This window comes from Enhygromyxa salina (assembly GCF_002994615.1).
Lineage (GTDB): Bacteria > Myxococcota_A > Polyangia > Nannocystales > Nannocystaceae > Plesiocystis > Plesiocystis salina_A.
The window spans coordinates 1-45748 of record NZ_PVNK01000035.1; the positions used below are offsets into that span (position 1 = coordinate 1).

Annotated in this window: 36 protein-coding genes; 19 read left to right on the forward strand and 17 right to left on the reverse strand. The window is 70.0% G+C overall.

Translation table 11 applies throughout. The annotated features are described in order from the left end of the window. Together ENSA5_RS03390 and ENSA5_RS03395 are read right to left on the reverse strand one after the other, a co-directional pair. Positions 1–4223 (reverse strand): ATP-binding protein (locus tag ENSA5_RS03390; RefSeq protein ID WP_146155279.1); only part of this gene is annotated, 4223 nt, incomplete at its 3' end. Further along, positions 4220–5065, reverse strand: a complete 846-nt coding sequence (locus ENSA5_RS03395; RefSeq protein ID WP_181197325.1) for a sensor histidine kinase — start codon at positions 5063–5065, stop codon at positions 4220–4222. The genes ENSA5_RS03390 and ENSA5_RS03395, both read right to left, overlap by 4 nt. Positions 5066–5311: 246 nt before the next feature. Between ENSA5_RS03395 and ENSA5_RS03400 the strand changes: the two genes are divergently transcribed. Genes ENSA5_RS03400 through ENSA5_RS03420 form a run of 5 tightly spaced genes read left to right on the forward strand, consistent with a single transcriptional unit; the run spans position 5312 to position 9113 of the window. Beyond that, the gene (locus ENSA5_RS03400; protein WP_106390109.1) at positions 5312–5671 is read left to right on the forward strand and encodes a hypothetical protein; all 360 of its coding nucleotides are present in this window, start codon (positions 5312–5314) and stop codon (positions 5669–5671) included. Between the two features lie 49 nt (positions 5672–5720). After that, complete coding sequence (locus ENSA5_RS03405) at positions 5721–6419, forward strand: hypothetical protein (RefSeq protein WP_106390110.1); 699 nt, start codon at positions 5721–5723, stop codon at positions 6417–6419. Between the two features lie 20 nt (positions 6420–6439). After that, positions 6440–7921 carry a sigma 54-interacting transcriptional regulator gene (locus tag ENSA5_RS03410; protein ID WP_106390111.1) on the forward strand — a complete coding sequence of 494 codons (1482 nt, stop codon included), beginning with the start codon at positions 6440–6442 and terminating at the stop codon, positions 7919–7921. 6 nt (positions 7922–7927) lie between these two features. Continuing rightward, a complete protein-coding gene (locus ENSA5_RS03415) occupies positions 7928–8443 on the forward strand; it encodes a nuclear transport factor 2-like protein (protein ID WP_106390112.1) in 516 nt (171 codons plus the stop codon). Continuing rightward, positions 8436–9113, forward strand: a complete 678-nt coding sequence (locus ENSA5_RS03420; protein ID WP_146155281.1) for a hypothetical protein — start codon at positions 8436–8438, stop codon at positions 9111–9113. The genes ENSA5_RS03415 and ENSA5_RS03420 overlap by 8 nt, the downstream gene beginning before the upstream one ends. A 509-nt stretch (positions 9114–9622) precedes the next feature. On the opposite strand, the gene ENSA5_RS03425 is transcribed toward ENSA5_RS03420, so the two are convergent. From ENSA5_RS03425 to mraY, 4 genes are all read right to left on the reverse strand, one after another. Further along, complete coding sequence (locus tag ENSA5_RS03425) at positions 9623–10444, reverse strand: hypothetical protein (protein WP_106390114.1); 822 nt, start codon at positions 10442–10444, stop codon at positions 9623–9625. Further along, positions 10435–11172 (reverse strand): hypothetical protein, encoded by a 738-nt coding sequence (locus tag ENSA5_RS03430; RefSeq protein ID WP_106390115.1) that lies wholly within the window; start codon positions 11170–11172, stop codon positions 10435–10437. Before ENSA5_RS03430 ends, ENSA5_RS03425 begins: the two co-directional genes overlap by 10 nt. 307 nt (positions 11173–11479) lie before the next feature. Next, entirely contained in the window at positions 11480–12880 is a 1401-nt protein-coding gene (gene murD / locus ENSA5_RS03435; RefSeq protein WP_181197326.1) for a UDP-N-acetylmuramoyl-L-alanine--D-glutamate ligase, read from the reverse strand. Continuing rightward, the gene (gene mraY, locus ENSA5_RS03440) at positions 12877–13995 is read right to left on the reverse strand and encodes a phospho-N-acetylmuramoyl-pentapeptide-transferase (RefSeq protein WP_106390117.1); all 1119 of its coding nucleotides are present in this window, start codon (positions 13993–13995) and stop codon (positions 12877–12879) included. The genes murD and mraY overlap by 4 nt, the downstream gene beginning before the upstream one ends. Positions 13996–14247: 252 nt before the next feature. On the opposite strand from mraY, the gene ENSA5_RS03445 reads away from it, so the two are divergent. Further along, complete coding sequence (locus ENSA5_RS03445) at positions 14248–15216, forward strand: NAD-dependent epimerase/dehydratase family protein (RefSeq protein WP_106390118.1); 969 nt, start codon at positions 14248–14250, stop codon at positions 15214–15216. 27 nt (positions 15217–15243) lie between these two features. Then, positions 15244–16101 (forward strand): hypothetical protein, encoded by an 858-nt coding sequence (locus ENSA5_RS03450; protein WP_106390119.1) that lies wholly within the window; start codon positions 15244–15246, stop codon positions 16099–16101. Between the two features lie 211 nt (positions 16102–16312). Here ENSA5_RS03450 and ENSA5_RS03455 read toward each other — a convergent pair whose 3' ends face one another. Beyond that, positions 16313–17656 carry a Vgb family protein gene (locus ENSA5_RS03455; RefSeq protein WP_106390120.1) on the reverse strand — a complete coding sequence of 448 codons (1344 nt, stop codon included), beginning with the start codon at positions 17654–17656 and terminating at the stop codon, positions 16313–16315. Positions 17657–17867: 211 nt separating this feature from the next. Here ENSA5_RS03455 and ENSA5_RS03460 point away from each other — a divergent pair, with 211 nt between their 5' ends. The 4 genes from ENSA5_RS03460 (at position 17868) to ENSA5_RS03475 (ending at position 23749) form a co-directional block, all read left to right on the forward strand. After that, complete coding sequence (locus ENSA5_RS03460) at positions 17868–18455, forward strand: class I SAM-dependent methyltransferase (protein WP_181197327.1); 588 nt, start codon at positions 17868–17870, stop codon at positions 18453–18455. Between the two features lie 137 nt (positions 18456–18592). Next, positions 18593–21190: an alanine:cation symporter family protein gene (locus ENSA5_RS03465; protein ID WP_106390122.1), complete on the forward strand. Its 2598-nt coding sequence runs from the start codon at positions 18593–18595 to the stop codon at positions 21188–21190. Between the two features lie 513 nt (positions 21191–21703). Continuing rightward, the gene (locus tag ENSA5_RS03470; RefSeq protein WP_106390123.1) at positions 21704–22612 is read left to right on the forward strand and encodes a hypothetical protein; all 909 of its coding nucleotides are present in this window, start codon (positions 21704–21706) and stop codon (positions 22610–22612) included. A gap of 303 nt (positions 22613–22915) precedes the next feature. Then, entirely contained in the window at positions 22916–23749 is an 834-nt protein-coding gene (locus ENSA5_RS03475) for a hypothetical protein (RefSeq protein ID WP_146155282.1), read from the forward strand. 332 nt (positions 23750–24081) lie between these two features. On the opposite strand, the gene ENSA5_RS39890 is transcribed toward ENSA5_RS03475, so the two are convergent. The 10 genes from ENSA5_RS39890 to ENSA5_RS03520 form a co-directional block, all read right to left on the reverse strand. Then, the gene (locus ENSA5_RS39890; RefSeq protein WP_308726530.1) at positions 24082–24942 is read right to left on the reverse strand and encodes a helix-turn-helix domain-containing protein; all 861 of its coding nucleotides are present in this window, start codon (positions 24940–24942) and stop codon (positions 24082–24084) included. A 34-nt stretch (positions 24943–24976) separates the two neighbouring features. Beyond that, on the reverse strand, positions 24977–25942 hold the full coding sequence (locus ENSA5_RS03485) for an isopenicillin N synthase family dioxygenase (RefSeq protein WP_106390126.1): 966 nt from the start codon (positions 25940–25942) through the stop codon (positions 24977–24979). Between the two features lie 75 nt (positions 25943–26017). Then, complete coding sequence (locus tag ENSA5_RS03490; protein ID WP_106390127.1) at positions 26018–27751, reverse strand: hypothetical protein; 1734 nt, start codon at positions 27749–27751, stop codon at positions 26018–26020. 3 nt (positions 27752–27754) lie between these two features. Then, entirely contained in the window at positions 27755–29662 is a 1908-nt protein-coding gene (locus ENSA5_RS03495) for a DUF885 domain-containing protein (RefSeq protein ID WP_106390128.1), read from the reverse strand. Between the two features lie 58 nt (positions 29663–29720). Continuing rightward, on the reverse strand, positions 29721–31130 hold the full coding sequence (locus tag ENSA5_RS36945) for a sodium/glutamate symporter family protein (protein WP_106390129.1): 1410 nt from the start codon (positions 31128–31130) through the stop codon (positions 29721–29723). 280 nt (positions 31131–31410) lie between these two features. Beyond that, positions 31411–31962 carry a hypoxanthine phosphoribosyltransferase gene (gene hpt, locus ENSA5_RS03505; RefSeq protein WP_444843365.1) on the reverse strand — a complete coding sequence of 184 codons (552 nt, stop codon included), beginning with the start codon at positions 31960–31962 and terminating at the stop codon, positions 31411–31413. A gap of 229 nt (positions 31963–32191) precedes the next feature. Beyond that, positions 32192–33223, reverse strand: coding sequence for an alpha/beta hydrolase (locus ENSA5_RS03510; RefSeq protein ID WP_106390131.1), 1032 nt, complete (start codon positions 33221–33223; stop codon positions 32192–32194). Positions 33224–33273: 50 nt separating this feature from the next. After that, complete coding sequence (locus ENSA5_RS35535) at positions 33274–33891, reverse strand: hypothetical protein (RefSeq protein ID WP_181197328.1); 618 nt, start codon at positions 33889–33891, stop codon at positions 33274–33276. 78 nt (positions 33892–33969) lie between these two features. Next, positions 33970–34620, reverse strand: coding sequence for a hypothetical protein (locus ENSA5_RS36950; RefSeq protein ID WP_181197329.1), 651 nt, complete (start codon positions 34618–34620; stop codon positions 33970–33972). A gap of 41 nt (positions 34621–34661) precedes the next feature. Beyond that, complete coding sequence (locus ENSA5_RS03520) at positions 34662–36059, reverse strand: APC family permease (RefSeq protein WP_146155284.1); 1398 nt, start codon at positions 36057–36059, stop codon at positions 34662–34664. 179 nt (positions 36060–36238) lie between these two features. Here ENSA5_RS03520 and ENSA5_RS03525 point away from each other — a divergent pair, with 179 nt between their 5' ends. The 8 genes from ENSA5_RS03525 (at position 36239) to ENSA5_RS03560 (ending at position 45467) form a co-directional block, all read left to right on the forward strand. Further along, on the forward strand, positions 36239–37525 hold the full coding sequence (locus tag ENSA5_RS03525; protein WP_106390134.1) for an outer membrane protein assembly factor BamD: 1287 nt from the start codon (positions 36239–36241) through the stop codon (positions 37523–37525). Between the two features lie 63 nt (positions 37526–37588). Further along, entirely contained in the window at positions 37589–38299 is a 711-nt protein-coding gene (locus ENSA5_RS03530) for a tetratricopeptide repeat protein (RefSeq protein WP_106390135.1), read from the forward strand. Between the two features lie 3 nt (positions 38300–38302). After that, positions 38303–39385 carry a tRNA pseudouridine(13) synthase TruD gene (gene truD / locus ENSA5_RS03535; protein ID WP_258182719.1) on the forward strand — a complete coding sequence of 361 codons (1083 nt, stop codon included), beginning with the start codon at positions 38303–38305 and terminating at the stop codon, positions 39383–39385. 181 nt (positions 39386–39566) lie between these two features. Continuing rightward, complete coding sequence (locus tag ENSA5_RS03540) at positions 39567–40214, forward strand: MotA/TolQ/ExbB proton channel family protein (protein ID WP_106390137.1); 648 nt, start codon at positions 39567–39569, stop codon at positions 40212–40214. Between the two features lie 3 nt (positions 40215–40217). Further along, entirely contained in the window at positions 40218–40664 is a 447-nt protein-coding gene (locus ENSA5_RS03545; protein ID WP_106390138.1) for an ExbD/TolR family protein, read from the forward strand. Positions 40665–40670: 6 nt separating this feature from the next. Continuing rightward, complete coding sequence (locus ENSA5_RS03550; protein WP_146155285.1) at positions 40671–41600, forward strand: energy transducer TonB; 930 nt, start codon at positions 40671–40673, stop codon at positions 41598–41600. A gap of 16 nt (positions 41601–41616) precedes the next feature. Further along, on the forward strand, positions 41617–44310 hold the full coding sequence (locus tag ENSA5_RS03555) for a TonB-dependent receptor (RefSeq protein ID WP_258182717.1): 2694 nt from the start codon (positions 41617–41619) through the stop codon (positions 44308–44310). A gap of 5 nt (positions 44311–44315) precedes the next feature. Continuing rightward, entirely contained in the window at positions 44316–45467 is a 1152-nt protein-coding gene (locus tag ENSA5_RS03560) for a hypothetical protein (protein WP_106390141.1), read from the forward strand. The last annotated feature ends 281 nt before the right edge of the window (positions 45468–45748 follow it).

Sequence of the window (45748 nt, forward strand, 5' to 3'; positions counted from 1 at the left end):
CCGAGCGGACCCGCGCGAGCCCGAGCGCCCACCCCGACTCCCACCCCGGGGTGGGCGCTCGAGCTCGCGCGGGTCCGCTCGGCTGGCAAGTACACGGCGAGCATGAGCTGCTCGTCGTCTTGCTCGACGTCCAAGAAGCCGCCGAGCCGGGTCGCAACCTGGCGACAGGCGCTGACGCCACCGGTGACGCCGACGGTGGTCGGGCGCCCGAGCACGGTCACCGCGATCCGGCCCCAGGACCCCGGGCTGGCCCCGGGGATCTCCGAGGCCTGGACGGCGTCGAGCTCTTCGAGGGTCCCGACGGCGCGCAACTGCTCGGGCTCGACGACGCTGTCGCGCGCGCACATGGCGAGATGCACGAGCAAGGACTGCAGCTCCAGGAGCTCGCCGTGGACGCGCAGCTGGGGTCGGGCGCGCAGGTACAGCCAGGGCACGCTGCCCACGGTCTCGAGCAGCACCTGCCGCGAGCCCTCGAGCACCTCGGCGACCTCGACGAGCTCGTTGCGGGCGAGCGCGCGCAGGTAGGCGTTGCTGTGGCGGCGGCTGGTCCGGTCGTGGGCCCGGGCGAGCGGGACGTCTTGCTGCTCGGCCGCCCGATCGAGCTCACGCTCACGCTCGCGCGCGTCGTCGAGGCCGAGCTCCGCGGCGAGCTCCGAGGCGAGGTGCACGTGCTCGCGCGCGGCGAGGACATCGCTGCCGCGCAGGAGCTCGCCGAGGGCGCGGTGGGCCTCGAGCGCGAACTGAACCTGGCCGTGGCTGGCGAGCCCGGAGATCAGCGCGCCCGCGGCGACCCGGGCCCGGTCGCGCTTGCCCGTGGCCATCGCGTGGCGCATGCGAGCGAGCTGGGCGAAGGCGGCCAGGCGCGGCGACTGGCGGCCAGCCTTGTCGAGCCGACGCAGCGTGTCCTCGCGCAGGCGCTCGTCGGACGGCGCGCGCCCACGGACGAGGACCAGCGCGAGCGCGGCCCACAGATCGTAGGCGAAGTCGGGCATGTGGGGGCGGTCGAAGGCCCGGGTCAAGCCGAGCTCGACCTGCTCGCGCGCGCGGGTCTGCTCGCCGACCTCGAGCAGCGCGAGCGCGAGGTAGGCGTGGGGCAGGTACCCCTCGTAGTTGACCAGCTCGCGCGCGCTGGCCCGGGCCGAGAGGCTGGCCGCGGCGTCGACGACGTTGCGGGCCCCGACCCGCGCGCGCAGGTACAGGCGCAGCGCGTCGATCCCGAGGTCGACGACCGTGTCGCCCTGGACCTCGTTGAGCGCGGCGGCCTCGTCGAGCCAGCCGTGGAGGACCTGCAGCGGCTCGCGGTCGCGGGCGTACGCGGCCTTGAAGAACAAGCTCGCGACCGCGATCGAGAGATCACCCGTGCGGCGAAAATGCGCGACCGCTTCGTCGAGCGAGGCGAGGCCCTGGCGGTACTCGCCGGCCGGCAGCTCGACGAGGTGTCCGCGGAGGTGCTGCGCCATCGCCAGGGCCCAGTCGCTCGACACTCGGGTCGCGAGCTCGGTGGCCTGACGCAGCAGCTGCTTGCCCTCGTCGACCTTGCCGTGCATCGCGACGTGGGCGCCGTGGAGCGCGAGCACGCTCGACGCGGCCGCGCTCTCGAGCCCCCGCGCGTGCCGCAGCGCCCGCAGCAGGCACAGCTGTGCGCTGCGCGGCTCGGGCAGCGCGAGGACCACGGCCATCCGCGCGTACAGCCAGCACAGCTGCTCACGCAGCTGCGTGGCCGCGCGGTCGCCTAGGTCCTGGCCGAGCTTGTCGACGACCGGATCGCCGCGTCCTTCGACGGGCTCGCCGGGCTTGTCGCGGGTCAGGCCCAGGCGCAGCTTGGCCTCGAAGATGCTCGCGCGCAGGCGGAGGCCGGCCTCGGGCAAGGGACGATCGGCGCGGGCCAGCGCGAGGCGCCCGATCGTCGCGGCCCCGCGGGCGACGGACTTGCGAAACAAGCCGTGCACGGCCTTGGCCGCGATCCGGCTGGCGACGAGGGGATCGTCGGCCTCGACCACGGCCTCGGCGTAGAGCTGCGCGGCCTCGTCGTATTTTCGGCCGAGCAGCGCGACGTCGGCGGCGCCCTCGACCGCGGCGAAGCGCCCAGCCCCGCGGCCGCGCTCGACGAGCGCGCGCGTGAAGTGCCACCCCGAGCGCTCCAGGTCGAACACGCCGAGCATCTCGCGACCGGCGGCGAGGTGCATCTGCGCCAGGTGAGGGTCGCTGTGCGAGTCCTGCCCGAGGGCCCGATCGGTGTGATAGGCGAGGCGCGCCGCGCTGACCCGAGGTCCGAGCGACGCCAGCCAGCCGGCCACGGTCGCGTGGGCCCGGCGGACGTCGCCGGCCGGGGTCCGCTTGACGACCAGCTCGCGGACCAGCTCATGGGGGAAGCGGAGGCTGGCCTCGCCGGCCTTGGTCATGAGCCCGCGGCGCTCGAGCCCCGAGATCGCGCCGCCGACCCGCTTGGGGTCCCAGCCCGAGACGCGCTGAAACCAGGCCTCGTCGACGTGGCCCCCGGCGACGGCGGCGAGCAGCGCGAGCCAGCGCTCGTCGAGGCTCGCAGCCTCGACGCGATCGGTGAACACGCGCTTGGGGCTGGTGCCGCCGACCTTGCGCTTGCGCAGCGACCACGGCTCGGGGTCCTCGCGGACGAGCACCCCGCGCTCGATCCAGGACTGCAAGGTCGCCCACGCGACCAGCGGGTTGCCGCGGCTGGCCTCGTGCAAGACCTCGGCGAGCTCGTTGGCGCGCACGACCGGGCCCGGGAGCCCGGCGACGATCATGCGCTCGAGCTCTGCGACCGCGAGCGACTCGAGCACGACCCGACGCAGGAGCAGCTGAGGGTCGCGCTTGGGGTTCCAGTTGCTGTCGTCGGGGGCGTCGGCCAGGCCCGGCGGCGCCTGGCCACACAGGCCCGCGACGATCATCGTGTGGTGGCTGCGGTCCTCGACCAGCAAGCGGCGCAAGACCGCGACCGAGCCGCGGTCGGCGAGCTCGAGGTTGTCGAGCAGGATGACCAGGGGGCGGTCCTGGGAGCCGATCGCCCGGACGCCCTCGGCGACCGCGACCGCGTGGCGGGCGAAGCCCTCCTCGAACTCGCCGCTGTGGACCTCGGGCGGCGGTGAGCTGGCCTCGTCGCCGACATCGAGGAGATCGGCGAGGCCCGGCGCGTAGCTGGCGAGGACCCCCGCGAGCGAGCCGGTCCGGCGCGTCAGTCGGTCGCAGACGCGCTCGGCGGCCTCGGGCGGACAGCTCGACAGCGCCACCGGGAGGCGCCCGAGCGCGCCCATCAGACCGGCGCGGCTCTCCCCGCAGCCGCTGAGGTACTCGCCGGTGAGCAGCACCGCGCGCTCTTCGGCCCGCAGCCAGCTGGCGAATTCCTCGAGCAGCCGGCTCTTGCCGACGCCCTGGGCGCCGCAGACCAGGGTCACCGACGAGCGCGCGATCTGGGCGTCGCTGAAGGCCTGCTCGAGCGCCCGACGACCCTGCTCGCGCCCGACGAAGGGCGGGTGCGGGCTCAGGGGGCTGGTCGGCGGGCCCTCGTCTCGGGTCAGGGCCCGCGCGCGCCCCCACAGCTCGGCGGCCGAGCGCGGCGGCGGCTCGAGCAGGGTTGCGACGTGGCGACCGGCGACCCGGCGCAGCAGCGCGACGAGGTCCTCGACGTCCTGCTCGGCCGTCCCGGCCCCGCACAGGTGCGAGAAGCCCTCGAGGCGAAAGCGGCCCTCGCTCTGACGCAGCTCGCCGACGCGGAGGCTGATGCCGCGAACCTTGGCCTCGTGGAGTCGGTTGACGAGCCCGGTCAGGGCGACGGCGAGGGCCCGCGACTCACGAGCCGGGAGCTGGGCGCCGAGGTGCTCGCCCTCGACCGGCTCATGGACGAGGGCCATGCCGCCAGGCAGGTCGATCGTCGCGCGGACCCGGGGCTGGACCGCCTCGTCGGCGGTCACGGCTCGACGCACGCGCTCGCGGTGGCGCTCGGGGATCGGCAGGTACTGAAGCGAGATCCGATGGTGCGGCGGGCGCCCGAGCTCGCGCTCGAGGTCCGTGATCGGCACCGCCCAGACCGGGCTCGCGTGGCGGACCTTGCCGACCACACAAAAGCGGTCCCAGATGATCATGCCGGGCTCGAGCGTCAGCGGGTCGATGCCCGACAGCCGGCCGAGGTCAGCCGGCTCACGCGATCGCTGGGTCGGCATGTGCTTGGTCGTCTGGGTCGCGGCGAGCTCGCCGACTCGACTCAAGCGCCGACGTCGACTTTGGGAACACTGAAGGTGAACCGAGCGCCCTCGCCGTCGCGAGAATCCGCGTGGATCATCCCGCCCCAAGTGTTGACCAAAGTCTTGCACACGTACAAGCCAATGCCTGTCCCTTCTGCGTGGGTCGTGAAGAAGAGATCGAAGATCGATGCGACGGCCGCCGCCGGGATCCCGGGGCCGTCATCGGCGACCTGAACGAAGGCGAATTCGTCGGAAGCCCAGGATGAAATCGTCACTCCTGCGCCGACCGGATCCTCGAGCTCGTGGATCGCGTGCGCGGCGTTGCGCAGGAGGTTGACCATGACCCGCATCAGGGCGCTGCGCGGGGCCTGAACTTCGAGGGTGTCTTCGGTTTCGAAGCGCAGCTCGAGCGGCACGAGCCGTCCGCCGAGGCGCGCCGCCGAGCTCAAGGCCCCATTGAGCGGGAGCCGCTCGACCTTTTGATCTTTTGGCGACATGCAGTCGCGCTGGATCTGGAGGGTCTCGGCGGCCAGCTCCGCCGCCATCCGCGAGCCCGAGCGCGCGTCGTCGATCGCCTCGAGCACGAGCTCGACGCGGCGGGTGTCGATGGATTTGTTGGCGCCGGGCTCGAGCACGCCGCTGCGGGCGAGCAAGCCCGGCGCGTAGTCGAGCCCCGCGGTGACACCCTGGAGGAGCGAGCGCAGGTCGTGCATGGCCGACGCAGCCAGCGGCGCGCTCGAGGCCCGGCTGATCTCTTCGCTCAGCGCCGTGAGCATCGGATGGTTCGGGTGCTCACGCGACAGGTCCACCAGGAAGGACATCAACCCATGGACGAACTCGTCGACGCTCGAGGAAGCCTCGAACACTCGACCGAGCTCTTCGCGCACCGAACCAGGGCGCGTGGCTGGCGAATTCTTCCCTGCCATAACGACTACTGACAGTTTAGGGGGCATCGAGAGTGCCCGGAAGACCAAAGCGTGCGGCCCCGCTCATGGCAGCGCAGCACGCCCTCGCGCGCAAAAAACACCAGAGCCTCGCCGGGGATTGATCGAAAGGACAGTCACCGCTGGCGTTTTTTTGTTGGCGCGCGATCGACGGGGCACGGTGCTGGCATGTCGGACAATCGCCGCCGCCACCGCGTCTTCTTCACCAAGCACACCGAGTACCACCTGCGGGGCGAGGAGTGCGTCGGAGTTCGAGACCGGGCCTCGGGCGCGTGGATGGTCCAACACGCGGCCCTGCGCCTCCACGCGCTCGCGCTCCCGGAGCTCCCCCACAGCTCCGAGTGGATCGGCCAGCGCATCCACTTTTGGGGCCGGGCGACCGACGTGCTGACCTCGCCGGTCGTGGCGATCGGGCGCCCGCGGATCGAGGAGGTCCTCGACTACGTGAGCCAGGCGCGCTCCGGCTTCATCCACGAGAACCCGAGCCCGGACCTCGAGGCGTCACTCCCGGCGGCCCTGAGCGCCTGACCGGGCCCGAGCCCGAGCCCGCGCCCGAAACTTCAACTACACTGCGGCGGTGTTGCCGAGGTTTCGGCGCGGGGCGTTCGCTCTGTTCGCGCTCGTGTTTCTGACGACGATGCTGCTCGGCGATCGCAGCTCGTTCGACAGCGCGTTGACGCTGCGTCCCGCACAGGTCCTCGACGGCCACCAGTGGTGGACGCCGTTGAGCGCGCTCTTTCACTACCCCGAGGGGCTCGGGCTCGTCGGGCTGCTGTGGACCCTGTCCATCCAGTGGGTGATCGGCAGCCGGCTCGAGGGTTTTTGGGGCACGACCCGCTACCTGATCATGGTCCTGGTCGCGGGGCTGGTCGGTTACGGCGCGGTCCTGGGTCTAGGTCTCGGTTTCGGGGCGAGCGTGCCCGCGCTCGCCTACGCCGGGCCCGGCCCGCTGGACACGGCCGCGGTCGTGGCCTTCGCCTGGGTGTTCGCAAACGAGCGCATGAAGCTCAACCGCACCGAGATCTCGCCGCTGCTCGTCGCCGGGGTCGCGGGCCCGATCAGCGTCGGCTTTCCGCTCCTGGTGACCCTCGTCGCGGGCACGCCCATCGCCCAGGCGTGGCCCTCGCTAATCCCGGGCGCGGTCGCGGCCGCGGTCGCCACGGTCTTCGTGCAGCCCTGGCGAAAGCGTGAGAAGTCGGGCAAAGTCGGGCCCACGAAGCTGCGCGGCCAGCCCCATTTGCGTGTCATCCGAACTCCCGATGACATGCTCAACTAATCCCGCGCACGCCGATTGGTGTGTCGAATTCTACGAAAGAGCCCCTGAGCAACGGCGTCCCGCAGATCGATGACGACCTCGATCCGGGCATGACGACGACCTTTTTCTCGGCGCCGCATCGGCACACGCAGCTGCGCCGCGTGATGCTCCGGGTCACCGCGGGTCCCGACCAGGGCGCCCAGATTCAGGTCGCGCGCCCGCGGATCACCGTCGGCCGCAGCGCCGTCAACGACCTCGTCCTGACCGACACCTCGGTCAGCGGCACGCACCTGCAGATCACCTTGGGTGACAAGCGGGGCATCGTGCTGCGCGACCTCGAGAGCACCAACGGCACCCTGCTCCAGGGCCTGCGGGTCCGCGAGGCCTACATCGAGCCCGGCGCGACGATCTCGCTGGGCAAGACCGACATCTTGTTCCTGTCGGCCGACGAGATCGAGGTGCCGCTCTCGGGCCAGGACCACTTCGGCGCCCTGTGGGGCGCCAGCCCCGCGATGCGCGAGGTCTTCGCTATCCTCGAGAAGGTCGCGCCGACCGACATGAGCGTGATGATCGGCGGGCAGACCGGCACGGGCAAGGAGCTGGTCGCCCGCGCCCTCCACGACGAGTCGAGCCGGGCCGAGGCGCCCTTCGTGGTCCTCGACTGCGGCTCGCTCCCGCGCGAGCTGGCCGAGGCCGCGATCCTCGGCCACAAGAAGGGCTCGTTCACCGGGGCGATCGGCGATCGCCCGGGCGCGTTCGAAGAGGCCGACGGCGGGACCTTGTTCCTCGACGAGGTCGGCGAGCTGCCCCTCGACCTTCAGCCCAAGCTGCTACGGGTGCTCGATCGCCGCGAGGTCCAGCGGATCGGCGAGAGCCAGGTCCGCAAGGTCAACGTCCGCGTGGTCGCGGCGACCCACCGGGATCTGCGTCAGATGGTCGGCCAGGGTCAGTTCCGCGAGGACCTGTACTTCCGCTTGTCGGTCATGACCGTCGACCTCCCGCCGCTGCGCGACCGCGCCGACGACATCTTGCTCCTGGCCAACAAGTTCCTCGAGGACTTCGCCCGGGTCCACGGCCGCGCGCCGCAGCTCAACGACGACGCCAAGGCGATCCTGCTCGACGAGCCGTGGCCGGGCAACGTCCGCCAGCTCAAGAACGCGATCGAGCGCGCCGCTCACCTGTCGCACAACCTCGTCATCGAGCCGGCCGACCTCCACCTCGGCCGCCGCGAGGGTCGGCCCGCGGCCAAGAAATTCGGCTCCGAAGACGAGGCCGCCGCGTCCCAGACCGACGGCGAGCTGCCCGAAGAGATCTACGCGATGCCCTTCAAGGAGGCCAAGTCGGTCATCGTCGACGACTTCGAGCGCGCCTACTTCAAGCGCCTCCTGGCCAAGACCGACAACAACCTCAGCCGCGCCTCGGCCGAGGCTGGGATCACGCGCTACTACCTGCGCGAGCTGCTCAAGCGCCTCGGCATGCACAAGAGCAGCAAGAAAAAAGCCGCGACCGAAAAAAGCGAGTAGCCGGTGATGAAGTCGGTCATGAAGTCGGTCACGACCCTGATCGCGGCGCTGTCGATCCTGGTGCTGGCCAGCTTCGGCTGCCGCCCGAACGAGTCCGAGCCAGTCTCGGTCGCCCGGACCTTCGCCGAGGCCGTGCGCCGCGGCGACGTCGACGGGATGCTCGCGGTCGTCGAGCACCCGGCCGTCGACCACCTCGAGCTCGTCGCCGAGCGGGCCGGCGATCAGGTCGGTGGCCGCCGCGGGATCGAGGCCAGCGAGATGCTGCAGATCGTCGGCGTCGACCGGACCGTCGCCGTCGCCGACGCCGAGCTGCTCGAGGACGACGGCGAGCGGGCCCGGGTCGAGCTGACCATGACCGACGGCCGCACGGTCCGGCTCGAGCTCGTGTGGGAGCAGGCGATCGCCGGCGGCGACGACAGCCCCGCCCGCGCCGGGGGCTGGAAGGTCCGCATCCCCCTGCCCTCGTCGCCCACGCTCGACGCCGATCCACTCGCGCCCGGAGTTCAGCCGAGCGGTGCCTGAGCCCGCGCCAGCGCCAGCGCCGAAGCCCGGGGGTCGGCGCCTGTCTCCGCGCGCGCGTCGGGTGCTTGGCTGGGCGCTCGCGCCTGCCCTCGCGAGCCTCGCGATCGTCGTTCAGATCAGCCTCGACGTCCCCCGCGGCGAGATGCTCGAGCGCGAGCCCAAGAAGACCAAGACCAAACGCAAGTCCGCCGCGACCCGGTCCACGCCCCGCCCGGACGCCTGGAAAGCGCGCGGCGTCGAGGAGGTCGAGCAGCTGCGCGCGCGCTGGTCCGAGCGTCCCTTCGCCGACGAGCCGACCGACCCGAGCTTTCGTCGGCGGCACGAGGCGCTGCTGCGCAGCGTGGCCACCCGCGCCCGGGCCGAGGTCCTCCGGGGCGAGCGGCCCACGCCGATGCAGATCCGCCCGGCCTGCCACACGATCCGCTGCGAGCTCGAGCTGTGCGGGCCCAAGCCCATGATTGACGGCATCGCCGCGCTGCTGCCGGGGGTCACCGTGGTCGATCAGCCGCTGTGGCATGAGCTGCGCGAGATCGAGACCGTCGCCAAGGTCTCCAAGCGCTCGGGCACGGCCAGGGAGGACCACGTCTGCCGGCGGTGGCTCGTCGACTTTGCGATCGAGGGGCCCGCGCCCAAGGATCTGCGCATGCCCGACGCGGAGGCCGCGGGCTGAACGCGGCCGGCGCCACTGGAGCAGCGAGCTCGACCGCCCCCCGCCAGCGGGCCAATCGCATCAGTCCGAGCACCCCGCCCCCCCGAAATCGGACCCCCAAACTGATCCCGAGGGCCCCAAAACTACACACTGGGTGGCCCGAGACCGATCCCGAGGGTCATCGGAGCGCGAGCTCGGGCCCCGCGAGAGCTCGGGAGCTCGCACGAGGCCCACGGGTAGGGGTCGCGAGGCCCGGCGGAGGCACCTCGACCCCCGAGACTGGGCCCGACGTCGACCCCGGGGTCCTCGGAAGCTACGCATTGGGTGGTCCGCGTACACAATCGAGGGGGCGGTACCCACAAAGCTGCGGGTCGGCGGGGCTCGGGAGCAGGTCGCGAGGACACATTGCGTGGCACGGGCGCGAGGCCGAGGGCCGGCGCGGCGCGACGCCGGAGGTCGCGGAGGCTCGCCGAGCCCGAGCGGGGGGCTGGAGGCCGTCCGTGACAGAGTCGCTGACGGCCGCCGGGGTCTCAGGTTACTCGCTGACTGACCAACTCAGGCGTTGGTCCTGTGCTACCGATCCGGCGGATCTCATCCGTGAACCTCTTACGCGACTCCGTTGCGCCTGTGTTGTAGACATCGGCGACCATTCGGAGTTGGTTTTCTAGATCTTGGGCCGAGCGCGCGACATTTGGGCCCGGAAGCACATACGCGACGCGCCTGTGCTCGCGCCCGGCCGACGCATCCCAGGCAGCCTCGTAGGCGCTGAACTTCTGGAAGATCGAGGCCACGCGGTCAGACGCTCCATCGCCAGAGAAGGTGATCGGCTCCATGAGCAGGATCGTCTCTTCGCCGACGACGAAGTGTGTCACCGTTCCGACCTTCGGAGGAAGTCGCTGCAACTCCGTTGCGCTCGACGGTTGAAAGCGCTTGCGAACGTAGCCAGACACGCCCCAGTTGGTGAGGTGGTTCCACGCTAGCGTGGGAATTCGCTTCTCGGCGGATGGCGCTGCGTCCTTCGGTTCTTGCTTGACGCTTGGCAACGCGGTCGACCGTACCCACATCGCGGGGTCAGCAAGGCCTGCCGGCAAGTCTTCGCGGGGCCCGAGTTCGAAGTGGGGACCAAGGCTAGACGGAAGCACGCATTCGTTCGCCGACGCCAACTCCGCCACCCCGAACCGCAGCAATTCCCTCGCGCCGACCCCGCCCAGGCATCGGTGGTCCAACATGAGATCAGCCGTGACCGTCTCGATGGTGTCGCCAACGGCCAGCAAGGCAGCTACCGGCACGCGCCAGTCGAGGGCGAGGCGAGGCCGGAAGTACACGGTGCGAAATGATGCAATCATCGGCATGCCTCAAGCGCCCTCAAGTACTGGGGTAGTATCGAGCCGAGCTCGCTGCAACGGTAGAGTAGCACCCTCAGCAGCTCACTCTCTAGGTCAGGGCATGCAGCAGCATCGCACGCCTCGTGCGCGTCCGCAGCCAAGCACTCTGCAGAGAACGCTTGAACCCGATGCGCGGCCGCCGTCGCGGCGCGAACCACGGCCTCCCCGAGCGGTGCTGGCCTGAAATGCGACGGTCGCGGGTCGGGAACCAGGTCTCGGCAGCCCATCAGGCCGGCTGGACTGCCGACATGGGCGTTGGCAAAGTCGATGTACCAGGGCCGAAGAGTGCCCTCTCCGCGGTGTTCAAGGAGCACGTTGCCGTCGTGGCGATCCTCGTTGGCGACCAGCGCATCGAGGGCGTACATGGTCCCCATTGACTCTGGACCGTCCTCGATGCTCTCGAACAACGATGGTTGCCAGTGGGACGGAGCGTGGATCAGATGGCTCAGCCACGATGGAGATCCGCTGCTGTCTCTTGACACACCGCCGGTGGGCACCGGCAAGTCCAACCGGTTGGCGAGCAGAAACGACACCGCCTCGGCCAGGACTTGGTTCACGCCCATCAGTTCCTTGTGTACCCACTCGGTGCCATCGTCGCCAACCGCTACCCGAGCTTCCGAGGAGTTGGGCACTCGGATCTCCTGGCGTGGATGCAGCGTCCCAACGCGGGCAATTCTACGCGGGATGAGGTCCATGGCGCGACGAGGGTCTCACACCCAACTCGCAAAAGAATCTGAACGCACGCGCACTCTGCACACGAGACAAAGCGTCTCGTCCCGTTCCGTTCGCGTGATCCCAGGTCTTCGCTCCCGAGCGTCGACGCCCGCTCTTTCGGCCTTCCTAGCAGCCCGGGGTGCAATGCATCGTGTCGCCTCGCGCCGGAATTTTTGCCGAGGGCGCGAAGCCAAAACGCCGCTGTACCGGGCGTACTGCAAGTTTTGGCGACAAAGCTCTCGGCGAAAAGGCCAAGCGAGGTGGCGCGAGGCATTGCACCCCGGGCTGCTAGCCCGAGCCCAGGGCCGCGATCGCCTCGGCGAAGACCTCGCCGCGGTGGACGAAGCTCCGGTACATGTCCCAGCTCGCGCACGCGGGCGACAAGAGCACGGCGTCGCCGCGGGTCGCCATCTCGCTCGCGAGCCGCACGGCCTCGTGCATGTCGCCAGCGTGCACGCAAGGAAGCGCCCCCTCGGCCATGGCCAGGAACGCGTCGGCGCTCTCGCCGATCGCAACCAGCCCCCGCCCCTGCGTGGCCAGGACCTCACGCAGGGCCCCGATGTCGTCGCCCTGCTTGGCCCGCCCGCCGCAGATCAGCACGAAGGGCCGCTCGAAGCCGTCGAGGCCGGCGAGGACCGAGGCCACGTTGGTCGCCTTCGAGTCGTCGAAGTACACGACCCCGCCGCGCTCGGCGACGGGGTTCATGCGATGAGGCAAGGCCTCGAACTCGGTCAGCGCGCGCTCGCACTCGTCGCGCGGGACCCCGAGGTGGCGCGCGGCCGCGAGCGCGAACAGAGCGTTGATCGCGTTGTGCCGGCCGGCCAGGGCCACGAGCTCGCGACGATAGAACTCACCCACGCGCAGCTCGAGGGCGCCGTCGTGCTCGGCGAGGCGCGGCGGCTCGGGGCCGTCGACGAGCAGGCACTCGGCGACCGGGGCCACGCGCTCACGCAGGGCTGGCGTGAACGGGTCGACGGCAGACAGCAGCGCCAGCGAGTGGGCGTCGAGGCCGTCGAAGATCCGGGCCTTGGTCTCGGCGTAGTCGTCGATCGAGGCGTAGCGATCGAGGTGGTCGGGGCTGACGTTGAGCACCATCGCGACCGTCGTGGTCGGCGCCTCGGGCGACGCGCGCAGGGTCTCGAGCTGGTAGCTCGAGCACTCGAGCACGAGGGCCCCAGGTCGCGCGCGGCGACCCTCGGCGACGGCGAGGACCCGCTCGGACAGCGGGACGCCGAGGTTGCCGCCGATGAAAGGATCGAGGCCCCCAGCCGCGAGCATCGCCCCCGTCAGCGCGGTCACCGTGCTCTTGCCGTTGGTCCCGGTGATCAGGACCGTCGGCAAGGTGGCGCCGCCCTCCCAGCCCGCGGCGATCGCCGCCAGCGCGAGGCTGAGCTCGCCGTGAAGCTCGGCCTCGGGCACCAGCCGACGGTGGCGCTCGCGCCACGGGCCCGGCGGCACCCCGGGCGAGAGGACCAGGACGTCGAGATCTTCGAAGGCCTCGTCGGGCGCCAAGGGCTCGCCGAAGAAGCGCGGGCACCCGGCGAGGCGCGCGGGCAGGACCGGGTCGGCGCGCTGATCGAACAGCCGCACCTCGCACCCGCCCGCGTCCAGGAGCGCGGCCGCGGCCACGCCGCTGTGACCACAGCCGACGACCAGCGCCCGACGAAACGATGAGCTCGGGTCGTTCACCGCAGCTTCAAGGTCGCGAGCGCGACCAGGGCCAGGGCGAAGCTGATGATCCAAAAGCGGACGATCACCTTGGGCTCGGCCCAGCCCTTGAGCTCGTAGTGGTGGTGGATCGGCGCCATCTTGAACACGCGCTTGCCGGTCAGCTTGAAGCTCGCGACCTGGACGATGACCGAGACGGTCTCGAGCACGAAGATCCCACCGACGATCAGCAGCGTGAACTCGTTCTTCGAGGCCACGGCCAAGAACCCGAGCCCGGCGCCGAGCGGGAGCGAGCCGACGTCGCCCATGAACACGCTCGCCGGGTAGGTGTTGTACCAGAGGAAGCCGACCCCGGCCCCGCACATGGCCCCGCAGTAGATCGCCAGCTCGCCGACGCCCGGGATGTGGGGGATGTTGAGGTAGCGCGCGATGTCGAAGCCCGCGAGCATCGTCCCGGCCGCGTAGGTCAGCGCGAGGAAGGTCCCGGCCGAGATGATCGTCGGGCCGATCGCGAGGCCGTCGAGCCCGTCGGTCAGGTTGACGGCGTTGCTGGCCCCGACGATCACGAGGACCGAGAACACCCAGTAGAGCGCGGGCGGCAGCGAGATCTGGGCCGTGTAGAAGTCCGTGAGCGGCAGCGCGAGGCGGTAGCGGATCGCGTCGGGCATGATGTCGCCGCCGTAGAGGTAGGCGACGACCGCCGTCGCGACCGCGAACTGGCCGAGGAACTTGTACTTGCCGGGGAGCCCGCCGGAGCTCTTCTTGCGGACCTTGAGGAAGTCATCGAGGAACCCGATCACGCCGAACCCGGCCGTGACCAGGGTCGAGAGCAGCACGAAGGGGTTGCCGAGGTCGGACCACAGCACCGTCGGGATGATGACGGCGAAGATGATCAGCGAGCCGCCCATGGTCGGGGTCCCGCGCTTGACGAGGTGCGACTCGGGCCCGTCGTCGCGCACGACCTGCCCGAGCTGGATGCGCTGGAGCGTGCGGATGAACCACGGGTAGAGCAGCAAGGTCAGGAGCAGCCCGGTCAGGGTCGCGAGCAAGATCCGCGTGGACGTGTAACGCAGGACGTTGAGACCCGAGAGCCAGCCGGCCTGGTCGTGCAGCCCGTATAGGAGGTGATAGAGCACGGTTCCTCGTAACGCTTGGCACAGCTTCGTAGCCGGGCGCAAGAATCCGGCGGGGTCCGCGGGTCGGGTGGGCCGAGGCCGCAAACAGGCAGCTGAGCCTGGCCCAGCGTCGACGCCCGGGTCTGGATCAGCATTCCGCGCGGACTCCGGGGTGCCGCGAGTCCCGCAAAATTGGCGAAACTCGTGAGCCGACGCGATGAGATCTCCCGGTCCTGCTTGCGACCCAGGAAGCGGATCGGTGAGACTGCGCCGGTGCGGACCCTCGTAACTGGTGCCGGTGGTCAGGTCGGGCTCGATCTGATCCGTGCTCTCTTGCAACGAGGTGACGAGGTCCACGCCAGCGACGTGGCCGCCCGCCCGAGCGCGGCCGACGACCTGCCCGACGATCTGCCCTGGCACCGCCTCGACGTGACCGACCGCGAGGAGCTCCACGCCCGCTTCGAGGAGCTGCGCCCCGAGCGGGTCTTCCACCTCGCGGCGATCCTCTCGGCCCGCGGCGAGGCCGACCCCGCGCTGACCTACCACGTCAACCAGGGCGGGACCTACAACGTCCTCGAGGTCTGCCGCCTGACCGGCGTCCGTCAGGTCGTGTTCACCAGCACGATCGCCGTGTTTGGCCCGGGCCTGCCCGAGACCGTCGGCGACGACGTGGCCCTGCACCCAACCACCATGTATGGCGTGACCAAGGCCGCGGGCGAGCTGCTCGGCGAGTACTACTTCGCGCGCTACGGCCTCGACGTCCGCGGGGTCCGCTTCCCGGGCCTGATCTCGGCCTCGATCCCCGGCGGCGGCAGCAGCGACTACGTCGTGTTCATGTACATCGACGGCGTGCGCAAGGGCGCCTACGAGGCCTTCTGCCGGCCCGACACCCGCATCCCGCTCATGTACATGCCCGACGGCGTGCGCGCGCTGCTCGAGCTCTCGGACGCCGAGCGGAGCAAGCTCTCGCGCTGCATCTACAACATCGCCGCGTTCTCACCGAGCGCGCAGGACATCGCCACCAACGTCGCCGCCGCCCTGCCCACGGGCGCCGACTTCAGCTTCGTGGCCGACCCCGCGCGCCAGCGGATCCTCGACTCGTGGCCCTCGGCCCTCGACGACCAAAACGCCCGCAACGACTGGGGCTGGGCCGCGCGCTACGACCTCCCGGCGATGACCAAGGAGCTGCTCCCGCAGATCCGCGCCCTGCTCGACTCGCGCGCCGACGCCCTCGATCATTAGTCCAGGTCTTGTTGTAGAGTCGCGGCGATGGCTGCGCTTTCAGCCGACGGCGCCGACGCCGAGCACGATGACACCTGGGCGCTCGGGCAGATCGCGGACGAGCTCGAAGCTCAGGGCCTCGAGGTCGACCAGCTCCGGGATCTGACCGAGGAGCTCGCTATCATCGAGCGCCCCCCGGGCCTGTTTCGCCGGGTGACCAAGCGCGCCAGGGCCGTCGCCGTCGAGCAGTGGTCGCACTTCGTCGGCGAGCTCGAGGAGAGCCGCGAGGCCATGGCGCTGATCCGGGCCCGCGGTGAGCGTGAGCTCAGCGACGAGGAGCGGGCCAAAGTCCGCGAGCAGATCATGGATCTCGTCCGGCTGTTCCCGGCCGGGCTGATCGCCGCGGTCAACACCGCCCTGCCCGTGCCCGGAACCAGCGTGTTCACGCCCTGGTTGCTCGTGAAGCTCGGGCTGATGCCCTCGCGCTGGCGCGAGTCCCACCTCCTCGATCAGCTCCGCAAGCAAAAGGATCTGCTCCTGCGCACGGGCCACGCCGCCCAGGCCGAGCGGATCGGCGAGATCCTGCTTCACCTCGAGACCGAGGCCGAGCAGCGCGAGCTGATCCAGCGCGAGACCCGGCTGCTGACCCACTGGGACGAGAACCGCAACGGCCTGTGGGACGAGGCCGAGCTCGAGGCCTACGGGCGCGAGGTCGAGGCGGTCCGCGAGCTGGTCGTGACCCACGCCGCGCGCAAGCAGTGGTTCTTCGAGCACGAGGGCGAGGTCTACGGCGCCGCGCGCCTGTCCGAGCTCGACGACCTCGAAGAGGCCGCCAAGAGCTTACTGGTCTGCTTCGACGGCAAGACCGGCTGGGTCGCCCTCGAGCACGTGCTCAGCCCGCCCTGATAAAGACAGTCTCCCAGGACCTGGGGGCCGAGCGCAGCGAGGTTGTCGGGCCGCAGGCCCGAGTCTTGGAGACGATAAAGACAGTCTCCCAGGACCTGGGGGCCGAGCGCAGCGAGGTTGTCGGGCCGCAGGCCCGAGTCTTGGAGACGATAGAGACAGCCCTCGGCGAAAAGGCCAAGCGAGGCGGCGCGAGGCATTGCACCCCGGGCTGCTAGCCCGGCGGGTTGACCACGAGGTTGAGCCCCTGCCCGGTCATGTCCGAGTAGGTGTAGGGATTGACCAGCCCGGAGACCATGCCGACGATGATGTGGAAGTTGGGGTCGACCTTCCACGCCAGGCTCGCGCCGCGATCCACGACCCACACGTAGCCGTCCCGATCCACGCTGACGCCGACCGGATCCACGCACCCGGGCAGCTCGATCGCGTCGTTGATCTCGACCTCGGCGACGGCGTCGAACAGCGCGAGGCGGCACGGCGAGTTGCCCGCGACCCACGCCCGGCCCTCGCGGTCGATGTTCATGCCGCGGTAGCGGCCGCTGGTCCCGCCGGCCGACACGAAGGTCTCGAGCTCGGGGTCGAAGCGGTACACGTAGTCGCCGACCCCGACCGAGTGGGTTGCGAGCCAGGGGTGCCCGTTCTCGTCCATGCCCATGCCGTAGGCCTTGCTGGCCGGGACCGAGTAGGTGTTGACCTCGAGGGTCTCGGCGTCGACCCGCGACAGGGTCCCGCCGCTGCGGTCCGAGACCCAAAAGTCGCCCTCGGCGTTGACGGCCCCGCCGTAGACGTAGCCCGTCGAGGCGACCTGGACGTTGTCGAGGACCGCCCCGGTCTCGCCGTCGAGGCGGTAGACCTGCAGCGGGTTCGAGCTGTAGCCGACCCACAGGCGCGGGTTGGGGATCGTGTTCTCGCAGGTCTCCGGGTCGATCGTCCCGCCCTCCCACGCGACCGCGCGGGTGCCCTGGCCGTTGTAGGGCAGGTCGATCGTCCACAGCACGCACTCGTCTTCGTCATAGGGGCGCACGTCGTCGGGGCCCGACGAGGTGTCGATCATGCCGTTGTTGTTCTTGTCGACGCAGTTCTCCTCGAGCGCGGCGACCTTGGTCACCCGCGGTGAGAAGCGGTGGCCGACCGCGACGTCGCCGTACTGGTTGACCGAGGTCCGCGAGGGCTGCATCGAGCTGTCGCTGGTGACCGCGTAGCGGCCCTCCTCGACCGTGCTCACGGTCTCGATCTTCGAGACCGTGCCCTGGGTCGAGTTGGCGATCCAGATGTAGCTGAAGTCGCTCATCGTCTCGCCGCCGCAGCCCTGCATGCCGTCGGGGATCGGCGCGAGGTCGAACTTGGACGCGCCCTCCTCGCTCCCATCGTCGGTGCTCGTGCTCGTGCTCGTGCTCGTGCCGGTCTCGCCGCTGTCGCCCGCCTCGGGCCCGACCGTCGTCAGGCCGGAGGTTTCGTCGTCGCCGCTCCCGGGTCGGACGCCATCGTCTGCGCACCCCAAGAGACCAACGCCAGCGACGCTGACGATCGCAATCAATGAAAGCTCGAGCTTGTCCATGACCCTCCGACTATACGAGCACAGGACAGGCGCCCACCACTGGTCCGAAGGACGCACCTGGGTCACGCCGAGGTGTCACTGTGTCCTGCTGATCCAAAGACAGTCTCCAAGACTCGGGCGTGCGGCCCGACAACCTCGCTGCTAGCAGCCCGGGCTGCTAGGTCTTGGAGACGATAAAGACTGTGACGCAGCGCAAGCTATGCTCCCGGCGATGGCGGACGCACGCTTCGACTCGTCCTACTACGAGCGCTACTACGCCGACCCCGACACGCGCGTCGGGAGCGAGGCATCGACCGCGCGGCTGGTCCGCTTCGTGTGCAGCTACCTCGACTACCTCGGCGTCGAGCTGCGCGAGGTCCTCGACTTTGGCTGCGGGGTCGGGCTGTGGCGTGCGCCCCTGCGGCACTGTGTGCCGGGGCTCACGTACCACGGCGTCGAGTTCAGCGCGCACCTGTGTGAGCGCCACGGCTGGGTCCGAGGATCCGTCGTCGATCACGACCACGGTCGCGCCGTCGATCTGGTCGTGTGCCAGGGGGTCCTCCAGTACCTGCCAGACGCGCAGGCACGACGGGCGATCCGCAACCTCGCCCGCCACGCTGGCCAGGCGCTCTACCTCGAGGCCCTGACCAAGGGTGACTGGCTGCACAACTGCGACCAGTCGGTGACCGACGGCGACGTCTACCTGCGGACGGCGGCCTGGTACCGCGACGCCCTCGCCCCTCACTTCGACAGCTGCGGCGGCGGCCTGTTCTTGCCCAAGGACTCGCCAGTGGTCCTCTTCGAGCTCGAGCAGGGCTGATCCAGCGCCGCCGCGGACCCCTCGCGTGTCCTGCGAAACCCACGCAGGCGGACGAGGACGGCCGCTCAGCGTCCGCAGCAACCGAGTTGGCGGCACTCGGTTTTTGTTGGCTGCGGATCCTGGGTACCTTCTCCCGGATGATGGACCTGACCCCCGTCGCCCAGGCGATCTTGGTCTACTCGGTGCTGGCCGTCGGCGTGCTGGCCACGCTGCTGACCGGCTTCGCGCAGCTGCGCGAGCTGCCGAACGCGTGGAAGGCCGGCCCCAATTCGGCGCTGGTTCGGCGCGGGTTTCTGGCCGCGAGCGTGGGCATGGGCAGCGTCGGCGGCTCGATCCTCGCGCTCGAGCTCGGCGGGCCCGGAGCGATCGGCTGGATGTGGATCGCGTCGCTGCTGGGCATGGGCCTGGTCTACGCCGAGGTCATGCTCGCGGTCCGCTTTCGCCGTCGGATCGCCACGGCCGACAGGGACCAAAACGAGGCCGGCACGGTCTACGCCCTCGCCGACGGCATCCCGGCGCTGCGCTCGCGCGCGCTCGAATGGCTCGGGGCCCCCAACCTGATCTCGGGTCACAGCCTCGCCACGCTCTTCGCCCTGGTGTTCATGGTCTTTGCGATCGCGGCCGGCTCGATGCTCCAGACCCAGCAAAGCGGCGAGCTGCTGGTCGCGGTCGGCGGTGAGCGCTGGCTGATCGCCGGGTTCTTGGTCGTGGCCGCGGGCGTGGGCATGGCGGTGCCCAAGCTGCGCAATTTCGTGGTCGCGCTCGGACCCGTCGCCGTCGCGCTCTACGTGGTCGCGGTCGTCCTGATGATCGCGCGCTCCCCCGGTGACCCCGGCGCGGCGCTCGGGTCGATGTTCGCCGGGATCAGCTCGGGCTCGCTCTCGAGCGAGATCGCCGGCGGCGCCGCGGGCGGTGGCGTGCTCATGGCCATGCAGGTCGGGTTCTTGCGCGCGACCCTCGCGACCGAGGCCGGGATCGGCAGCGCCGGGTTCACGCCCCAAGCCGACCGCGCCAAGGATCCTCGCAAGGCCGCCGCCGCCGCCATGCTCGCGCCGCTCGTCAGCGGGATCGTGGTCCCGACGCTCACGGCGATCGTGGCCCTGAGCTCGACCCCCTGGGTTGGCCAGCGCATCGACGAGCCCGGCGAGCGGGTCGCGGCCGGGACCGAGCGCCTCGCGAGCGAGCAGGAGCTGGCCGAGATCGCCGCGGCCTTGACCGACGGCGACATCGAGCGCCTCAGCCCCGACGATCGCCAGCGCGTGATGGCGCTGTGGGCCCCGCTCGAGCGGCCCCAGGCGCGCGGGACCGCGGCGAGCCTCCAGGCCGGACAGACCGTGGTCCTGCCCCTCGACGCCGTCAGCTCCGACGCGAGCGACACCGCCGCGATGGTCGAGGGCCAGGTCTACCCGATGGTCATGCGCGCGAGCCCGCGGGGCATGAAGGTCCCGGCCCGCGAGGGTCAAAACTCGATCGTGCTCGGCTTCGCCGAGGAGACCCAGGTCATCCGCGAGGTCGTGTTCCGCGACAAGACCGTGTCCGCAGGCCCGGCCTACGACCTGCGCATCCCGGTGACCAACGAGGTCCTCGGGCCCGAGGACCGCAAGTTCGTTCAGCTGACCCCCGTCGACCCCGAGATCGATCTCCACCTCATGTCCAAGGTCCGCGACGGGCCCTACGTCGTGTTTGGCGACTTTCACTTCGAGGGGCGCGTGGTCGAGATGTTCCAGACCCGCTGGGGTGTTCACCACGCCCTGATCGAGGTCGATCCCGATCCGATGCGCCCGCTGAGCCTGCGGACCACGGTCTCGTCGTCGGCGTTCCGCGGGCCCTACTTCGACAACGGTGAGGCCCGGCCCCCGGTCGCAATGGTCGCGCGCGAGGAATTCAATGCCCCGATCGGCGCGCGCCTGCCGATGGAGCTGCGCCCGCCCGAGCGCGGCGTCGAGATCGGCAAGCTGCTGGCCTCGGGCGAGCTCATGACCCCGCCGTGGAGCTTCCTGGCCGAGACCGATACCGCGGTCATTCGCCACAACACCGACCCGACCAAGGACATGCTGATCCCGGTCACCTCGGAGCTCATCGACGGGACCCTGCGCTTCCTCAGCGGACGCAGGGACATCGCCGACTTCGCCAAGGCCGACCGCTGGCGCGAGTACACCGGGCCCTACCTGCTGCCCCCGGCCTACACCTTCGAGGTCGAGGTCCACAGCGGCGCCCGGTTCCCGGCCTCGAGCAGCTACCTCAGCCGCCTCGGGCTCGAGCGCAACTCGCTGACGGGTCCGCTGGCCGAGCGCCGCACCCTCGTCGCCGTCCACCCCCAAAAAGAGCCCCAGGCCTCGCAGGGCGAGCTCTACGAGCCCCACCCGGCCGAGGTCGCCCCGTACATGGACGGCCCCTACGTCGCAGGTGGCGGGCTGGGCCGCGTGGGCTGGGCCGCACGCATGAACGTCAAGCGCGGCGGCGATCTGCTCCTGGCCACGAGCGTGCTGATCCTGGCCCTGACCACGATGATCGCGTGGGCGGGCTACGGCGCGCGGGCGGCCGACTTCGCCTTCGGGCGCGGCGCTGGGGTCGGCTTCGGCGTCGTGTTCTTGCTCGCGGGCCTCGCCGGCGCAACGCTGACCCTGCTGCCGATCCTGAGGGTGGCCGACTACGCGATGTTGGCCCTGATCCTGCTCCACGGCCTCGGCCTGATCGTGCTGCTCGTCCGCGCGCGCACGCGTTCACAGGCCTGAGCCGGATCTTCGTCGCCGTCGCCGTCGCCGAGCTCGCCGTCGCCGAAATCGCCGAGCTCGTGACCACTGTGGTCGCCGAGCGGCGGGGTTGGCCAGTGCACTCGGGGCCGAAGACGGATATGTAAAGTGGGCGTCGAGACCGGAAGAGGAGCCCGGGTTCGATGCACAGGTGGCCGCCAAAGCTTCATGGGTGGTGGTCGCGGAGCCCCGGATGAGGACGGGGGGCGGCCAGGGAAGGGTCCGCCTCCCGTCCGGAATACCTTTTGAGCCCGCGCGCGTCGGCAAGGTCGCCACGCACCACGGGCTGCTAGCAGTGGTGCAATGCATCGTGTCGCCTCGCGCCGGAATGTTCGCCGAGGGCGCGAAGCCAAAACGCCGCTGTACCGGGCGTACTGCAAGTTTTGGCGACAAAGCCCTCGGCGAAAAGGCCAAGCGAGGCGGCGCGAGGGATTGCACCACGCGCTGCTAGGGGTACGGGACGGTGGTGGGGGTATCGAGTAGACTGCGGCGGCCATGAACCGTGCCCCCCTCGCTGTCGTGACCCTCGGTGTGCTCCTGCTGACGCTCCCGGGCTGTAAGAAAGAAGCCGAGCCCGAGCCCAAGCAGGAGGAGAAGAAGGCCGAGCCGGCGCCTGAGCCCGAGCCCGAGCCCGTCGAGCCTCGCTTTGATCTGTCCGGGCCCAAGCCGCCCGAGACCAGCACCGTCGTGTTCTCGGTCGAGGGCGCCCTTCAGCCGATGGCCTGCTTCGACAAGGACAAGGGCGGGCTGGCGAGCGGAGCCGACTGCGTGGGCCTGGTCGCGGAGGGCTCCGAGGTCTACATGGAGTCGAGCTTCGGCACCAAGGCACTCAGCAAGACCGGCGCCGGGACCAAGACCTCGACCTGCGCGGACGAGGGTGCGATCCCGACTGCCGAGCTCGATGGAGGCGCGGACTACGACTGGGGCGTGTGGCCCAAATCACTCGCGCCCGAGTTCACGCAGATCAGCCCCGACACCTGGTCCGACCGCGGCGCTCGCCTCGACGAGGCCGAGACCAAGGCCGTGCAAGAGGCGATGGCCAAGATCCGCAACGTCCAGGGCGAATTCCAGCCCAAGCAAAGGGCCACCGCCGACATCGACGGCGACGGCAAGGACGAGCTGTTCGCGTCGGCGGTGCTCATCAACCCCGCCGACCCCGACACCTACCTGGTCTCGGGCCTGTTCATGGCCCCCGGCGGCGACCTCGCCAACCTCCAGCTCATCGACCAGGCCAAGAAGGGCGCCGACGTGATCAAGCTGCTCGGCGCCGTCGACCTCGACGGCGACGGCAAGCGGGAGCTGTGGACCGGGATCACCTTCGACGGCGGCGCCGGAGAGCGCATCGTCCAGCTCGGCGACAAGCCCACGCCCCTGGGCAAGTGGACCTGCGGCGCCGGCAGCTGACGACCCTTCGTCAGAAGCCGAGTGCGTATCTAGTTGCGCGCTCGCGCAGACAAATAGCTCGTGTCGTGCACGGGCGTGCACATTATGCATGTGCACGCCGCGCGTATTGCGCAATTGTATCTTCTCTCGCCTGCGCGCGGTGAGAACAGGGGATGAATTGGATTCATGACCTGGACACTGCGCCGCTCAGACCTCGCCTCGCATACAGTGAATATAGTTCACGGCGTTTGGAGGCCCTGCGTGAACTTATTTCACGAATCCGGGTTGCGCGGGAGCTTTCACATGTGCTAAATATTGCACACCATGAGGGACGCCACCCTTGCACGCTTCAGCGAACGCCCACTCAAGTTGCTCCGAAGGACGCTCGGGGACCGAAAGTCAATTCGGGGCAAGCTTCGGCGTGCGGGCTACGCGCTCGCCAACTACGCCTTCCCCAAGCGAATCGAGCCGCGTCTGGGCAAGCTCCGGACCCTCGGCTACATCGGCGCCGACCCCAACCGGACCCAGCTCCTGTTCGGCTCGGTCGACATGTTCCGCTTCTTCATCGTCCCTTGCGCGGCCGACTACTACCGCAGCAAGGAGATCACCTTCGTGTTTCACGCGCTGCTGCGCTTTCTCGATGACCCGGCCTCGATGATGGATCCGACCGGGTTCATGAGTCACCGCGACGCGATCATCGGCCACCTGATGCAGGTGACCCACGCCGACCCGATCTACGATCTGCAGCTGCTCGCGGCGATCGACGACGGCCTCGACGAGCTCGAACGGCAGATCGTCCAGATCCTCGATGGCACCCACCCCCGGTCCAAGTCGATCGGCGCGATCATCGAAGATCCCGACTACCACCGGCGCCTGCTCGAGCACGTCCGCGAGTTCAAGGCCAACCCGGCCGGCTGCAAGCCCCTGCTCCGCGAGAACGTCGCCAACAACCCCCATTTCGCCGAGATTGCGGACACGTTTGGGGATCTTCCGTCCGCGATTGGCTACTTCGCTAGCCTGCCCGACCGGCCCCTGCCCGCGCTTTTGCGTCTCCTGCGCACCCGCGAGTTCCCGAACAAGGTCCCGAACAAGGCTGCTCCAGCAGTAGAAGTGGCAGCCAACAACGGCGAGCTCAGCGCAGAGCCCCGGGCCGCCTGAACGCTACTCTCATGATTGCGCGTTGTAGTGTCGTCAATGACGGCGCCACAACGCGCTTTTTAGTGGTTCCGAACACGTGATCATGGACGGTGCCGCGTTGTACGCCCCACACGCGAAATCGACCCGACCAGGCAAATGTGACCGGTAGCGACCGGCAAATCGTACTCGTCGCGAACGCGCGCGAATACCCGGGCGCGGCGGGGCCCCGGGCGACCGGCGGGTCGCCGCTGTGCCGGACGCCGCTGTGCCGATCCCCGCTGTGCCGATCCCCGCACACGCGCGCGGAGCCGCGAGCCGCGCTGGCGCGCGAGCTCGGACCCGCGGGCGCTCGATCACGAGTTCTCGGACTCGGCCTCGGACTCGGACTCGGACTCGGACTCGGCCTCGGCCTCGCCCTCGCTGTCGGCCGCCGCACCGCTGGCCGCGGCCGCCGCGTCGCTGGCCGCGGCCGCGATGCCGTCGAGCTCCTCGAACAGGGCCCGGAGCACGCGCGTCGCCAGGACCAGCTCTCGGGGGCCTCGCGTGGCCAGGAGATCGACGAGCTCCCGGGCCTCGTTCCGCGCGCCGAGCTCGTAGCTCTCGAACAGGGTGCTCAACATCAGGTCGAGCCCGCCACACAACTTACGCAGGGTGTCGAGGCTCGGGGAGAAGCTGCCATGCTCGAGGCGGCGGATCGTGTCCGCCGACAGGCCGCTGCGCTCGGCGAGGACCTCTTGGGTCATCCCTCGCGCGCGACGCAGGCTCCGCACATGACGACCGAAATTGCGACCGGTATCCAAGTTGCGCCCAGTTTCGTGGACTGCGAAGCCAATCGACAGTGAAGAACAGTCGGGCACATACGCGGTGGCGTGCCATGCGAGGCCCGAAGCCCGCCCTCGGCGCGAGTCACTTGGAACGCGAACACTCTCGCGAACATGTGACTCATCAGTGGCCCGGACCCCGGCCATTCGTGGCAGCGGCGGGAACCGCGAGGCCAGCCATTCGCTCGCCCGTACCCAGACCGGCTGAGGAGCCTCGACCGCAGCCAGCGCCGACGCGGGCGACTGTGCCCGCTGAAGCGCGTCACATGCGGCCGCGGCCGGCCCGAGGGCGAGCGGAGACGCCGCGGGGGCGGAGGTGCCGCCCGGGAGGTCCTCGTCGTGAGGCTCGAGCTCGGTCGAGCAGGATGTGGGGAAGCTGTGCGTGTCCGACATGGTGTGGACGTATCGGCCCGCCCCACGGCAGTTTTCAGAAGAGTTTAATCTCGCGCAGACGCTGGAGTAAGAACGCGTCGGCGGTGATCGGCTCGGGGTAGCGATTCGGGTTGTCGTCCGAGACGCACTCCGGCAGCGTCTCGACCACGAACTCGGGGTTCGGGTGGACGAAGAAGGGCAGCGAGTAGCGTGGCTGGCTGCGCCACGGCTCCGGCGGGTTGACGACCCGGTGGAGCGTCGACGGGAGCACGTTGTTGGTCAGCCGCTCGAGGATGTCGCCGACGTTGCACACGACCACGCCCTCGATCGTCGAGACCGGGATCCACTCGCCCTTGCGCGAGAAGATCTCGAGGCCCGGCTCGCCCGAGCCGACGAGCAGCGTGATCAGGTTGATGTCGCCGTGCGCGGCCGAGCGCACCGCGCCGTCGGCCCCCTGCGCGCCGTCGAGCGCGGGATAGTGGATCGGCCGCAAGACGCAGTTGCCGTGATCGACCTTGTCGGCGAACCAGTCCTCGTCGAGGCCGAGGTGGAGCGCGATCGCCCGCAACATCCGCCCCCCGAGGCTGTCGAGCGCCGCGTACAGGCTCGAGAGCACCTCGCGAAAACCCTCGACCTCGCTCGGCCACAAGTTGGCGGGCATCATCCCTGCCCACTCGCTGTCAGCCGGCAAGGTCCGGCCGACATGCCAAAACTCCTTGAGATCGGCGATCTCAGCGTCTTTGGCGGTCTCGACCCCGAAGGCCGTGTAGCCCCGAGCACCGCCCCCGCCGGGGACGTGATAGCCCATCTTGGTCTTCGTCGGCAGCGCGAAGAACTGCTTGAGGACCTCGTAGGCGCGCCCGACAAGGACCTCGTCGAGCCCGTGCTCGCGGATGCCGACGAAGCCGTAGGTACGCAGCGCCTGGCCGAGATCAGCGACGAAGGCGGCGCGATCGGAGTCGCTGCCCTGGTCGAAGCGGCGGAGGTCGAGCTGCGGGACTCGAGCTGCGGAGCTACTCACGGCGACGGACCTACCACGATCGCCGAGCCTGGGGGAACTCGGCGACCGCCGCGCCCATCTACGTCCTGCGAGGGGCTACTCGTTGGTCGGGATCGTCGCCCACAAGATGCCGATCCAGATCAGCGGCGCGAGGTTGATGCTCAGACCGAGGCGGATGTCGTTGAGCGCGCCCTCGTTGCTGCCGAGATACTGATGACTGACCTCGAGCCCGACGATGCCCCAGACCGCCTCGAGCGCGAGCCCGTGGCGGAGGCCGTAGACCGCGGGCCCGTCGCCGGTGTTGCGATCGATCCCGCCAAGGACCAGGCGCGGGCGATAGAAGGCCGCGATGATGTGGGTGCCAAAACCAACGCCGACGCCGAGATCGAACAGGTGGCCGCCGCGGGACGGGTGGGTCTCGTAGCGGTAGGCGAGCTCGGGCCAGACCCACAGCGTCGGGCCGCGCTCCTTGTTCAGCGGTTGGAGCATCGCGCCGGCGCTGAGCTCGAGCGAGTAGCCCGCGACCGGCTCCGCGCCGAGCGGGAACACCACGCCGTTGTCGAGGCGGATCGTCGGCATCCAGAAGAAGCGCGGCCCGTCGGCCTTGCGCAGCTGCCAGGCCTCGCGCCGTCGCAGGCGCTCGAGCAGCTTCTGATCGGACTCGGCGAGGGGTTGGTCAGCCTGCTCCTTCGAGATCGCAACGAGGGGCACGCGCTCGAGCCCCGCGCGGGATGCGACCCAGGCCACGCCCTCCCCTCCGTCGAGGGCGAGGTCGTGGACGAGGCCGATGTCGCGGCCGATGAGCACGAAGCGCCCGCGATCCCACAGCCACACCCGGTCGCCCGCCGTCATCACCACGCGGTCGCCAGCCGCGGATGAGACCCCAGTGATCGCGGTGAACCCCGCCGGGGCTTCGCCCTCGCTCGGCGCACCAATTGGGATCGGATGCTCGCGCGTGGGGACGGCGCCCGAGACCCGCAGCGCCGTCTCTGCGCCGCTATCTTCGTCCTCGCCCTCGCCCTCGCCCTCGCCCTCGCCCTCGCCCTCGCCCTCGCCCTCGTCACGCAGCAGCCGCTCGGACGCGAGCTCGCTGTCGATCACGGCCCGCTGCTCGCCGAACTCGAGCTCGACGAGGCGATCCCGACCGACGCGGACCCACAAGGTCTCGGTCACGGCGCTGTACCAGGCGTCGTACCAGGGCGCGCGGATCGACTCGGGCGTGAGCCCGGGGACCAGCGGGCGATCCCACTCGCCGTCGAGGAAGCGCACCAGCAGACCGTCGCGCCCGACGATGTGAACCTGGCCGCCGGGGCTGGTCGCGGCCGCGAGCGGGCGCATCCGGGTGGGGTAAGGATAGACTCGCCAGCGTCGCGTGCCGCGCTCGTACAGCGCCTGCTCGCGGCCGATCGCGTAGACCGTCCCGCTGGCGTCGACGACGACCGCGACGAGCTCGTCGCCCTCGAGCAGCGGGACCCGCTCCTCGCTGACCTCACCGGGTCGCCACGAGACCAGGCGACCGTCGGCCGCGGCGAACACCGCGAGCACACCACCGACCGCGCGCGTGCCGTCGGCGTCGACGAAGACCTCGGGCTCGACCGCCGCGCTGACCGTCTCCGCGCCGCTTTGATCGTAGAGCCGGATCGCCTGGCGGCCGCCGGCGAGGAGCAGCTCGTGCCCGTCGGACCACAGCGCGCGGACCTCGGGGCCGCCCGAGGCCTCACTCGGGCCGAGCTCGGGCGACTGCGCCAAGGCCGACGCCGACCACAACATCACGACCAGCAGCGACGCGAGCCGCAGGCCGGAGACCAGGAGGCGATTGAACTCACCCATCGATCAATTGCCCGCGCCGCGCCCCTCGACCCAGGCGCCGACGCGGCGCCGCAAGATCGGCAAGGTCACCGCCCCGGCCCCGAGCACGACGTCGTGAAAGCCGGCGATGTCGAAGCGAGCTCCGAGCGCGGCCTCGGCCTCGGCGCGCAGGCGCAGGAGCTCGATCTGCCCGTACTTGTAGGCCAGCGCCTGGCCAGGCCAGCCGACGTAGCGATCGACCTCGTTGACGATGTTGTTTTTGGCCAGGGCCGTGTGCGCGAGCATGAACTCGACGGCCTGCTCCCGGGTCCAGCCCTTGGCGTGGAGCCCGGTGTCGACGACCAGGCGAGACGCCCGCCAGGCGTCGAAGCTCAGGACCCCGAGGCGATCGAGATCGCTCTCGTAGAGCCCCATCTCGTCGGCGAGGCGCTCGGTGTACAGCGCCCAGCCCTCGACGAACACGGTCGTGCCGCCGTGGCGACGAAAGGCCGGCGCGTCGGGCAACTCCTGCGCGATCGAGATCTGGGTGTGGTGGCCGGGCACGGCCTCGTGGATCGCCAGGACCCGGGCCTCGTAGCGCGGCCGGGTCGTCGGCGCGTAGGTGTTGATGAAGTAGACGCCGGGCTCGTCGTCGCCGGGCTGGCGGTAGTAGGCGATCGTCGTGTAGGGCGCCTCGTAGTCGGGGATCGCCCGGACCTCGCACGGCGTCGCGGGCAGGTGGCCAAACCACTGCGGCGCCGCGGCCTCGGCCGCGCGGAGGCTCTCGCGAGCGAAGCGCTCGACCTCCTCGGCGTCGCGAAAATAGAGCTCGGGGTCGGTCCGCAGCCGCGTGAGCACCTCGTCGAGCTTGCCGGTCCCGAGCGCGCGCGCGCCGAGGCTGCGGAACTCGTCGTCGATCCGGGCGATCTCGGCGAGCCCGAGCTCGTGGAGCTCGTCGGCGCTGCGGGCTTCGCTGATGTGCTGCTGGATCAGCGCCGTGTAGCAGTCCGCGCCCACGGGCAGGCCCCCGAGCCCGACCGCCGCGCCCGAGCGCGCGGCCGGGAGCAGCTCCTCGCGCAAGACCGCGACGTAGCGCGTGAGCGCGGGGACGACCTCCTCGGTCACGAGCCCGCGCAGCTCGACGCGGACGGGATCGTCGCTCGCGCGCTCGACGACCGGCTCGAGCAAGCTCGACTCGTCGACCGGCGTGTCCAGCTGACGCTCGAGCATCTCCACGGTCCGCGCGAGGGTCTCGGCGTCAGCCACGAGCCCGCGCCCGAGGCCGTCACGGAGGTCGGCGATGTGGGCGTCGACGAGGGCGGGGAAGCTGCGGTAACGCGCGCTGAGGTCGCTAGCCTCGGCCCCGGCGTCGAGGCGGACGAGCTCGGCGAGCTCGAGCAGCTCGGTCATCGCGTTGTTGCGCGTCGACACGCTCCACGCCCACCGCTCGCACACCTGCGTGGCCTCAGCGGACTCGAGCTCGGCGATGAACAGCTCGAGGGTCAGGCGGTCGTCGTCGTCGAGGCCGGCCGCGCCCGCGCCCGCGCCCGCGCCCGCGCCCGCGCCCGCGTCGATCGCCCGCGCGCGCTCGAGGTAGCTCGACCGTCGCTCGCGCGCGGCCGCGCGGGCCTCGGGTCCACGCTCGGGCCAGCCAGCGTCGAAGTCGTGGACGCCAACGCGCATCGCGAAGGTCGGCGCGTGCTCGAGGCGGTCCCGCCAGTGCTCGCGCAGCAGCTGCGCGAGGGCCTCGTGCTCGACGCCCGCGGCCGCCCGCTCGAGCTCCCCCGCGAGGCCCCGGTCGGGACCCGGCCCGGGGCCCGCGTCGGAGACGACCACAGGCGAGCTCGGGTTGCCGGGCGCCTTGCACCCGCCGAGGGCGAAGATCACCAGCGAGCTGCGGACGAGGCAGCGAAGCCGAGGCCTCGAGCCTGGGAGACGGGAAGGACGCTTCATGAGCCGGCGCGGGCTAGGATTTCAGGCCCACGCTGGCTCCGCAACCCGGGCAGCCAAATCACCCGCGCTCCTCGCCATCGAGGCTCGGCCACGGCTTCCACGGGGTCTTTCCGAAGCGCAGCGGGGCCATGAAGCGCCAGACCAGGACGAGCACCAGCGCGTAGCCTAGGAGCACGCCCAACACCACCAGCGCCTTGCCCGGGTAGTCCGCGGGGAAGTTGGTGACCGGGATCTGGATCGCGATGAGCAAGGGCAGAGCCAGGGCCGCGGACGGCGTGACCGCGAGCACGAAGTTGCGGGCGCTCGGGCCCTCGAGCTGCGGATCGAGCATGCGCAGCAGCATCAGCCCGGTCGTGGCCGTGCCCGTGAGCGAGCCGTAGGTCACCACGCTGTGCTCGAAGGGCCGGGTCGGGAACGCGCGCCGAGCCATCCAGATGCACGCGAACGCGGTCGTGAGGCCGCCGACGGTCGAGATCAGCAAGACGGGCGCGAGGTACTCGGCGAGCACCGCGACGCTGACGGCAGCGAGCGCGGCACAGGTCGCAACGTCGACGATCACGCTGCTGGTCCGAGCGAGCAGGTCGTCGTCCAGAGGGTTGCCGCCGGGCAGCCGCGCGGCCAGCGGTCGCAGGACCAGCGCGAAGCCGGTCGCGATCAGGAAGTGAAAGCCCCACACGGTCGGCTGGTGCTTCTCGGGCAGCTGCGGCGTGACGAGCTCGAGGAACACCCAGGTCGCGAGATAGACCAGGGCGATCGCCACGAGCTGAGCCGTGAGCGGCTCGAGCCCGCCGACCCTGGTCCGCCGCGCGGGCGGCCGACGAAGGGGCGGCTCGTCGCTCGGGCTGTCGACCGCAGCTTGGAGCTCGGCCCTGCCCCGGGCCCGATCCCAGCCTCGACGCCGGCCCCACGCCACGAGCGCGACCCCGACCACGCAGCACCAGGCGTAGCCGAACACCGCCATGATCAGCCCGATCTGCGCGCCATTCGTGAGGCCCGCGTCCTGCTCCCAGGTCGAGCCGAAGGTCATCGCCGCGCCCGGCCCCTGGTTGAAGGCCAGGGGCAGCAGCACCCCGAAGCCCGTGTGCAGCCGCGGCCCGCCCTCGACCGCGTTCCAGCCGAGCACACACAGCAAGCCGACCACGCCCTGCAAGGTCGCTATCGCCGGGATCGCAAACGCGATCGAGCGCGCCGTCCCGCTCGGCTTGCCGGGCGGCGGCGCCTGGAGGCTGACGGCGATGAACACGAGCGCGAGCCCGTGATAGACGATGACCTCGAGGTGCGCGGCCGAGAAGGGCAGCAGACCGAGGACCGCCGGGCCCAGCACGACCGCCAAGGCCCCGGCGATCAGGGCGTCGGGCATGCCGAGGCGCTGGACCGGCCCGATCATCCGGCGCAGGGCCGCCGCGACCGCGATCAACGAGATGATGATCAGCAGATCCTGAACGTAGCCGCCGCCCCAGTACTGCATGCTTTGCTCCTCACCCGCGCCATGGCCGATCCACGGTACCCGAAGCGGTGCGGGCGCGGGTCAGGAAGCGCTCAGGCGAGCCGGCTGCCAGCCGCGCGGCGATCGTCCGCTGGTGCGGCTGGTGTCGAAGGCGCCGCAGCGCGAGCGCGAGGATCTCTCGGCGCTCACGCACACGCCCGAGAGCCCGGGCGCGAGGCCGGGCAACGGGTCGCGCTTCCCAGCGGAGCTGGAGATTGCACAGCCGAGGGGCCGTTGTTAGCCCCCCGCCGTCAACGCGCCGTCAGGAATAGACTTCCGGTCGGAGGACGCCGATGAAGGGGAGGTTGCGGTAGCGGCCCTTGAAGTCGAGGCCGTAGCCGACGACGAACTCGTTGGGGCAGTCGAAGCCGACGTAGCGCGCGCCCATGTCCTCGAGCTCCTTGCCCTTGCGCACGGCCTTCTTGTCGAGCAGCGCCGCGATCTCGACCGACGCGGGGCTCCGACCGCGGAGGTTCTCGCGCAGGTAGTGGAGCGTGAGCCCGGAGTCGATGATGTCCTCGACGATGATCACGTGGCGGCCCTCGATCGCGCGATCGAGGTCCTTCATGATCCGGACGACGCCCGAAGACTTGGTCCCGGCCCCGTAGGACGACACGGCCATGAAGTCGACCGTCACCGGGAGGTTCACCGCGCGGGCGAGGTCGGCCAAGAAGGGGTACGAGCCCTTGAGGATGCCCAGCATCAGGACCGGGTGCTTGTCGGTGTAGTCTCGCGTGATCGCCCGACCCATCTCGATCACCCGGTCGTGGATGACGTCGGCGTCGAACAGGACCTCGCGCAGATCCTCGCGCAGGCCACCCTCCCAGATCTCGGCGTAGACCGCCGAGCGCTCAGCGCTGCTCTCGTCGCTCATGGTTGGCGAAGGTACCACCGCGAGGGCGTGCCCGAGCGTCCGCGGGGCGCCCGCCCGGATCGTACAGATCGCACAGATCCGCGGACACGGGCCGAGATCGGCAGTTTTTGCCGGGACCGAGCGCCGCCGTGCGCTTGCGATCGGATCCAGGCCCGGAGATCTGCCCGGCTCAGTCGGTCAACGCGCGATACAAAAATGGTAGCGAGACATCGAGGCGGTAGCTGACGCCGGAGTGGCCGCCCTCGAACTCCTGGTAGACGTGATTGATCTGCGCGTCGACGAGCTTGCGCGCGAGGGCGCGACTGCCGAAGTGCGTGAAGTACTCGTCGCGCGAGCCGCAGTCGAAGTAGAGCCCGCGCAGGCGCCTCATCGACTCGAGCGACTCGGGCGCGGCGACGAGCTCGAGGGGATCGTGCGCGAGCCAGCGCGCCCAGCGACCCAGATCCCGAGCGCAGGTGTCGAGGTCGATCGGCAGGCGGATCCCGAGGGGCGCGCCGTCCTCCGGGGCGTAGCTCGCGGCCATGGCCAGCAACATCAAGGTGTTGAACTGGCCCCCGCGGATCTTGTCGGCGGCCCACAGCTTGTCGAGGAACACCTGCGGATCGTTGTCGCAGCTCGCCAGCTGCATGAGCGCGGACGGCAGCTCGCGCCCGTAGAGCAGCTCGAAGCCGACGTCACCGCTGTGCGACGCGACCGCGCCCCAGCGATCCCCGTGCTTCATCGCGTGGACCAGCGCGGCGTAGCCCCCGCTCGAGTGCCCGAACACCGCCCGATGCGCGGGCCCCTGGCGGACGTCGAACTGGGCCTCGATCTCCGGGACGAGCTCGTCGAGCACGAAGCTCTCCCAGCGCCCGAGCACGGGCGAGTCGATCCACTGGTTGCCGCCGAGGCTCGTGAACCCGTCGGGCATCACGACCACGACCGGGCCGAGCTCGCCCTCGGCGATCAGTCGGTCGATCCGCTGCGGCAAGCTCTCGCCGAAGCTGTGCCAGTTGAGCAGCTTGAAGCCGCTGCCGCCGAAGGCCGCGAGGGCCACGAACATCGGGTAGCCCGAGTCCTCGCCCCGTTCGTAGTCGGGCGGCAGGTAGACCGCGACGCTGCGCTCGTGCGGGTCGCCGAGCTGGTTGTCCTTTAGCGCCGCAGAGTCGATGGTGATCTCGACGATGCGCCCGCGGGGGCGGGTAAAATTATGGGTCGGCACCCCCCGACGATAGCCGAAGGGCGCCGATCACTGCGCGCAATTTCGGACCTTCACCGCCCGAGCGCGACCTTCATCAGCAGCAGCGCCTCGTAGCCCGCGTTGGCCACCAGCTGGCTCTCTTCGTCCTCGCCCGCGACCGGCACCAGCCCGTCCTTGCCCATGCGAAATTCCGAGTCGAGCCCGCGGCCCTCGAGCTGGTCGAGGAACGCGTCCTTGGTCAGGCGGACGTCGCCGCGGTAGTCGTAGACCGCGACCCGGTTGATCGTGCCGCGGGCGTCGACGCCGATCCCGATCTCGAGGGTCAAGACGCTCCCGTCGAGGATCTTGGGCTTGGTCCGGGGGTCGATGAAGATCGCCACGCCCAAGAACTGCCCGTCGGTGTCATGGGCGACGTAGAATTCGGGGGTCTTGTCTTCGGGGTAGAGCTCGAAGCCGAGCTTCTTCTCGAGCTGCTCGATTTCTTTTGCTGAAAATTGGTAGCGCTTGATCCGCCACGCGTTGGGATCCGCGTCGGGGAACAAGCGCATCAAGTTGCGGTGGGTGACCTCCCAGCTGCCCCACTTGGCGAGGTGAGCCTCGGCCGGGGCCGGCGCCAGCGCCACGTCTGCTCCGAGGCCAAACAGGGCCAGAGCTGTCAGGAGGGTTCGTAGCGGGGTCTTCCAGGCCATGCGCGCACCGACGCTGCTGTCGAGCGTCGCCCGTGGGCCCTGAGACGTCAAGCTCGCGCGGATCTTCACGCTGGGGCTTCAGGTGGTGCTGTCGGTGCCCGAATCGCCGTCGCTCTCACCGTCACCGTCGTCGCCGTCACCGTCACCGTCGCCGTCGCCGTCGCCGTCGCCGTCGCCGGACTCGCTGGACCGGCAGCTGTCGATGTCGAGCGCCGCGTCTGCTTCGATGCCCGAGACGATGAACTGGTAGACCTCGAGGTCGGTGATGTGGCCAGGCTTGACCCTGCGGACCCGCGGACCCGGGGCTGCGAGGCAGGTGGGCTCGGGGACGAAGGCGTCGCTGTCGGTCGGATCGATCACGGCCTCGACGACCATCAGGTAGCCGGGGTCGCTGCCATCTGCCAGCGCCGAGGCCGGTACGGACCTCGCGGTGCCCCGGAAGCGGTCGCAGGGAAACAGCAAGGGCCTGATGATCTGGCAGTCGGGGTTGGTCCAGTCGAGCGCGCAGGCCTCGTCGGTGCTGTCGACGATCCTCAGGCGGACGCGGAGATCGAAGCGGACCCCGCTTTGGCTGGTGAGGGCGCAGGTGTCGGGCCGCGAGCCCTGGGGATAGATGCGCGCGAGCTCGGCGTCTTCAAACTCCCAGTAGAGCTCGACGAGGCCGTCGCTCTCACCGCAGGCCGAGAGCATCGCGAGCCCGAGCAAGGCGGTGCAGATCGACGGCCGCATGGTCGAGAGACTACCGCTTTCCCGGCGCCCTCGCCCCGGCATCATTCACGCCGACGTCGCACCACTCGATAGAACAGCAGCGCGCCGCCAAACCACCCGAGCGCGAGCCAGACCGAGGGGTCGCCCCAGCGCGCGAGCACCACCAGCACCACGACGCTCGACACCGCATGGAGCACGGGCGGCAGCGGGTACAGCCAGGTCTTGTAGGGGCGGCGCAGCTGTGGCTGCGTGCGCCGCAAGATCATGACCGCGAGGACCGTCAGCGTCCCGGTGATCAGCATCGCGCTGGTCGTGTAGGCGATCAGCGTGTCGAGCCCGTTGCCGAACAGCGCGAGGTCGAGCACCAGCAGCGCCAGGGCGATCCCGCACTGCATCCACAGCGCGACGACCGGGGTCGAGAAGCGCGGATGCAGCACCCCGGCCGCGCGGGCGCAGTCGCCCTCCTTGCCCATCGCAAACGCGATCCGCGACCCCGTCAGGATCGAGCCGTTGAGCGAGCCGATCATCGCGAGCACGATCAGCCCGGTCAGGACCGTGACCCCGAGCGGCCCAAACATCGCCTGGGCCGCGGCCGTCCCGGCCTCCCCGACGTTGGCGAGGCCCTCGAGCGAGAACACGTCGAGGAAGCCCACGCACAAGATCAGATACAGCGCCGTGACCGCCGCGGTCCCGCCAACGAGGGCCCGCGGGAGGTTGCGCGCGGGGTTCTTGATCTCCCCGCCCACGTAGATCGCCGCGTTCCAGCCCGAGTAGGCGAAGTAGACCGGCAGGTAGGCGCGGGCCAGGGTCGCGCCGCTCGGCCGCGCGCCGAGCTCCTCGTCGGTCAACGCAGGCGCGACCGTGCCCGGCTCGTGGCCCCACAAGACCACCAGCGTCGCGACCAGGAGCACCGCCAGCGGGACCGAGACGACCAGGACCTGCACGACGCCCGAGACCTTCACGCCGACGTGGTTGATCAGCGTCAGCGCCACGATGATCAGCGCCGCCCACAGGTGCGAGGCCGGGATCTCGACGGGCCCGAGCGCGAGAGGTTCGGCGAACGCAGGCCCGAGCAGGGCCGGCAGCTGGTATTTGGAGGTTGCAACCGCGACCGCGGCCAGCGAGCCCGGGAAGATCGCCAGCAGCTGCAGCCATCCGGCCGAGAAGGCGACGCCGGGCCCCCAGCTCTGACGCAGGTAGGCATAGTCTCCGCCGTCGCGCGGCATCATCGCGCCGAGCTCGGCGAGGCTCAGCGCGCCGAGCAGCGCGACCAGCCCGCCGAGCAGCCACACGAGCATGAAGGATCCCGAGCCGCTGACGTGAGCCGCGACCTCGGGCGGGCTAATGAAGATGCCGATGCCCAGCATCGAGCCCGCGACCAGAGCCAGGGCTGGCAGCCCGCCGAGGGTCCGCACCGGACGCGCCCCGGCGTCTCCGGCCACCGCCGGTCCTTGCGCCACCTCGCTCACGATCTGCCGCACCCTAACTCAGCCCTGGACAGCTGTCGCGTTTGTGACGGGCCGGGCGACCGCCGGCCTGGCCCGATGCGTCAAAACCGGCTAGCGTCCCCGCCGTGCGCAGCGGTCCACGCGCTAACGAGAGGTTGCAAGGGCCGGCGACGCGCCCCGTTGCCGAGCTCATGCGCGCGCCCACCCACATCGGGGCTCCCACGCCCAGGCCCAGCGCCCGATTCCCTCGTGCAGGAGGCGCGCGCCGAGGCCCGCTCGGCTGGCTCCGGGCCGGCTCGCTCGGTCTCGCGCTGACCCTCGTCGGCGCGCTCACGACCACCGCCTGCGCGACCGGACCCAACCTCTCGGACGAGTACGGACAGACCGCGCGCGAGAACTACGAGCTCGCGGTCGCCGAGTTCGGCGACAAGGACTGGGAAGAGGCGATCGCCTACGCCGACTTCGTCCGCATCCGCTTCCCCTTCTCGCGCTACGCCGTCGAGTCGGAGCTGCTGATCGCCCGGGCCGAGTTCGAGCTCAAGAACTACGTCACCGCCCAGGACTCCTTCCGCCAGTTCCTGCGCCTCCACCCCACGCACAAGCACGTGCGCAACGGCTGGGTCGCGTACATGGCCGCGGTCGGGGCCTACATGGCCGCGCCGAGCAGCGTCCCCTTCCTGCCGCCGCACTACCAGCGCGACCAGACCCTGCTGCGCGAGGCCACGCTCGAGCTCGAGTACTTCTTCGATCACCACGCCGGGTCCGAGCTAGAGCCGCTCGCGCGCAAGCTCGAGGCCAAGGTCCAGCGTCGCCTGCTCGAGCACGAGCTCTACGTCGCCCGCTTCCACCTCGACAGCGACCGCCCCGAGGCCGCGATCATGCGGCTCGAGGCCGCCCACGACACCTTCCCCGGCATCGGCCTCGACGCCGAGGTCCTGTTCCTGCTCGGCATCACCTATTTGCGCATCGGGGAGATCGAGCTCGCCCGCGAGATCTTCAGCGAGCTCCAGATGCAGCACCCCGAGCACCACCACGGCCAGCAGGCCCGGCTGTACCTCAAGTACATGACCGAGCGCTACGGCCCGCCAGACCCCAACCGCCCCCGGCCGGATCGCTCGCCGCCCGTGCCCGAGACGCCGCCCCAAGCGAAGCCCGACGAGTTCAAGGACTGGCGCTGGCGCAAGGAGCAGCGCCGGCGCCAGCGCGAGGGCGAGCCGGCCGAGCCCGAGCCGCCCAAGCAAGACACCAAGGCGACGCCCGAGCCGCCGAAGTCGGGCAAGTCCGGCAAGTCCGGCAAGCCCGGCAAGAAGAAGGCTCAGCCCGAGAAGTCCCAAGCTTCCGAAGCTCGAGATCCCGAGGGTCGAGGCTCCGAGGCCCAGGCCCCCGAGGATCCCGAGGCGCCCGAGTCCCCGGATCCCGAGGCGACCGAGCCCCAGGATCCCGAGGCGCCCGAGCCGCCCGAGCCCGCGGCAAAGTGACGCCAGCGCCCCGACCCGGATGAGCCCCCTTCAGGAGGCCCAAAAGGTACACTCGCCCCGCGCATGGAGCCCGACACCCGAGTCCACCTCAACGCCGGCCGCGAGCACTACCTCGCCGCCGAGTACCACAAAGCCGTCCCGCACCTGGCCAAGGTCCTCGAGCGCCACGACGGCTTCCCTGACATCCACAACATGCTCGGCGTCTGCCTCCAGCAGCTCAGCCGCGCCGCCGAGGCCCGCGCTCACTTCGAGCGCGCCGTCGAGCTCAACCCCGCGTACACCGAGGCCGCCCTCAACCTCGCGGTTTGCTACAACGAGCTCGGCCAGTACGACGACGCCAAGGCCGTCTACGAGCGCGCCGCCGAGGGCCGTGAGAGCCGCTCGACCGCCGTCGACAACCTCGACGGCTACGTCCGCGGCAAACTCGCCAACCTCCATCGCGACCTCGGCCTCGCCTACGAGGGCGTCGGGATGCTCGCCCAGGCGATCGAGCAGTTCCGCCAGGCGCTGCAGCTGTGCCCGACCTTCGTCGACATCCGGACCAAGCTCGGGACCACGCTGCGCGACGCCGGCCACGTCGACGAGGCGATCGACGAGCTGATCGGGGTCCGCGAGGCCAAGCCCGAGTACACGGTCGCGCGCCTCCACCTCGGCGTGACCTTGTGGACCGCCGGTCGCAAGGACGACGCCCAGGCCGAGTGGAACGCGGTGCTCGAGTACGAGCCCGACAACAAGCGCGCGCAGATGTACCTGCGCATGGCCAAGAAGGACTAGAGCCTGGCTACGCCGCTCCCGGACGCGCTCGTTCGCGCGGTCACGGATCCGCCGCGAGGCTGCGCCGATCTCCCGACGATCGGCGGCCAGATCCGCGCGCGGCCCGAGGACTTCGAGGTCGAGGAGCTGCCCGCCTACGAGGCCGACGGGCGCCCGGGTCACGTCCTCGTCTGGCTGCGCAAGCGCAAGCTCGCCAGCGAGGACGCGGTCCGCGAGGTCGCTCGCCAGCTGCGGATCCCTCGGGTCGAGATCGGCGTCGCCGGACTCAAAGATCGAGACGCGGTCACCCGCCAACAGATCAGCCTGCCCGAGCGCGCGATGGCCTCGCTCGCGAGCTTCGAGCACCCCGCGATCACCCTGTCCGATCCCCGCCCGCACTCGCACAAGCTCCGTCGCGCGCACCTCCACGGCAACCGCTTCCGCGTCGTCATCCGCGGGCTCGAGCTCGAGCTCGACGAGGCCGAGCGGCGAGCCGCGGCGGTCGTCGAGCGCCTCGCGAGCGAGGGCCTGCGCAACTACTATGGCGTCCAGCGCTTCGGACGGCAGGCTCGCAACCTCGAGCCGGGGCTCGCGACGTTGGCCGGCAAGCGCCGCCGTCGACAAAAGGGCGACCTCACCCTCAGCGCCGGACAGTCGGCGCTGTTCAACTTGTATCTAGCGACCCGGGCCGAGCGCGGGCTCTCGACCACCGCGCTCGCGGGCGACATCCTCCAAAAGCGCGACAGCGGCGGGATGTTCGAGTGTGAGGATCCGAGCAGCGACCAGGCCCGCATCGCCGCGGGCGAGCTCGTCGTCACCGGACCGATGTTCGGCAGCAAGATGCGAGCGCCGAGCCCTGGCACCCCGGCCCACGAGCTCGAGCGCGAGATCCTCTCGATCGTGAAGCTCAACCCCGCCAAGCTGGCCAAACTGGGCCGCAGCGCCCCAGGTACCCGCCGCCGCCTCCTGGTCTGGCCCGACCCGATCGAGCTCGCCCGCGCCCCGGCCGTGGCCGAACCGTGCGAATTGACCCCGGGGCTGGAGCTGCGTTTTTGCCTCCGACCCGGGAGCTACGCGACAATCTTGTTGCGTGAACTGTGCGGCTGACCAGCCGGATCGCGTCGTGCGCGAATCTGATGTGGCGCTCCGTCGCGGTCAAACTGGCCCCAAAGCGGCGCCGAGCGCCGCTTTGGCGGGGTGAGCCTGGTCGACCAACGTCGTTTCAGCTACCTTTCGCGCGTTTGCGGCACCCGCAGCGCGGGGCTCGTTCGCCAGCCAAGACAAGTCCATGGATCTCCAAGAAGCCTTCCTTCAACTCGCGCTGCTCGGAGCCAACTGGGTGCTCTGGGTCCTCGTCGCCCTCAGCGTCGCCAGCGTCGCCATCGTAATCGAGCGCGTGTTGTTCTTCCGCAGCCTCGCCGGACGCGACGCGGCCCTGCTCAAGCCCCTGTCCGAGAAGCTCGCCAAGGAGGACCTCGACGGCGCCAAGGGCCTGGTCAAGGGTGCGCCCTCCCCGGGCGCGCGGATGCTCGGCCCGATGCTCGACGTCGCCGATCGTGGCGCGGGCTCGGCCAAGGCCGTGGCCGAGGGCAACCGCGCGTCCGAGAAGCTCCGGCTCGAGAAGAACCTCGGCTTTCTCGGAACCGTCGGCTCCAACGCCCCCTTCATCGGTCTGTTCGGCACCGTCATCGAGATCCTGCGGGTCTTCCACCTGCTCGGCGAGCAGGGCGTGACGACCGGCGAGGACGCGAGCGCGATCATGAGCGGCATCTCCGAGGCCCTGGTCGCAACCGCGATCGGCCTCTTGGTCGCGATCCCGGCGGTCATCGCCTACAACACCTTCCAGCGCCGCGTGAAGCGGATCCTGTCCGAGGCCGACGCGCTGACCGGAATGGCCGTCTCGCAGCTCGTCGAGGCCGACGAGGAGGCGAGCTAGACCATGGCCGCGGGCGGACTCGACGACGACGAAGAGATCACGGCGATCAACATCACGCCGATGGTCGACATCATCCTGGTCTTGCTCGTGATCTTCATGGTCACGACCGCGACGATCAACAAGATCGAGGGCATGGAGGTCGACAAACCCGACGCGACCTCGGGCAAGAACATCGACGAGCTGCCCCAGAGCATCGTGCTGATGTGCCGCGACGAGGGCGAGTTTGCGATCGACGGCCAGCCGGTCGAGGGCACCCAGGCCGAGATCGACGCGGCGATCGGCGCCGAGATCGAGCTCCGCGTCAGCCAGAACAAAGAGCTCCAGGGCATCGTCCAGTGCGACACCAAGGCCCAGGTCGGGGCCATGGTCCACCTCATCGATCTGCTCCGCGACCACGGTGTCACCAAGTACGCGATCGCGACCGAGCAGCCCCCCAACGCCGAAGGCTGAGCCAGCATGATCCCGTCGTCTTTGCTGCTGCTCGGACTCGCCGACCACGGCGATCCGGGCGGTTTCGACGCGACGACGGGCATCCTGGTGTTTCTGGCCGCGGTCGCCGGCTACCTCGTCTACGAGTTCATCCGCGACAACAAGGGTCGCTCGGGCATCGCCCTGATCGGCGCGGTCGCGGGCCACGTGCTGCTGATCTTGTTCCTGTCCCTCGACATCCCCGGCCGCGTGGGCTGCGGGGTCGAGGTCGTGGGCACCGAGCTGATCGAATTCGAGGTCGCCGAGGTCGAGAAGCCCGAGCCCGAGCCCGAGCCCGAGCCCGAGCCCGAGCCCAAACCCGAGCCCGAACCCGAGCCCGAGCCCGAGCAACCCAAAGAGGTCAAACCCAAAGAAGTCACCGAGCCCAAGCCCAAGCCCAAGACCAAGAAGGCGCCCAAGCCCAACCCAGACCCGGTCGAGACCGAGCCCGCCCCGGCCAAGCGCTGGGATCTGTCGAACACGGGCACCGGGCCCGTGGTCGTGCCCCAGGGCAGCGGCGGTGAGTACGGCGGCACGGGCAAGCCCGACAGCAAGGGCAAGGCCAAGGCCAAGCCGAGCGGCGACCCCAAGGGCGACGAGAAGGGCACCGTGGCGACCTGGCAGCCCCGCAGCGAGCTGTTCATCAAAGATCTACCCAAGGCGATCAAGGTCCCCAAGATCGAGTGCCCGGCCACCGCCGAGCTCGGGGTCGAGGGCGAGGTCATCCTCAACGTCCAGGTCGGACGCGACGGCAAGATCCGCAGCGTCAAGGTCGTCAAGGGCATCGGCCAGGGCTGCGACAAGATCGCCGTCAGGGCTCTCAAGCAAGCGCGCTTCAAGCCCGCGATCGGCACCAACGGCAAGCCGGTCGACTTCGAGCTGCGACGCTACGAGTACGTGTTCACCCTCAATGACTAGGAGTTTGTCGCGGCGCGTGGCTGCGTTGGCCGGCTGGCTGTGTCTGTGGGCACAGCCCGCGCTCGCGGGTCCGCCGGCCGAGGAGCAGGCGGTCCCGGGCCTCGTCGCGCCCAAGCTCAGCGTTGGGCCCCAGACCTTCGAGTATCCGGCCGCGCTGCGCGAGCGCGAGGATCCGCCGAGCGGACAAATCACGATCGAGTACGTGGTCGGCACCGACGGGGTGCCCAAGGAGATCGTCGTGCTCGAGAGCCCCGACCCCGCGCTCGATCCGATCGGCGCCGAGATCGTGGCCAACTTGCGCTACGAGCCGGCCACGTACGAGGGCGAGCTCGTCGAGGTCAAGCTCTCGCTCGCCTTCGTCGTCGAAGCTCCGGCCCCCGCCCCCGTCGAGGATCCCGATCCGCTCGAGCCCGACGAGGGCGAGCTTCCAGACACCACCAACCCCGACCCCGACCCCGACGACAGCGCCGCGATCGTGCGGATCTCGGGCCGGGTCCGCGAGGCCGGCTACCGGACCCCGATCGAGGGCGCGACCGTGCTCGCAATCGGGGCCGGCGAGCTCCCGGTCGGCGAGATCCGCGGGACCCTCTACGAGGAGCCGAGCGAGCCCGAGTGGACCGTGCAGGCCCAGACCGACGCCGAGGGCCGCTACGAGCTGCGCGACGTGCCCGAGGGCAAGGTCCGGCTGGTCATCCTCGCCCCGGGCTACGTCCGCAGCGATCGCGTGGTCGAGCTCGAGCCCGGCAAGCAGCTCGAGATCAACGTCTGGCCCCGACGCGAGAGCCAAAACCCCTACCGGACCGAGGTCGTCGTCGAGCGCGAGCCGATGCCCGAGATCGTCGAGCGAAGCCTCGAGCTCGAGGAGATCCAGAAGATCCCCGGGTCCCAAAACGACGCGCTCAAGGCGATCCTCAACTTCCCCGGGGTCGCGCGGCCGCCCTTTAGCTCCGGCTTGCTCGCGATCCGCGGGGCCGCGCCCGAGGACTCGGCGGTGTTCCTCGGCTACCACGAGATCCCGCTCTTGTTTCACTTTGGCGGGCTGCGCAGCGTGTTCGCCTCGGAGATCCTGGCCCAGATCGACTTCATCCCGGGCAACTTCGACAGCCGCTACGGCGACGCGATCGGCGGGGTCGTCAACGTCCAGCCCCGCGCGGGCCGACGCGACGGCTACCACGGCCACCTCGACGTCAACGCCTTCGACGCCGGGTTCCTCGCCGAGGGCCCGATCGGCAAGGGCAGCTTCGCGCTGGCCGGGCGCCGCAGCTACATCGACTTCTTGCTCACGCAGGCGCTGCCCGAGGACTCGGGCATCAACTTCTCGGTCGCCCCGCGCTACTGGGACTACCAGCTCTTGTTCGACTATCCGGTCTCCGGCGGCGAGCTCAGCGTCCGGGCCTTCGGCAGCTCCGACAAGCTCAAATTGGTGTTCAGCGGGGCCAACGACGACGAAGACGCGACCGAGGACGCGCGCAACCAGGTCGAGACCGGGCAGTATTTTTCCCGCGCGGACATCGTCTACCGCAAGCGCCTCGGCGCCTGGGACTTTTTGATCACGCCCTCGTTTCGGGCCGGGTTCACCGAGCTCGGGGTCGGCGGCATCCTCGATCTCGACGTCCGGACCAAGGACGTCACCGGTCGGACCGAGATCAGCCGCCAGATCTCCAAGCGCCTGCGCTGGCGGATCGGGACCGAGGTCAACGCGACCCTGTTCGACGTCGACGTGAGCGCCCCGAACGGCGCGAGCTTCAGCGCCGCCGACACGATCACCCGCACGGTCAGCGGCCTCATGTTTCGCGGGGCCATGTACTCCACGGTCACGGTCGGGGTCACCGACAACTTCGTGCTCTACCCGGGCCTGCGCGCCGAGTACTTCGCCGCCCAGTCCCGCGCGGGCGTCGATCCGCGCCTGCGCGGGGTGTGGAAGCTGAGCGACCGCACCGCGCTCAAGGGCGCCGTCGGCCTCTACACCCAGGGCATCCAGCAGGCCGTGCAGCTCGACGAGTCCTTCGGCAACCCCTACCTCGGGTTGCAAAAGTCCGTCCACACCAGCTTGGCCGTGGCCCAGGACCTGCCCTGGGACAGCTTCGTCGAGCTCACGGGCTTCTACAAGGAGCTGTGGCAGCTGGTCTCGCCCTCGCAAGAGCTGGTCTCGCGCAGCGGCGGCGAGCTCGGCCCCGAGCAGTACGCGAACACGGGCGTCGGCCGGATCTACGGGCTCGAGCTCCTGCTGCGCAAGAACCTCAGCGACAACCTGTTCGGGTGGGTCTCGTACACGCTCTCGCGCAGCACCCGAATCGACGCCCCGGGCGAGACCCGCGAGCTGTTCGACTTCGACCAGACCCACATCCTCACGGTCATCGCTAGCTACAAATTCCCGCGCGGCTGGCAGCTCGGGGCGCGCTTCCGCCTGGTCTCGGGCAACCCCTACACCGAGGTCCAAAACGGCGTCGTCGACGCCCAGGTCGGGACCTACTTCCCGATCAACGGCCCGATCAACGGCGCCCGGCTGCCGCCCTTCCACCAGCTCGACCTGCGCCTCGACAAGACCTGGGTCCTGCCGATCTTGCAGGTGAGTCTCTACGTCGACGTCCAGAACGTCTACAACCGGCAAAACACCGAGTTCATCAACTACGCCTACGACTACCAGAGCTTTTCGACAATCAACTCTTTGCCTATCATCCCCTCGATCGGCTTCCGCGTGGAGCTGTGACGCCCATGCCCCGAGGTCTCCCCAACCGTCTCCCGACCCGCCTGGTCGCGCTGCTGGCCCCCGCGCTGCTCGGCGCGTGCGCGGTGGACCTGCCCGACCCGCGGATCATCATCAGCCACCGCGTGCTCGCGATCCGGACCGAGGTCACGACCTCCCTCGCCCCCGCCCCCGAGCTCGACGCCGACCGCCCCAAGGCCGAGGCCCTGCCCTTCGAGACCGTCGAGATCACCCCCTTCATCGTCAACGAGGACGGCGAGGTCGACCCCGAGAGCCTCGACATCGTGTGGCTCGCCTGCGAGCTGACCCCGGGCCAGGGCCTGTTCGCCTGCCTCCAGTCGGCGATGCCCCTGACCCTCGACGAGATCCCCGAGTGCGCGGAGCCGAGCTTCAGCGACCTCATGGCCGAGGAGCTGCCCGAGCCCGAGAGCCCGTGCCTGATCGCGCGCGAGGGCACGCCCGAGTACACGGTCCCGCTCTCGGCCAACGTGTTCGTCGGCGGCGCCATCGAGCTCACGATGATCGCTGGCGTCCCGGGCGGAACGCCGACCGACACCTGCGCGGCGGAGCTGCTCCGCGACGAGTACGACCTGCCCGACGACTGCCTCTACGCGGTCCAGCGCCTCAACCTCGGCCCGGTCGAGCTGCTGCTCTCGATCGCCGCCAACCTTGGCTTCGAGATCCCCGGCTTCGAGGTCCCCGCGCCCGAAGACATCCCCGAGCCCGACCGCCACATGCGGATCAGCGAGGTCCGCGTCGGCGTCATCAACAAAGACGGCGAGCAGGTCGGCGACGCGTTCATCGTTGAGCCCGGCGACGTGTTCGCGGCCCCGCGCGAGTCAACCTTGCAGATCGAGATCGACTCGCCCGAGGAAGACCTCCAGAGCTTCTTGATCCCGGTCAACAACGGCGAGACCTACGAGACCCGCGACGAGGCCTACCAGGGCGATTGGTACCGGACCTGGGGCGAGTTTTTGTCGGGCACCAGCGACGACCCGATGAGCTACAACCAGTGGACGCTGACCCAGGGCGAGCAAGACGAGACCGAGCTCCAGCCCGGAGATCGGGCCCGCGTCTACTACGTCGTCCGCGACGGGCGCCAGGGCGTCAACTGGTTCTGGTTCGAGGTCGAGGTGACCGAGCCGCTGCCTGCGCCCTAGTACCTCGCCGCAGTGATTTTGATGGTTTGCCGCGCCGGGCCTCGCGTCGCTGGCGCGAAGCGAGGAGGGAGTTTGGTGGGCCCAAATGACCGACGAGCGACAAAGCCAGCGGCGTGAGGAACAAGCGTCAAACCGTCAAAATCACTGCGGCGAGGTACTAGCAGCCCGGGGTGCAATGCCTCGCGCCGCCTCGCTTGGCCTTTTCGCCGAGGGCTTTGTCGCCAAAACTTGCAGTACGCCCGGTACAGCGGCGTTTTGGCTTCGCGCCCTCGGCGAACATT

Excerpts from the sequence above, each read along its gene's own strand:
- ENSA5_RS03540 (WP_106390137.1), top strand. The coding sequence starts at position 39,567 with ATGGATCTCCAAGAAGCCTTCCTTCAACTCGCGCTGCTCGGAGCCAAC.
- ENSA5_RS36945 (WP_106390129.1), bottom strand. The coding sequence starts at position 31,130 with ATGCAGTACTGGGGCGGCGGCTACGTTCAGGATCTGCTGATCATCATC.
- ENSA5_RS03415 (WP_106390112.1), top strand. The coding sequence starts at position 7,928 with ATGAAGTCGGTCATGAAGTCGGTCACGACCCTGATCGCGGCGCTGTCG.
- ENSA5_RS03460 (WP_181197327.1), top strand. The coding sequence starts at position 17,868 with ATGGCGGACGCACGCTTCGACTCGTCCTACTACGAGCGCTACTACGCC.
- ENSA5_RS03550 (WP_146155285.1), top strand. The coding sequence starts at position 40,671 with ATGATCCCGTCGTCTTTGCTGCTGCTCGGACTCGCCGACCACGGCGAT.
- ENSA5_RS03450 (WP_106390119.1), top strand. The coding sequence starts at position 15,244 with ATGGCTGCGCTTTCAGCCGACGGCGCCGACGCCGAGCACGATGACACC.
- ENSA5_RS03560 (WP_106390141.1), top strand. The coding sequence starts at position 44,316 with ATGCCCCGAGGTCTCCCCAACCGTCTCCCGACCCGCCTGGTCGCGCTG.
- ENSA5_RS03455 (WP_106390120.1), bottom strand. The coding sequence starts at position 17,656 with ATGGACAAGCTCGAGCTTTCATTGATTGCGATCGTCAGCGTCGCTGGC.
- ENSA5_RS39890 (WP_308726530.1), bottom strand. The coding sequence starts at position 24,942 with ATGTCGGACACGCACAGCTTCCCCACATCCTGCTCGACCGAGCTCGAG.
- ENSA5_RS03545 (WP_106390138.1), top strand. The coding sequence starts at position 40,218 with ATGGCCGCGGGCGGACTCGACGACGACGAAGAGATCACGGCGATCAAC.
- ENSA5_RS03425 (WP_106390114.1), bottom strand. The coding sequence starts at position 10,444 with ATGCCGATGATTGCATCATTTCGCACCGTGTACTTCCGGCCTCGCCTC.
- ENSA5_RS36950 (WP_181197329.1), bottom strand. The coding sequence starts at position 34,620 with ATGCGGCCGTCGATCTGCACCGCCTTGCTCGGGCTCGCGATGCTCTCG.
- ENSA5_RS03490 (WP_106390127.1), bottom strand. The coding sequence starts at position 27,751 with ATGGGTGAGTTCAATCGCCTCCTGGTCTCCGGCCTGCGGCTCGCGTCG.
- ENSA5_RS03470 (WP_106390123.1), top strand. The coding sequence starts at position 21,704 with ATGAACCGTGCCCCCCTCGCTGTCGTGACCCTCGGTGTGCTCCTGCTG.
- ENSA5_RS03465 (WP_106390122.1), top strand. The coding sequence starts at position 18,593 with ATGATGGACCTGACCCCCGTCGCCCAGGCGATCTTGGTCTACTCGGTG.
- ENSA5_RS03530 (WP_106390135.1), top strand. The coding sequence starts at position 37,589 with ATGGAGCCCGACACCCGAGTCCACCTCAACGCCGGCCGCGAGCACTAC.
- ENSA5_RS03495 (WP_106390128.1), bottom strand. The coding sequence starts at position 29,662 with ATGAAGCGTCCTTCCCGTCTCCCAGGCTCGAGGCCTCGGCTTCGCTGC.
- ENSA5_RS03525 (WP_106390134.1), top strand. The coding sequence starts at position 36,239 with ATGCGCGCGCCCACCCACATCGGGGCTCCCACGCCCAGGCCCAGCGCC.
- ENSA5_RS03400 (WP_106390109.1), top strand. The coding sequence starts at position 5,312 with ATGTCGGACAATCGCCGCCGCCACCGCGTCTTCTTCACCAAGCACACC.
- ENSA5_RS03430 (WP_106390115.1), bottom strand. The coding sequence starts at position 11,172 with ATGGACCTCATCCCGCGTAGAATTGCCCGCGTTGGGACGCTGCATCCA.
- ENSA5_RS03475 (WP_146155282.1), top strand. The coding sequence starts at position 22,916 with ATGAGGGACGCCACCCTTGCACGCTTCAGCGAACGCCCACTCAAGTTG.
- ENSA5_RS35535 (WP_181197328.1), bottom strand. The coding sequence starts at position 33,891 with ATGGCCTGGAAGACCCCGCTACGAACCCTCCTGACAGCTCTGGCCCTG.